Consider the following 57,671-nt stretch of genomic DNA (forward strand, 5'->3'; position numbering starts at 1 on the left):
GGCCTCCCACATCTGTGGCTCTACCGGCCAGGACCCACTCCTGTCGGCAACCCACGCTTACATGCGGAGAGGCCCCAGCCAAGACCTCCATACCGTCTATCGCTGGTGCGGTAGGCGGATCCGTCGCGCCAGGCATCGGTGTCGTTTCTGCACTGCCTCATACCTCGTTGGACGCGATCCGCCGGCGGCCGGTTCCGCGAAGCGCGAGCCCGCTACACACGGTCAGAACATCCACGCGAACAGCGACCCGAGCGGAATGACCGTCCATACCATCGCGTATGCCAGGCCGAACGCGTGTGCGATTCCCACGGCCACCACGACGGTCGTCCACGCACACACGGTGACCCGTGCAGACTCGGTGCGGTCGTGTACATCCGCCACCGTCCGTATGGCAAGCGACCAGAACCCGATCCACAGCACCCACGCCGCAACGGCAACCAGTTGCGTCCCGAACAGGTGCAGCATGTTCGGTTCGGACTCCGCCACGACGGACCATGCTGCGGCCCCAGAGAACAGTCCCAGTATCGGTGCACCGATCGCGCAACCCACAGTGCCGAGAACCCGTAACCGGAGCCGTCTTTCGGACACTCGCACCTGCGTCGATATCGTCATGGACAACACTGTGCTCGACGACATCGACGTGGCGCGCGAGTAGAACTACTCGATCGAGGTGCGCCGACTACTCACGCGCTAGCCGCTGTTACGCAGTGCCGTCGCGAGCCCGTTCATCGTCAGCAGGATGCCGCGCTTGACGCGTTCGTCGTCGTCACCGTTGCGATAGCGTCGCAACATCTCGACCTGCATCTGATTCAGCGGTTCCAGGTAGGGGAATCGGTTGTGCACCGAGCGCTCGAGCGACGGGTTGTCTTCCAACAGACGACTGTGGCCGGTGATCTTCAGATACATCCGGACGGTCGTGGCGTGTTCGGCCTCGATCATGCCGAAGATCCGCGCCCGTAGGTCTGCGTCGGGCACCAGTTCGGCGTACCGGGCCGCGATCCCCAGATCGGACTTGGCCATCACCTGCGCGAGGTTGGACAAGACGGTCTGGAAGAACGGCCACTTGCGGTACAGATCCGACAGCACCTCGAGTTTGCCGTCGTCGTCGCCTACCCACTCCTCGAACGCAGACCCGGTGCCATACCAACCGGGCAGCATGACGCGGCACTGACTCCACGACATCACCCATGGGATCGCTCGGAGGTCGTACACCGAGTTCGTGGGCTTCCGTGACGCAGGCCGAGAGCCGATGTTGAGCTCACCGACCTCGGCGACCGGCGTCGAGGTGCGGAAGTACTCGACGAATCCGGGCTCTTCGTGCACCAGACGGCCGTATGCCGCGCGGGCTTTCGCGGCGAGATCGTCCAGAATGTCGTAGGCAGCCTCCGCGCCGTCACCCAGGCCCTCGACATCGAGGAGAGTCGATTCCAGGGTTCCCGCGACGAGGGATTCGAGGTTGCGACGCGCCATGGACGGTTCGGCGTATTTCGCCGCGATGATCTCACCCTGCTCGGTGAGTCGCAGCGATCCCTGCACCACGCCGGGCGGCTGCGCCAGAATGGCGTCGTAGCTGGGACCGCCGCCGCGGCCGACCGTCCCGCCGCGACCGTGGAAGAGCCGCAAGCGAATACCCGTTTTGCGTGATGCCTCGAGCAGATCCAGCTCGGCGCGATACAAGGCCCAGTTGGCTGCGAGATACCCGCCGTCCTTGTTCGAGTCCGAATACCCGAGCATGACTTCCTGATTCATTCCGCGCCCGGCCACCAGCGCGCGGTAGATCGGAACCTCGAGGGTGGCGAGCAACGTCGCTGCGCCCTGCTGAAGATCCTCGATGGTCTCGAACAGCGGCACCACACCCACCGTGGACGTAGGCGACGCCCCGTCGGTGCCGGGGTCGAAGATGCCGGCTTCTTTGAGCAGCAAGGCGGCCTCGAGCATGTCACTGACCGACTGACACATGCTGATGATGTAGTTCTGGATCGTGTCGGGTCCCAGGTGGTCGATGGCTTCCTTGGCTGCCCTGACGATGCCCAGTTCCTTGGTTGCGAGTTCGCTGAGCTGCGCATTGGGGCCGATGAGCGGTCGCCGAGTGGCGAGTTCCTGCGACAGTACGGAGACCCGTTCATCCTCCCCGAGGGACATGTAGTCCGGGTGTACACCGGCCCACGCCAGCAGCTCGGCCACCACTTCCTCGTGGGTCTCGGAGTTCTGCCGCATGTCCAGAGCCTGTAGATGGAATCCGAACGTCTCGACCGATTGTCTGAGCCGGAGCAGGCGATCGTCGGCGATCAAACCGTCTCCGTCGGCCCGCAGGGCGCGATCGATGACGTCGAGGTCGTCGAGAATGTCTTGTGGACCGTCGTATTTCTCCGCCCCGAGGTCGATGCCGGACACCGGAACCGCGTCGAGCACAGCACGAGCGGTGGCAGTCAGCCTGGCCCGGATGCCGACGACGGCTACCCGGTACGGCTCGTCCGCCCGCCGATCGTCCGGTTCCGCCGATGCACCGGCCAGAGCGGTGAGCTCCTCGGTCACGTCCACCAGACGCGCAGACATCGACAGTTCCTTCTCGAGCGCCACCAGTTCGTCCAGATAGTGCTCGAAGGCGACGTAGCCCGCCTGGTGCGTCGCGGTGTGCACCACTTCTCCGGTGACGTTCGGGTTGCCGTCTCGATCGCCGCCGATCCACGATCCGGGGCGAAGGATGGGGCGGGGCAGCAGGTCGTCCTCGGGCCACCGTGCCCGCAGCGCTGCGCGCACGTCGGCATTGAGGGCCGGCATGACGTCGAACAGCGAGGACTCGAAATAGCGAAGACCGACTTCGATTTCATCCTGAATTCGCAAGCGCGACAACCGAATCAGAGCGGTCTCCCACAGCGTCAGCACTTGCCGGCGAATCTGCACGTCGATGACGGCCAATTCCTTCGTCGCGCTCGCAGCCTTGCCCTCGAGAGCTGCGGTGGCCACATCGCGCCGGCGCATCAGTTCGGTGATCTTCGACTGCACGTCGAAGACGGTCCGTCGGCGTGTTTCGGTGGGATGGGCGGTGATGACAGGAGCCACCAACGCATCGGTCAACGCCGCGGCCACCTGCTCGCGCGTCGGGGCCGCAGCATCGATTTTCAGCCATGTTGCGTCGAGACTGCTGTTCTGCGGCGGATCCTCGCGATCGAGGTGGATCGCACGACGGCGTTCGCGGTGCAGATCCTCGGCGAGGTTGGCCAGGAGCGAGAAATGGCTGAAGGCTCTGATGAGCGGAACCGCCTGCGCCACTTCCACATCGGTGTACCGACCGACCGAGTCGTCACGCTCGATCTCGGACCTGCGTACCGCGAAGGATTCGACTCGCGCCGCTTCGATCAGCTCGAAAACGTCGTCGCCCTCGTGCTCACGAATGATCTCACCCAGGATGCCGCCGAGATAGCGGATGTCCTCACGGAGAGGCTCGGTCAACTCTCGACCCTGAGCTGTCGGTGGGACGAAGGCTGGGGAACCGACTGACTCGTAGGAGGATTCGCTCATCCACCCAGTATCGTCGCTTCGTCACCAACTCGCACTCGGAGCCGAAGTGGATCAGGTGTACTTGATCTCCAGGCCGATTCCGAGGATCGCGATGAGCCAGATCAGGCCGGTGAACACTGTCAGACGATCCAGGTTCTTCTCGACGACCGTGGAACCGGACAGGCTGGACTGCACTCCGCCACCGAACAGACTGGACAATCCGCCACCCTTGCCGCGATGCAGCAGGATCAGCAAGATCAACGCCAGACTGGTGATGACCAGCAGAATATCCAGAAACAGATCCATGTCCACCTCAAACTCGATTCGATGCCTCCAGCAGCCTACCTGGCCCCACGAACGGCTTCGGACACCCCGCCGAAGCGAGGTGTCCGAAAATCGTTCGGTCGGCGTTGCCGACGACCGATCAGGGCAGGGGTCCACCTGCGGCGATAGCCGACAGCGTGGCGAATTCGTCCGCCTTGAGCGACGCTCCCCCGACCAGGGCACCGTCGACATCGGGCTGGCCCACGATCTCGCCGACGTTCTTGGCGTTGACCGAGCCGCCGTACAGCACCCGCACACCCGCCGCGACCTCATCCGAGGACAGCGCCTTCAGTTCCTCGCGAATCGCCCCGCACACTTCCTGGGCGTCCGATGCCGACGCGACCCGACCGGTGCCGATCGCCCACACCGGTTCGTAGGCGATGACGACCTTGGAGATGTCATCGGCCGACAGGCCGCTGAGCGAACCACGCAACTGGGCCACGTTGTAGGCCACGTGCTCGCCGGCCTCGCGGATGTTCAGCCCCTCACCGATGCAGACGATCGGCGTGAGGCCGTTCTTCAGCGCCGCCTTCGTCTTGGCCAGCACGACGGCGTCGTCCTCGCTGTGCAGAGTGCGCCGTTCGGAGTGACCCACCACGACGAAGGTGCATCCCAACTTGGCCAGCATCGAACCGCTGATCTCGCCGGTGAACGCTCCCTTGTCCTCGGACGACACGTCTTGCGCACCGTAGGTGAGCAGCAGCTTGTCGCCCTCGACCAGTGTCTGCACACTACGAATGTCGGTGAACGGAGGGATCACCGTCACGTCGACCTTGTCGAAGTACTTCTCGGGCAACGAGAAAGCGATCTTCTGCACCAGCGAAATGGCTTCGAGGTGGTTGAGGTTCATCTTCCAGTTGCCCGCGATGAGCGGCTTACGTGCCATGCGTCATGCCTCCAGGACCGATAGACCGGGGAGCTGCTTGCCTTCGAGGTATTCGAGGGATGCACCGCCTCCGGTGGAGATGTGCGAGAAGCCGTCGTCGGGCAATCCGAGGGTGCGCACGGCCGCCGCGGAGTCGCCGCCGCCGACCACGCTGAACGCGCCCTTCTCGGTGGCTCCGATGATCGCTTCCGCAATGCCCTTGGTGCCGGCCGAGAACTTGTCGAACTCGAACACGCCGGCCGGTCCGTTCCAGAAGACGGTCTTGGCGTTCGAGAGCACGACCGCAAAACGACTGACCGAGTCCGGACCGATGTCCAGACCCATCCAGCCATCCGGAATCTCGGAGGCCTTCACGGTCTTCGCCTCGGCATCCGCCGCGAACTTGTCTCCCACGACGATGTCGACAGGGAGGTGGATCACGTCACCGAAGCGCTCGAGCAAATCCTTGCAGACTCCGATCTGATCCTCCTGAAGAAGCGAGTTTCCGACCGAATAACCCTGTGCCGCAAGGAAGGTGAAGGCCATGCCGCCGCCGATCACCAGGGTGTCGACCTTGGGAGCCAACGCCTCGATGACGCCGAGCTTGTCCGAGACCTTGGAGCCGCCGAGCACCACCGCGTACGGACGTGCCGCATCCTCGGTGAGCTTGGCCAGCACCTCGACCTCGGCAGCGACGAGGGTGCCCGCGTAATGCGGCAGCAACTGCGCCACGTCGTAGACCGACGCCTGCTTGCGGTGCACGACGCCGAATCCGTCGGAGACGAATGCCGCGTCGTCGCCGGCCAGCGCGACGAGCTCACGAGCCAGAGCAGCTCGCTCGGACTCGTCCTTGCTGGTCTCGCGCGGATCGAAGCGAATGTTCTCGAGCAGCAGCACGTCGCCGTCGGTCAGGCCCTCGGCGCGAGCCTCGGCGTCCTGACCCACCACGTCGCCTGCGAGCTGAACGTGGCGTCCGAGCAGCTCGCCGAGCTTCGCTGCGACCGGAGCCAGGCTGTACTTCGCGTCGGGCTTGCCGTCGGGACGACCGAGATGGGCGGTGACGATGACCTTGGCACCCGCCTCGACCAGTGCTCGAAGAGTCGGGATCGACGCCTGGATACGGCCGGGATCGGTGATCGTGCCGTCCTCGAGCGGGACGTTGAAGTCCGATCGCACGAGGACGCCACGGCCTTCGACACCGGCATCGAGCAGATCCTGCAGTGTCTTGACAGCCATCGGTGTCAGAGGGACTTGCCGACGAGACCGATGAGGTCGGCGAGGCGGTTGGAGTAGCCCCACTCGTTGTCGTACCAGGAGACGATCTTGACCTGGTCGTCGATGACCTTCGTCAGCGGCGCGTCGAAGATCGACGAGTGCGGGTCGGTGACGATGTCCGAGGACACGATCGGATCGGTGTTGTACTTCAGGATGCCCTTCAGCGGGCCTTCGGCAGCTGCCTTCATCGCGGCGTTGATGTCGTCCGCGCTGGCCTTCTTCTTCAGCAGAGCGGTCAGGTCGGTGACCGAGCCGGTGGGGATCGGCACCCGAAGTGCGTAGCCGTCGAGCTTGCCGAGCAGCTGCGGGAGAACCAGGCCGATAGCCTTGGCTGCACCGGTACCGGTGGGGACGACGTTCAGCGCTGCAGCGCGAGCGCGACGCAGGTCGCTGTGCGGGCCGTCCTGCAGGTTCTGATCCTGCGTGTACGCGTGGATCGTGGTCATCAGGCCCGAGACGATGCCGAACTCGTCGTCGAGAACCTTGGCGATGGGGCCGAGGCAGTTGGTGGTGCACGACGCGTTGGAGATGATGTTCTGGCTGCCGTCGTACTTGTCGTCGTTGACGCCCATCACGATGGTGATGTCCTCGCCCTTGGCGGGCGCGGAGATGATGACCTTCTTGGCACCGGCGTCGATGTGGCCCTGTGCCTTCGCAGCGTCGGTGAAGATGCCGGTCGATTCGACGACGACGTCGACGCCCAGGTCACCCCACGGAAGTGCGGACGGGCCCTCGCGCAGCGACAGCGCCTTGATCTTCTGTCCGCCGACGACGATGGTGTCCTCGCCCTCGAGCGAGACATCGTGCGGCAAGCGGCCCAGGATCGAGTCGTACTTGAGCAGGTGTGCGAGCGATGCGTTGTCGGTCAGGTCGTTGACAGCAACGATTTCGATGTCGGTGGTACCGAGCGCCTTCTGCGCGTCGACAGCCCTGAAGAAGTTACGCCCGATGCGGCCGAAGCCGTTGACGCCTACCCGGATCGTCACTGTTCGCTCCTAAAAGTTGTGAAAACAGATGTCTGGTCATGCCTGCATGCGGGGTGCCACACGCGGTTCCCACCCTAGTGTGCGCGCAGGCAGAGCGCGCGCATCACTCTTCGGAGGCGGTCAGGCCTCGTCGAGCAGTTCTGCGGTGACCGCGGACTCGGTGTCCGGAATGCCGGTTTCCTTCGCCTTGCGGTCGGCCATGGACAGCAGCCGTCGGATTCGGCCCGCCACCGCGTCCTTCGTCATCGGCGGGTCGGCCAACTGCCCGAGTTCTTCCAAGGAAGCCTGGCGATGCTGTACTCGGAGCGAACCCGCAGCAGCAAGATGATCCGGCACGTCCTCACCGAGGATGTTCAGGGCTCGCTCGACCCGCGCTGCGGCGGCAACGGCCGCCCGCGCAGAGCGCCGGAGGTTGGCGTCGTCGAAATTGGCGAGTCGGTTCGCCGTGGCTCGCACCTCGCGCCGCATTCGACGTTCTTCCCAGACGAGCCTGGTGTCCTGTGCTCCCATGCGGGTGAGAAGCGCTCCGATCGCCTCGCCGTCGCGCACCACCACTCGATCGGTTCCGCGCACCTCGCGGGCCTTCGCGGCCACTCCGAGTCGGCGGGCCGCTCCGACGAGCGCCAGAGCTGCTTCCGGTCCTGGGCAGCTGATCTCGAGCGCCGAGGATCGGCCCGGCTCGGTGAGCGAGCCGTGTGCGAGGAACGCACCGCGCCACGCTGCTTCGGAATCCCCCACCGTGCCACCGACCACCTGGGCGGGCAGGCCACGAACCGGGCGCCCGCGCAGATCCAGCAGTCCGGTCTGGCGAGCCAGGGCCTCCCCGTCCTTGGCCACCCGGACCACGTAACGCGAGGTCTTGCGCAGTCCGCCGGCACCGAGCATGTGCACGTCGGAGGAGTAGCCGTACAGCTCGAAGATCTCGCGACGCAGCCGCCTCGCGATGGACCCGAGATCCACTTCCGCCTCGACCACCACCCGACCGGCCACGATGTGCAATCCACCGGCGAATCGCAGGAGCGCGGACACCTCTGCCTTGCGGCAACTGACCTGACTGACGGTGAGCCTGCTCAGCTCGTCCTTGACCTCCGCTGTCATGGCCACGAAGTGATCCCCTCTCTGCCTGCAGCAGTCGGTGCAGTGCCGCCGGTGGGCGTCACGATGGAGCCGAGAGCTGCAGCAAGCTTTCCGTAATGATGTGCGTGAGTGCCGTTTTCGGCAACATCGACGTAAACGACCTCGGCACCGAGCCGGGCCGCTGCCCGCGCTACGTGTTCGCGGTTGCTGCCCTCCGGGACCGAGGCGGAATCGACCAACACGTAGTCGATTCCCAAATCAGGTGCGTGTTGGGAGAGTACGTGGACATGGCGCTCGGCGGAGAATCCGGTGGTCTCTCCCAGCTCCGGCGCCAGGTTCAGCACGAGCACTTTCGGCGCGGAAGTACGTGCCAGGGCGGCCAGCTGATCCGGCACCAGAACGTGTGGAATGACACTCGAGAACCAGGATCCGGGACCGAGCACCACCAGATCGGCCTCGTCGATCGCCGCGAGGGCATCTGCCGAGGCAGGCGGGTCGGGTGGCAGCAACCGCACGCGCCGAACCTTGCCGGGGGTCGTCGCAACCGCCACCTGTCCGCGAATGACGCGGCTGACTCGGGGGTCGTCCTCGAGGCCGGAGACGTCCGCTTCGATGTCGAGTGCGATGGGCGACATCGGCAGCACTCGGCCGTCGATTCCGAGCATCCGCACCATCTCGTCGAGTGCAGCGATGGGGTCACCGAGCACCTCGGTGAGTCCGGCGAGGATGAGGTTGCCCACCGAGTGTCCGGCCAGCGCACCGGTACCCCCGAACCGATGCTGCAGCACATCGGTCCACAGCTGCGTTCGTTCGTCGGAGCGCGCCAGCGCAGCCAGCGCCATACGTAGATCTCCGGGAGGAATGACGCCGAGCTCGGCCCGCAGACGCCCCGACGATCCTCCGTCGTCGGCGACTGTGACGATGGCGGTGACGTCGTGGCCGAGCAGCCTGGCCGCGGACAGGGTGGCGTACAGACCGTGACCGCCCCCGAGGGCGACGATCTTCGGGCCCGGTTCCTGCGTTGCGGTGCCGGTTTCGCTCATTCGCGACCCAGATCGCGATGCAGCACGCGCACGGACACATCACCCTGCTCGGCGAGAATGCCGGCCAACGCTTCGGTCATCGCAACACTTCGATGCTTACCTCCGGTGCAGCCGACGGCTACCGTCATGTACCTCTTGCCTTCCCGCACGTATCCCTCGATCGTCAAATTCAGCAGGTGCGTGTACGTCTGCAGATAGTCGCGGGCTCCGTCCTGTCCCAAGACGTAATCGCGTACGTCTGCGTCCTGTCCCGTGTGGTCGCGGAGCTCGGGCACCCAATGTGGATTGGGCAGAAAGCGGACGTCGCAGACCAGATCGGCGTCCATCGGCAAGCCGTACTTGAAGCCGAACGACTGCACGGTGACGCCGACGCCGCTGGTGTTCGCGTCACCGAACACCGTCTCGATCTTGCGCCTGAGCTGGTGCACCGACAGCGACGTGGTGTCGACCGTCAGATCGGCCGCAGCCTTGACCTGGGCGAGCCGCAGGCGTTCCGCAGTGATGCCCTCGGTCAGCGTTCCGTCCTGACCGTCGTTCTGCAACGGATGGCTGCGCCGATTGGACTCGAATCTGCGAATGAGCACGGCGTCGGACGCGTCCAGGAACAGCACTCGGTTGCGCACACCCTTGGAGTCGAGCTCTTGGACAACCCAGCCCAGATCCCCTGTGAACAGCCGGCTTCGGACGTCCATCACCAGTGCGAGTCGCTCGATGCGGGGCTGGGATTCCAGTCCGAGGTCGACCATCTTCGAGATGAGCTCGGGGGGCAGGTTGTCCGCGACGTACCAGCCGAGGTCCTCGAGAATCTTGGCTGCGGTGCGCAGCCCTGCGCCGGAGACGCCGGTGACCAACGCCACCTCTATCCCGTCATGCCGCGATTCCGCCTCGGAAGGCGGTTCGAGATGCTCGTCGGATGGCGGATGTCTCTGTGTCTGGTGTTCGCTCACTACGAAGCCTGTCCCGCCGATTCCACGCGCGGCGCAATCGCATGTTCCGTCGTGTTCTCGCCCGATGTCGTTGCAGTTGCGTTGCCATCATCGCCTACATCGGCCTCGTCCGTGTCCGAACCGAGCGCCGCCAGCACCGACTTCGCGGTGGTCTCACCGATTCCCGGCACCTCGACGATCTCCGCGACCGTCGCGCGCTTGAGATTGGCTACCGAACCGAAGTGTGCGACCAGGGCCGTTCGCCGCGATTCACCGAGTCCACGGACCGAATCCAGTGCCGAGGCCGTCATCCGACGGGACCGCTTGCTGCGGTGGAACGTGATCGCGAATCGGTGTGCCTCGTCGCGAACTCGCTGCAGCAGATAGAGGGACTCGCTCGTTCGCGGAAGGATGACCGGATCCTCCTCGCCCGGCACCCACACCTCTTCGAGTCGCTTGGCGAGACCGACCACCGCCACATCGGTCACGCCCAATTCGTCCAGCACAGCTGCGGCTGCGGCCACCTGAGGGGCACCGCCGTCCACGACGAACAGGTTCGGTGGGTAGGCGAACTTTCGAGGTCTGCCGGTCTGGGGATCGAGCGCGGCTTCCGGAGCCAGATCGCCTCCGCTCGCTTCGGTCGACCCATCGGCGGAGTGTCGGAGGAATCGACGCCGAGTCACCTCGGCAATGCTGGCGACGTCATCGGAATGTCCGTCACCGGCCGCTTCCTTGATCGCGTAGTGGCGGTAGTCGCTCTTGCGAGGCAGCCCGTCCTCGAAGACGACGAGAGATGCCACCACATCGGTTCCCTGTACATGGGAGATGTCGATGCACTCGATGCGCAGCGGTGCCGAATCAAGATCGAGCGCTTCCTGAATCCCCTGCAGCGCAGCAGATCTCGATGTGAAATCTCCCGCTCGCTTCAGCTTGTGTTGCTGCAGGGCCTCCTTGGCGTTGCGCTCGACGGTCTCGGCCAACGCCTTCTTGTCGCCGCGCTGAGGAACGCGCAGGGTCACGTTGGACCCCCGAAGCTCGCTGAGCCACGTCTGGACCTCGTCGGCGTTGTCCGGCAGAACGGGCACCAGCACTTCGCGCGGAACTGCATTGGAACCGCCGTCGTCGCCACCCGGCGCCTGCGCAGTCAGCGCGGCCTGCTCGCCGTAGAACTGGGTGAGAAACTGCTCGACCAGTGCGGGCAGATCTGCCTCGTCCTGCCGCTCGATCACTTCGCCTGCCTTCTCCACCACCCAGCCGCGCTGTCCGCGAACCCGGCCCCCGCGAACGTGGAACACCTGGACGGCAGCTTCGAGGGCATCGGTGGCGAACGCGACGAGGTCGGCGTCGGTACCGTCGCCGAGCACCACCGCCTGCTTCTCCAATGCTCGACGCAGTGCACCGACGTCGTCGCGCAGGCGCGCTGCGGTCTCGAAGTCCAAGTCCTCGGATGCCGCCTGCATCTTCTTCTCGAGCTGCCGCACGAGCTTGTCGGTCTTACCGGCCAGAAAGTCGCAGAAATCCTCGACGGTGCGGCGGTGCTCCTCCGCGCTGACCCGGCCCACGCACGGTGCCGAACATTTGTCGATGTACCCCAGCAGGCAGGGTCTGCCGATCTGATTGTGCCGCTTGAACACTCCGGTCGAGCACGTGCGCGCGGGGAACACCCGGAGCAACAGGTCCAGCGTCTCGCGAATCGCCCATGCATGGGCGTACGGGCCGAAGTAGCGCACACCCTTGCGGCGGGGTCCGCGGTACACGAACAGACGTGGGTATTCCTCGTTCATCGTCACCGCGAGCATCGGATAGCTCTTGTCGTCGCGGTAGCGGACGTTGAATCGCGGATCGAATTCCTTGATCCAGTTGTACTCGAGCTGCAGTGCCTCTACCTCGGTGGTGACGACCGTCCATTCGACCGACGCCGCGGTGGTGACCATCTGGCGGGTACGAGGATGCAGCGAGGCGACGTCGGCAAAGTAGGAATTGAGCCGACTGCGGAGGCTTTTGGCCTTACCCACGTAGACGACGCGACCGTGGGGATCTCGAAATTTGTACACACCCGGCTCCACCGGAATGGTTCCGGTGGCCGGGCGGTAGGTAGCGGGGTCGGACACGGCATCCACGTTAGCCGTCGGGTCCGACGTTCTCCGCATCCGCAGCTCAGGTGTGGTGCATGCCCTGCTACGTCAGTCCTGCTAGGTCAGTCCTGATCGACCGCGTCGGTCGGAACGGATGCGGCGGGTGCGTATTTACGTTCGAGTGTCCGGAATTTCCGCACTGCGGCGACCGCGTGCTCACGATCGTTGGACTGGATGGCCATCACGTTGATGAACTCGTCGTCGGGGATGTCGACGCGCGCCCACATCGCCCCGTCGGGAAAGGACAGTCCGCGCACCAGATCCCACTCGATCAGGCGCTCCGAGAGCAGATTACGTACCGCGACACCTGCGGGTCCGACGCGGATTCGCGGGCGGGTCAGCACCAGCGCCAAGCCGCCGAGCAATACTCCGATTCCCGCCATCGCGAGTTGGTCGGCGGTCCGGAAGTACACCCCGGTCGGAGACACCCGGAGCAGGACGGCGACGGTCGAATGCGCCACGACGAGCAACACTGCCGCCGCGATGGCGTAGCGCGCAGACTTGCGGGACTTCACCTGCATGTCCCACTGCGGGGTCGGTTCGCCGTCGGTCACGTGAACTCCTGGTTCGTCCAAGGTTGACGCAGATGCTTCAGAGTCAGTGCCGTGTCGATTGCGGCTGCAGTGGCCTGAGCGCCCTTGTCCTCGAACGAGCCGGGCAGGCCGGCACGGTCGAGCGCCTGCTGCTCGTCGTTGGTGGTGAGCACCCCGTTGGTGACCGGAGTGCCCTCGTCCAGCGATACTCGCGTCAAGCCGGCCGTGACGGCATCGCACACGTACTCGAAATGCGGTGTACCGCCGCGGATGACGACGCCGAGCGCCACGACGGCATCGTGGTTGCGGGCGAGCGCCTGGGCGACCACGGGCAGCTCGATGGCACCGGCGACGCGGATGACCGTGACGTCCCGCACTCCCGCCGACTCTGCCTTGCGCAACGCACCGTCTAGCAGCGCCTCGGAAATCGTTCGATGCCACTGGCCGGCCACGATCGCCAGCTTCAGGTCGTTCGCACCGGCGAGCTGGAGGGTGGGTTCGCCGTCGCCGCTCATGAGGTGACTCCGTTCTCGAAATCGTCGAGACCGGTGAGGTCGTGGCCCATGCGGTCGCGTTTGGTGCGCAGGTACGTGAGGTTCTCGGCGTTGGCGCGCAACGGCATCGGTACCCGCTCGGTCACGTGCAGGCCGTATCCGTCGAGCCCGACTCGCTTGGCCGGATTGTTGGTGAGCAGACGCATCGACGACACACCGAGGTCGACGAGGATCTGAGCACCGATTCCGTAGTCGCGGGAGTCGGCGGGCAAGCCCAGCTGCAGGTTGGCGTCGACCGTGTCGGAGCCGGCGTCCTGGAGCTGATAGGCCTGCAGTTTGTGCAGCAGTCCGATTCCGCGGCCCTCGTGTCCGCGCATGTACAGGACGATTCCGCGTTCCTCGGCGGCGACCATTTCGAGAGCGGCGTCCAGTTGCGGTCCGCAGTCGCAGCGCAGCGAACCGAAGACGTCACCGGTGAGGCATTCGGAGTGCACACGAACGAGTACGTCGTTGCCGTCACCGTCGGGTCCGGCGATGTCGCCGCGCACGAGCGCAACGTGTTCGACCTCGTCGTAGATGCTCTGGTAGCCGACCGCACGGAAGGTGCCGTGGCTGGTAGGGATTCGGGCGTCAGCGACGCGGAGGACGTGCTTTTCGTGCTTGCGCCGCCATGCGATCAGGTCTGCGATCGAGATGAGCGCGAGGTCGTGCTCGTCGGCGAACACGCGCAGTTCGTCGGTCTGGGCCATCGCGCCTTCGTCCTTCTGGCTGACGATTTCGCAGATGACGCCTGCGGGCCGCAGATCGGCCATGCGGGCCAGATCGACGGCGGCCTCGGTGTGGCCGGGGCGACGCAGCACTCCGCCGTCCTTGGCGCGCAGCGGTACGACATGGCCGGGGCGGGTGAAATCGCCGGCTCCGGTGTCGGGGTCGGCGAGCAGTCGCATCGTGGCTGCGCGGTCGGAGGCCGAGATCCCGGTTCCGATTCCCTCGCGGGCATCGACGGTGACCGTGTACGCGGTTCCGTGCTTGTCCTGGTTGGTGGCGAACATCGGCGGCAGGCCGAGTCGGTCGCAGTCCTCACCGGACAGCGGAACACAGAGATAGCCGGAGGTGTAGCGGACCATGAAGGCAACCAGCTCCGGGGTGGCCTTCTCGGCGGCGAAAATCAGATCGCCTTCGTTTTCGCGGTCCTCGTCGTCGACGACCACCACGGCTTTGCCCGCAGCGATGTCCGCAACTGCGCGCTCGATACTGTCGAACCTGGTCACGAAAGTGCGCTCCATAGGTCTCGGGCCTGGCTCAGCACCCTTGGAATGTCTCCGATGCACCGTTACCTGCGTGCACTTCAACAGTACTTACTGTGCGTCGATCGACTGCAGCCGCTCCACGTACTTGGCGATGACATCGACTTCGAGGTTGACCGGTGAGCCGACCTCGGCCTTGCCGAGCGTGGTCAGATCGAGGGTGGTGGGTATCAGCGAGATCTCGAACCAGTGCGAACCGTCGTCGACACCCAGTCCGGACACGGTCAGCGACACTCCGTCGACGGTGATCGAGCCCTTTTCCACGACGTAGCGCGCGACCGAGGTAGGCATGGTGATGCGCACGACGGTCCAGTTCTCGGACGGCGAGCGGCCCGCCACGGTTCCGGTTCCGTCGACGTGGCCCTGGACGAGGTGCCCACCGAGCCTGCTGCCGAGTGCCGCGGCGCGTTCGAGGTTGACGCGGCTGCCGACGTCGAGGGCACCCAGGCTCGATCGGTTCAACGTCTCCTGCATGACATCGGCGGTGAAGCCGCCGTCCGGCAGTACTTCCACGACGGTCAGACACACCCCGTTGACCGCAATGGAGTCCCCATGGCCTGCATCGGAGGTCACCACCGGGCCGCGGACGGTGAAACGAGCGGCGTCGGGCAGTTCGTCCTTGGCCACGATCTCGCCCAGTTCTTCGACGATTCCGGTGAACATCTAATTCGCTCCTTCGGGCACGACGCCGATCAGTATGTCGTTGCCGATCATGGTGACTGTCTCCGTGCGGAACCGAATTGCGTCGGCAATTGTTCCGATGCCTGCATTCTCCACCGCCGCAGGTCCGCTGCCCAACACGGCCGGGGCGACGTATGCCACGACGCGGTCGATCAGCCCGGCAGCGAGAAATGCTCCGGCCAACGTCGGACCGCCTTCGATCTGGACATCGGTGTGTTCGCCGAGAGCCTCGATCACCGCCGCCGGATCGTGTGTGTCGAGAAACACCGTGGGTGCCTCCGACCCGCGAATCGCGGCGTTCGCCGGTATCTGCCGCGATCCGACGACGACGCGCACGGGCTGGTGGAGCGCAAGGGACCCGTCGAGTCGTCGGGCGGTCAGCCGCGGGTCGTCGGCCAGCACGGTCCCGGTTCCCACGACGATGGCGTCGAGCTTGGCCCGCTCGGCGTGCACGTGCGCGCGCGCCTCGGGACCGGTGATCCACTGACTCGTACCGTCCGCGGCGGCGCTGCGTCCGTCGAGAGTCGCGGCATATTTCCAGGTCACGTGTGGCCGCCCGGTGCGTTGCTTGTGCAGCCATGCCCGCAGCGGACCCTGCCGTACCTCGCGTTCCCCGATCCCCTGCTCGACGCGAATGCCCGCGCCGCGCAGAGTCTCGGCTCCGCCTGATGCGAGCGGGTTCGGATCGGCGACGGCGTGCACGACCGTCGCGATGCCGGCCTCGATCAGTGCCTGCGAACAAGGCCCGGTACGACCGGTGTGGTCACAGGGCTCGAGGGTCACCACCGCAGTGCCGCCGCGAGCTCGATCCCCGGCCTCGGCCAGGGCGACGATCTCGGCATGCGGTCCGCCGGGTGGACGCGTGGATCCGACACCCACGACCGTTCCGCGGGCATCGAGGATCACGGCACCGACCGCAGGGTTCGGAGCACTGATACCCCGGGCGGACTCGGAGGCCTCGATGGCGAGGTTCATGGCGTCGGTGATCGACACCGCCCCGCTGTCGACGCTCATGCGACTGCGCCCGGGTTGCCCATCAGGACAGGTGGTGCGATGCGTGGGCGGCCCGGGTGCGAAGGTCACGCACGGCGGCGGCGGGATCGGCGGTGTCGTAGACGGCCGAGCCGGCGACGAAGCAGTCGATTCCGGCTTCGGCGGCTTGCTCGATCGTGTCGGAATTGATTCCGCCGTCGATCTCGACCACCAGTCGCAGATCACCTGAATCGACAAGTGCGCGAACAGCTTTCGCCTTCGAGAGCACCTCGGGCATGAACGACTGCCCGCCGAAGCCTGGCTCCACGCTCATCACCAGCAGGGTGTCGAAGTCACGCAAGATCTCGAGGTACGGCTCGATCGGCGTGCCGGGCTTGACCGACAGGCCGGCTTTTGCGCCCGCTGCGCGGATGTCACGCGCCACTGCGGACGGGTCGTCGGTCGCCTCGGCGTGAAAGGTGACGTTGTACGCCCCGGCCTCGGCGTAGGGCGGGGCCCAGCGCGCCGGATCCTCGATCATCAGGTGGCAGTCGAGGGGGATGTTCGTCGCTTTCAGCAGACTCTTCACGACCGGAAGCCCGAGGGTGAGGTTGGGAACGAAGTGCGCGTCCATGACGTCGACGTGCAGCCAATCAGCTCCGGACACCGCCTCGGCTTCGGCGGCGAGCCGTGCGAAATCGGCGGACAGAATGGAGGGGGCAATCATCGGGGAAACCACGATTGACGAGCCTAGCCGAGCGGTATGGTGCGCCCATGGCCACCATCGACTCCGCAACGGCGATGATCGCTGAACTGCCCGGGGTCACCGTGGGCGTCCGGTACGGGCATTCGTCGTGGGCGGTCGACAAGAACGTGTTCGCGTGGATTCGCCCGTTCAGCAAAGCCGACCTGAAACGGTTCGGCGACCGGACCCCGCCCCGGGGGCCGATCCTCGCCGTTCGTACCGCGGACCTGCACGAGAAGGAGGCCATCCTCGCTGCACATCCGCGGGCGTGCTTCACCATCTCGCACTTCGACGGGTTCGCCGCGGTGCTGGTGGATCTCGACAACACCGACGACGGCGAACTACGGGAACTGCTGATCGACGGGTGGCTCGTCTACGCCCCGAAGAACGTCGCCGAGACGTTCCTGGCGGGCGGCTGATCCTGCCGCCGTCCGGTCACATCGGTTTGCGTAGCGCCGCCATGAACATCGCATCGGTGCCGTGTCGGTGTGGCCACAGTTGCACGGACGTACCGTCGCCCAGCTTCGGCACGCCCGGCACGAGTTCGCGTGTATCGAGCGGCTCGACGCCGAATCGGCGGACCGCGTCGGCGACGACAGCCGTCGTTTCGGACAGATGCGGCGAGCACGTCGAATAGAGCACCACGCCACCGGGGCGAACCAGGTCGATCGCCGCTGCCAGCAACTCTTTCTGCAGCGTCACCAGGGCCGCGACGTCGGACGGCAGTCGCCGCCAGCGCGCCTCGGGCCGACGACGTAGGGCGCCGAGCCCGGTGCACGGCGCGTCCACGAGCACGCGGTCGTAGCCACCGTCGAGTCCGGATTGCCTGCCGTCGACGGTGTGCACCGTCACCGGAAGGTCCTTGGTCGTCTTGGACACCAGATCGGCGCGGTGCGGCGTCGGCTCGACGGCATCGACTGTGGCACCGTCGATCTCGGCGATGGCACCGAGCAGCGCAGCTTTGCCTCCCGGGCCGGCGCACAGATCCAGCCATCGACCACCGTCCGCACCGACGAGTGGTGCCAGGGTGAGTGCCCGTCCGACGAGTTGACTGCCCTCGTCCTGAACTCCGGCCAGCCCGTCGCGTACGGCGTCGAGCTTGCCGGGATCGCCGCCGTCGAGGTGCACGGCGTACGGGGAATAAGGTCCTTCCTCTCCCCCGGTGATCAGCGCCAGTTCTTCGGCCGAGATCTCTCCGGGCCGAGCGACCAGGTGAACCGAAGGCCGTGCGTCGTCGGCTTCGAGCACGGCAGCGAGTTCACCGGCATCGGCACCGAGGGCGTCGGCGAAAGCCTGCGCGATCCACTTGGGATGTGCGTACTCGAAGGCGAGATGGCCGACCGGATCGGACGCTGCTGGTGGCGCCAGCTCGTCGACCCACTGCGCCGCCGTGCGTTCGGACACACGCCGCAGCACCGCATTGACGAAACCAGCCTTGCCGGTGCCGAATTCGGACCGGGCCAGATCCACCGACGTGGCGACGGCCGCGTGTGGTGCCACCCGGGTCCGGAGCAGCTGATAGGAGCCGAGCCGCAGAATGTCGAGCAGAGGCCCGTCTATTTCAGCGGCAGGCCGCCCGGCCGCATGGGCGATCACCGCGTCGAGCACCCCACGTGCGCGGGACGCGCCGTAGGCGAGTTCGGTGGCCAGCGCGGCATCGCGCGAGTCCAGCTTCCGCTCTCGCAGCAAGCCGGGCAGCACCAGGTTGGCGTAGGCATCACGCTCGCGGACCGCCTTCAGTACGTCACGGGCCGCGCGGCGTGCCGGATCGATCGCATCGATTGCGCGGGGCCCAGCGCCCTGCGGAGGCCGGTTTCCTCTGGGACCGCGGGCTCCTGGCGACTTCTTCACGAACTTTCTCGGCTGACCGGACTCGCGCTTACGGGGCCTGTCGGGTTCTGTCATCGCGCTACCGCCGTATCGTCCAGCCGAGCGCCGCGCGCCCAGTCGAGTGCCTTCATGACCTTCTTGCCCTGGGGTTGGATATCTCCGAGAACGAGTGCGGTCGTGCCTGTTCCGATGTGCACACCGGATTTGCGTACCTCGATCGCGCCGGGAGGCAACGTATCGGGCACCAGCTGTACCGGGGCGATCTTGACGCGGAGTTCACCGATCGTCGTCCATGCCCCCGGTGCCGGGGTGACCGACCTGATGTGCCGATCGATGTAGGCGGCGGATCGGTTCCAGTCGATGCGCGCCGCGTCGACGGTGATTTTGCTCGCGTACGAAACACCGTCGTCGGGTTGCGGATGGGCGCCTGCGGTTCCGTCTTCTATCGCGTCGAGGGTTGCGTTCAGCAGCTCGGCTCCGCTCGATGCGAGTCTGGTGAGCAGGTCACCCGTGGTGTCGGTCGAGCGAATTCTCTCGGTGACGACGCCGAGCACCGGGCCGGTATCCATCCCCGCATCGAGCAGAAACGTGGAAGCCCCGGTGATTTCGTCGCCTGCGGCGATGGCGGCCTGTACGGGTGCGGCACCGCGCCATGCGGGCAGCAGCGAGAAGTGCAGGTTGATCCAGCCGAAGCGAGGAATGTCGAGGACCGGCTGAGGCAGTAGCGCGCCGTATGCGACAACCGGGCAGACATCGGGTGCGAGGTCGATCAGCTGCGAGACGAAATCCGGGTCCGACGGCTTCGCGGGCGTGAACACCGGAATACCGTGTTCGTCGGCCAGCAGGCCGACCGGGGAGCGAACGGTCTTTCGCCCTCGACCGGATGCGGCGTCGGGCCGGGTCACCACGGCGATCACCTCGTGGCGTTCGGACTCCAGCAACCTCCGCAGCGATGGGACTGCGGGGTCCGGTGTTCCGGCAAAGACGACGCGCACTGTAGGCAACTCCCTGGGATGGACGAAACGATCTCGGGTGTCCATCCTAGGGAGTGCCTGGAGCTGCGGACGATTCCGCACCCAGCGGTCATGTCGCGTCGGGAGCGTCGACCGTCTCGTCGGGCTGGGCGTCGTTCGGCCCGTCCTCCGCGAGGATGCGGTACATGGACTTCCGCGCCTCGACGAGGATGTCGGCGGCCTGTTCGACCTGTCGGGACGTGCCGACTCCGGCCACCTGGCCGGCCGCACCCATCAACTGTCCGATGAGCGCGCGCAGATCCCGTGCGTCGAAACCGACCGAATCGGCGACGTCGTCCCACGGACTGCCCAGGTCCTCGCGATGCTGCTCGATGTGCGATCTCCCCTCATCGGTGAGAGCTGCCGTCTTTCGTCCGGCCACCTTGTCGATGAGAACCAGGCCCTCGTCCTCGAGCTGAGACAGGGCCGGATAGATCGAGCCGGGGCTCGGCTTCCAGGTGCCGTTGCTCTTGTCGGCGATCTGCTGGATGAGCTCGTATCCGTGCATCGGACGCTCCTCGAGCAGCAGCAGGATTGCCGCACGCACATCTCCGCGTCGACCTCGCCCTCCTCGGCCCCGACCTCGGCCGAAATCTGCATTCGGTCCGAAGCCACCAGCTCCGAAACCGCCGGGACCGAAACCGGGCCGCATGCCCTCGCGGCCGCGTCCGAACCCACCTCCTGCACCGCGCCTGCCGCGTTCACCGTGCCCTCTCTTTCCGCGCCCTCGCTCTCGATGACCGCCCTCGTCCACCGGGACGTCATCGTCGGCCTGGGCAACCCACATCTGAAACGGTGCGCCGCGCATGTGCGCGCGTCCGCCTCCACTGCCTGCGAACGGCCCCATCCGGGGGCCTCCGCGGCGTCCGAATTCGTGTGCGAATCCTTCGAATGCGTAGTTCATGTCGTTCTCCTCTGTATCGATTGACATTTCGACGATATATCGGCAATACAGTTTCCGCAAGATCCCGAGGCCGATTCCTTCTTTTCGGCTCCGATGAGCCCATGGACAACAGCCACCTCTCGGTACGATGAATCGGCCGGTCCGAGCCACCGATCACAGCGACCGGCGGGGCGGCGCTCGCTCACGAACGAGGGGGTCGCATGGCCGGATCAGCGGGGCGACGGGTTGTCGTCGTGCTCGGCTGCGTTCTCGCCGTCGTCCTCCTGGTCGGATCCGGCGTTCTCGGCCACCGCACCTCGGTGCTGATCGACGACGTCGCACAGCTCGCAGGCGGAATCGCCGCGACGGTCGTCTGCGGGCGGACCGCCAGGAGTCGGACGGGTTCCGAACGCCAGTGGCGCGTGTTGATGGCCGCGGGAATGGCGTGCTGGAGCGCAGGCATGGCGGTGTGGGCCTTCTACCGATCCGTGCTCGACATGCCGCTGCCGACCGCATCGGTCGCAGACGTCGGATTCTTCCTCTTCCCCGTCTTCGCCGTTCCCGCTTTGTTCGCCTTCGTGGGTGTGTCGCCCCGACGAGCGGCCGCAGGTGCCCGCCACGTCTGGCTGATGTCGCTGCTCGACGGTGCAGTCGTCGTGGGATCACTCTTCGTTCTGTCATGGGCCACCGTGCTCGGTGCGGTCGTGCACTCGTCGGAGTCCGAACCCATCGAGTTCCTCGTGGCCGTCATGTACCCCATCACCGACCTGGTTCTCGCCGCCATGATCGTGCTGCTCATCGCGATTCCGACCATCGCGGCTCGGTACAGGTCACAGCTCACCCTGCTCGGTGCAGGGATCCTGATGCTGGCGATCTCGGACAGCATCTACGCGTACCTGGTCGCAATCGGGGCAGAGTTCATGCCCGTCCTGACGGACGGCGGATTCATCGCCGGCACCGCGCTCATCGCGCTCGCAGCCGCCACACCGAGAACCGTCGACAACGGCCCTTCGACGTACAGCCCCTCGACGTACGGCCCTTCGACGTACCCCCCTTCGACGTACGGCCAGGAACCCACTGCGTTTGCCGGCACGGACAGCATCGCCGGTGAACGAACGCAGATGCTGCTGCCCTACGCACTGATGGGTGCCATCGGCATCGTGCTGGCGGTTCTGCGTGTGCTGACCGGCACCCTCGACTCGACGGTCATCGTGCTCGGGGTTGCGGTGGTGCTGCTCTCGCTCGTCCGACAGATGATCACCTTGATACAGAACGACAACCTGCTCCGTAGCTTGACTCTGGCTCGGGACGAGCTGACCTACCGCGCGCACCACGACGGACTGACCGGACTACTCAATCGATCGTCGTTCGACGAACACCTGCGCGCGGCGGTGAACGACGCCCGAGCGGGCCGGAATAGCGCAATCCTGCTGCTGATCGACCTGGACAACTTCAAGAGTGTCAACGACCGATTCGGGCACGGCGGCGGCGACGAACTGTTGATCGAACTTGCACGCCGACTCGACAGATGCGTGGTCGAGGGAGTGGTGGCGCGTTTCGGCGGCGACGAGTTCACCGCCTTGGTCCACGCCGACCTCGACACCGGGCGCACCACAGCGGTGCGCATCGCCGAAGCTATGCGCACTCCCCATGAAATCGACGGGCATCCGGTCTCGGTCGGCGCGTGCGTCGGTGTCGTGCAGATAGGCCGCACAACCGGCGTCGACCCCGACGACACCGCACCACGAACCACCGGTGTCGACGAGGACGAGCTGATGCGGCTCGCCGATCGCGCGATGTATCGGGCCAAACGCGAGGGGAAAGCCGGGGTCTACGGCTACGACGCCGTGGGCACGCTCAGCCGAGTACCGATGGACATCGATCAGGACAACCTGGGCACCAAACCGAAAATGGTTGCAGGAGAACCAGATCCGGCACGATTGATGGGACCGCCGACAAGAACGTAGGCACCTGTGGCCGGGATGGACTCCAAATTGGTCAGGTTCTCCAAACTGATCCGACGCCTGTCGTAGAGCTTGACCGACACCGGGTAGGTCTCGTCGTTGCCCAGATCGGGCCCGAAGGTATCCGTGCCGAGCGCGCCTCGATCTGCGAGCTTGCCCGTGTCGATCAGCCACTGAGCCGCCTCCGCAGAGAAACCGGGTTGGTGTGTCACACCGTCCGCGTCTGCGTTGGCGTAAGCGTCGGTGCCCCAACGCGACGACCATCCGGTCCACGCAATGACGGCCGCCCCCGCCGGAATTGGTCCATGCATGGCCTCCCAGCTCTGCAGATCTGCGACCGTGACGGCGTAATCTGCGTCGGCCGCCGCCTGCTCGCGGATATCGATCTTCACCGCGGGCAGAAACAGGTCTTGCGGATCGAGTTGGTCGGCGGTCAGTCCACCCTCCTGAAAATGCGCGGGAGTTCCCCAATGGGTTCCGGTGTGCTCCCCTTCCTTGACGTACTGGAGGTAGAACCCGTCCTCGGCGACAGTGAACGCCGTCTCGAGAGTGAACTCCGGATCGCCGGGAAAGATCGGAGTGAGAGCCGGATCGTTGACGTGCGACAGAGACACGATCTGCAGCAGACGATCCAACGGAACGGCAGGCCCGGCAGGCTGCGCCGAGCCGGTACCGGGCAGGGCGTCGGCGGTGGCAGGCGCAACCAGCCTTGCCCCCACCAGCACTGCCACACCTGTTGTCACTCGGCGAAAAAGCTGCCTTCTCTTCATGTCCCCGACCCCACCTCTCGTCAGCGCCCCGTGCGCCTCCCCGACGCAACCTTAAGCCCTGCCGAACCCCGATGGAGCGTCAACCGATACGAATCGGATCTATCTGAATCCGCACTCCCGCACCGAGTTTCTTGGCACTGCGAGATGCCTGCGCAGCGGACAACGCCCGAGCCAGTGCCGCCCCGGTACTGCGGGGTACGCGTATCAGCAGCCGCTGCACGTCACCGGAAAGCCCGTCCTCTCCGCTACTTGCAGGAGGGCGTTGGCCGTCCGGCAGATCGACCGGTCCGAGCACTTCCACTGCCTCGGGCAGGTCTGCACTCTCGACCAGCGCAGTGATCGCGTCGGTGGTGCCGTCGATCGCCGCGACGTGCACGGCCGGCGGAAAGCGAACCTCCGCACGCTCGTCCAGCTGACTCCTCGCGTGCCACAACGGATCCCAGCGAACCAGAGCCTGCACGGTAGGTATTTCGGATTCGGCCACGACGACCACACGGCCCCCGTCCGAACCCGGCCGCACCATGGCTGCGGCCGTCATCCACCGACGCAGCGTCTCCTCTGCGGCGCGCAGATCTGCGCGGCCGAGCAGTGCCCAGCCGTCGAGCAGCAACGCCGCGCCGTAGCCGCCTTCGACCGTCGGCTCGGCACCCACCGTGGACACCACGAGCCCGGCCCCGGGACGGACCGAGTCGAGTACTGTCGCGCCGCCCGAATTGTGCACGGGAACACCAGGAAAGGCCCGCCCCAGTTCCTCGGCGGTTCGACCCGCACCGATCACGACTGCACGTAGGTTGCGCGAACCGCAGACCGTGCACCGATGCGCAGCGTCGGCGATTCCGCACCACGAACACGTCGGGCTGCTCGCACCGTCGCTGCCCGCGGCCGAGGGCAGCGCCAGCGGGCCGTTGCATCGACGACACCGCGCCGGATTCCGGCACTTCGCGCATGCCAGTGACGGCACATAGCCCGCACGCGGAACCTGCACCAGCACAGGTGCGTCGGCCTTCAACGCTGCCCGAGCAGCCTCGAAGGCAATCGCCGGTAATCGTGCCACGCGAGCCGCTGGATCCCGCGCCAGAGCGTGGTCCGAATCGGCCAGCGCGACCACGTGAGGTTGACGCTCTCGGATCAGCTCACGCGGAGCCACCAGGTCGTGGGCCCAGCCGGAGTCGACGAGCGCTTCGGCCTCCGCCGTACGCGAGTGTCCACCGATCACCACCGCCGCCCCGGAGACGTGAGCACGGAGCAACGCCACCTCGCGCGCGTGCGGATACGGGGACCGAGGCTCGGCAAAACTGTCGTCGCCGTCGTCCCAGATCGCGATCATGCCGAGTGTCGACACCGGAGCGAAGACGGCACTACGCGTGCCGACGACGACGACAGGTCCCGATCGCAGACACCGTAGCCACTGCCGATACCGCTTGGCCGGACCCAGTCCGGCCGACAACGCCACAACATGCTCGGCCCCGAGCAACCCCGTGCATGCCGCCTCCAGGCGATCGAGGTCGCGCTGATCGGGCACTACGACCACCGCGGACCTACCGCCTGCCACCGTCACCGCGGCCGCCTCGGCCAGACGAATCGACCATTGCTCGCCGGGCAGCGCCTGCCACACGGCTCGCGGAAGGCGACCGGACGCCAAGGCGTCGAGGAAATTCGGGCCATGGGTATAGGCGGACCATGCCACGCGGTCGACGGCAGGCTCGCTCGGAGGATCGACGACGGGTGTGGCTTCCGCTTCCACCCTCGCGTGGCGGGCCGGTACGGCCAGACGCAGCACGTCCGCTCGTGTGCCGGCGTAGCGATCTGCAACCACCTCAGCGAGCTCCGCGATTTCGGGAGTCAGAACCTGCTCCGCGGACACCACCCGTTCGAGCCATCCGAGTTTGCCGTCATGGTCGGTCTCGGCCAGCCTGGCCACCACGAAACCGTCGACCAAACGGCCCGCGAACCGCACTCGAACGCGGACGCCGGGTTGCGCATCCGCACCGAACTCCTCGGGTACGAGATAGTCGAATTCGCGGTCCAGATGCGCAAGCGGCAACATCGGGAGAATGCGAGCGATGGGAAGACTCGACGCCGCTACCCGTGCCGAGACCGCCACCGCACCTCCTTCTCGACTACTTCCGACCTAGATCGACCTGGATGAACCGAGCCGGCGCGAGGGGAGGTACGTACTGGACCGTCTTCGCCCTGTCTACAGACCGGCCGCATCCCGGAGCTTGTCGGCCCGATCGGTGGACTCCCACGGCAGATCGATATCGGTGCGGCCGAAGTGGCCGTACGCCGCGGTCGGAGCATAGATCGGCCGCAGCAGATCCAGGTCGCGGATGATGGCGCCGGGGCGCAGGTCGAACACCTCGCTGATCGCCGCGCGGATCTTCACAGGATCGGTCTTCTCCGTGCCGAAGGTCTCGACGAACAGACCGACCGGCGCAGCCTTACCGATCGCGTACGCCACCTGGACCTCGATGCGATCGGCGAGGCCGGCTGCGACGGCATTCTTGGCGACCCACCGCATCGCGTAGGCGGCGCTGCGATCGACCTTCGACGGATCTTTACCGGAGAACGCTCCGCCGCCGTGCCGCGCCATGCCGCCGTAGGTGTCGACGATGATCTTGCGTCCGGTCAATCCGGCGTCACCCATCGGGCCACCGAGCACGAACTTGCCAGTGGGATTGACCAACAGGCGCACGTCGGAGGTGTCGAGGGTCGGCACGTTCAGCTCGGCCAGAACCGAACCCAGAACCTTCTCGCGAATGTCGGGTGTGAGCAGGTTGTCGAGGTCGATGTCGGCCGCATGCTGAGTCGAGATCACCACGGTGTCCAGACGAACAGCGTTGTCGCCGTCGTACTCGATCGTCACCTGAGTCTTGCCGTCCGGGCGCAAGTACGGCAGCACTCCACTCTTGCGAACCTCGGTCAGCCGCCGTGCGAGACGGTGGGCCAACGCGATCGGCAACGGCATCAGCTCGGGCGTGTCGGTGTTGGCGTACCCGAACATCAGGCCCTGGTCCCCCGCGCCCTGCCGGTCGATCTCGTCGTCGGACAGCCCTTCGACGCGAGCCTCGTGAGAATGGTCGACGCCCTGAGCAATTTCCGGAGACTGCGCACCGATGGCGACGTTCACCCCGCACGAGTTACCGTCGAAACCCTTTGCCGACGAGTCGTATCCGATCTCGAGGACCTTCTCGCGCACGATCTTCGGGATGTCGGCATACGCTGTGGTGTTGACCTCACCCGCAACATGAACCTGCCCGGTTGTGACCAACGTCTCGACGGCGACCCGGGCACGCGGATCCTCCGTGAGCAGAGCATCGAGAATCGAATCGCTGATGGCGTCACAGATCTTGTCGGGATGACCCTCTGTAACGGACTCGCTGGTGAAAAGCCGACTACCGGACGTGCTCACGGACTTCCTCTCGACGCATGTTCCTGCCCGACCCGGCGCCGTGCGCCGGTCGGGCACTCCACGAAAATTGACGTTCCCTCGGTGTTATCGCCCCTGCCGGAACGCGGCAAACCTGATTTCTACGATCGGTACAGCAGGTGCCCAGCACAGTAGCCGGGACGACATCGCTCGTGCACCCTTGGCATCATCGGGGATTCGAAGTCGGTCGAGGGCTCCTCGTATCGAGCATCTGCACCACCGAATCCAGGACGCGGCTCGCGAGGAGAGCTTTCGAGCCCTCTCCCAATGCAGCCTCGGAACCGTCGGCTCCGAGCAACCAACCGTCGTTGTGGTCCACCTCGAATGCCTTGCCGTCACCGACCGCGTTCACCACGAGCAGATCGCAGCCCTTGCGTTCGAGCTTGGCCCGCGCGTATGTCAGCACATCGCCGTCTGCGTCGCCTGTCTCCGCGGCGAACCCGACGATGACGGTCGATGATTCGATGTCGCCGTCTCGTCGAGCTGCGACCAGGCCGGCGAGTATGTCGTCGTTACGGATCAACGGGATCGAGGACGGCTCGTTCGCGCCCTTCTTGATCTTGCTTCCCGCGATGGACTCGGGGCGGAAATCCGCAACCGCGGCCGCCATGACCACTGCATCGACGCCGACGGCATGTTTGCGAACAGCGTCCTGCATGTCCGAGGCGGTCTTGACGTTCACGACGTCGACTGCAGCCGGCGCGTCGAGGTCGCTGGTGTATCCAGCAACCAAGGTCACCTGGGCACCGCGCTGCGCGGCGACCCTGGCCAGCGCATATCCCTGCTTGCCCGAACTCCGATTACCCAGAAAACGAACCGGGTCGAGGGGCTCACGGGTGCCTCCGGCGGACACCAGAACACGACGCCCCTCGAGATCTCGTGGCAGCGCATCGGCTCTCTCGCTCACGAGCATCGACAGTGCGAATATCTCGTCCGGTTCCGGAAGCCGACCCGAACCGGTGTCGCGTCCGGTCAACCGCCCGGACGCCGGCTCGATAACGTGTGTGCCACGCGATCGAAGCGTGGCGACGTTGGCGACAGTGGCCGGGTGCTCCCACATCTCGGTGTGCATCGCCGGTGCGAGAACAACCGGGCAGCGGGCAGTGAGAAGAGTTGCGGTGAGCAGGTCGTCCGCACGCCCTCCTGCTATCCGGGCCATCAGGTCCGCGGTGGCCGGTGCCACGACGACGAGGTCCGCCTCCTGGCCCAGACGCACGTGAGGAACTTCCGGAACGTCCGCGAAGACGCCGGTGTGCACAGGTTGGCCGGAGAGTGCCTCGAACGTCGCACGTCCGACGAACTCGAGCGCGGATTCGGTCGGAATCACTCGAACCCGATGCCCGCTCTCGGTGAAGCTGCGAATGAGCGAACAACTCTTGTAGGCGGCGATACCTCCGCCTACTCCGACGACGACATGCAAGTCAGATGTCCTCTGTGAGGTTCTTATTCGCCTTCGGTGTGCTCGAGGAGATCTGCATGGATCTCTCGCAGTGCGATCGACAGCGGCTTCTCCTGCAGGCCTGGCTCGACCAGGGGTCCCACGTACTCGAGGATGCCGTCACCGAGCTGGTTGTAGTAGTCGTTGATCTGGCGTGCGCGCTTGGCTGCGTAGATGACCAATGCGTACTTGGACGAGGTGCGGGCAAGCAACTCGTCGATGGGCGGATTCGTGATGCCGAGCGGCGTGTCGTAGGCCGGCAGAGCGCTGCGTCCGTCGAAGTCGGAAACGGCCGCTGAAATGCTGCTCACTGATGATCTCCTGAAATTGCATCGTTGGTGCTACGAACTAGCTGGTCGGGGCCTCGTGCGCCGTGGGAATGGTCAGCTGTTGCCGACCGACGACCTACCGACCAACAAGGATACCAACTGTTCGCACGAATGGTCGACATCGGTATTGACAACCACTGTGTCGAACTCGTCCTGCGCGGCCAATTCCACCCGCGCTGTCTCCAGTCGACGCTCCGTGGCCGCGCTTTCCTCGGTCGCGCGTCCGACCAACCGGGAGACGAGGTCTTCCCATGTGGGCGGAGCCATGAAGACCAGTAGAGCCTCTGGTTTGGACACGCGCACCGCCCGGGCACCCGCCAGGTCGAGCTCGAGCAGAACCGGACTGCCCGCCTCGAGAGCGGCCTCGACGGGCGCGGCCGGAGTGCCGGACCGCTGCAGGCCACCGTGGATGCTCGCCCACTCGAGCAGCTCGCCGTCGGCGATCATCCGGTCGAACTCGTCGGCGGAGACGAAGTGATAATCCTGTCCGTCGGTCTCACCGGGTCGGGGTGACCGAGTCGTGACCGACACGCTGAACACGAGCTCGGGCAACGCCGCGCGCACGAGCCGAACAACACTGGACTTGCCGACGCCCGAGGGACCGGAGAGCACCACCAATCGACCCCGCTCGTTCGATGGGGCCGATGAAGTCGCAGTGTCAGCCACTGTGGTCAGGCCTCGAAATCGAACTTCGTCAGCAGCGCCTTGCGCTGCCGATCTCCGAGACCACGAAGGCGACGCGTCGGTGCGATCTCCAATTCCGTCATCAGCTCCGCGGCCTTGACCTTGCCTACCTTGGGCAACGCCTCGAGCAACGCGGACACCTTCATCTTTCCGAGAATCTCGTCCGTCTCGGCATCTTTGAGCACCTGCTTGAGATCGGTGCCGCCACGCTTGAGTCGCTCCTTGAGCTCGGCGCGCGCTTTCCGTGCGATCGCTGCCTTCTCGAGGGCAGCGGCACGCTGCTCGGGGGTCAACTGGGGAAGGGCCACTGTCGGTTCCTCCGTCTTCTCGTTCTGGGTGGTACGACGCACACGATCGCTGTCGGCACGTCGACCATCGGTGTACCACTGCCACGGACCGCGGTCACTGGCGATCTGCACTGTTCGTCGGCAGCGCTAGCGACCGTACCGACGACTCGCGTTCACCGCTAACTCGCCCCCGAGTGCCGGAGCGCAGCAGCGTCGACTATGCGAGACCGGCTTCGATCTCGTCGCGCAACCGCGTCGCCGCATCGCGCAATGCCGTCACCGACGGGCCTGCGGCCAGGACACCCCGAGACGAGTTGGGCAGCAACAGCTCACGCGAATCACGGAAGATCTCCGCGAGATCGGCCACCGTCGCTCCCTGCGCTCCCAGACCCGGCGCGAGGATCGGTCCGGTGTAATCCGACAGATCGAGACCGTGGTCACGCGTCGCACCGACGACCAAGCCCACTGTGTCGGCATCGACGCGATTACGCGTCGCCGCCGCGTCGACGATCGACTGAGCCACCGACCCGCCGTTCGATGTCGCCGCCTGCTGTAAGGCCGAACCCTCCGCATTCGAGGTTCGAGCCAGCACGAACAGCCCGCGCTGGTGTTGCACCGCGCGCTCGACAGTCTCGCTCAGAGAATCGAAGCCCAGGTACGGCGACACCGTGACCGCATCCGACGACAACGGCGACTCGGGCTCGAGCCACGCCTGCGCGTATGCATCCATCGTCGTGCCGATATCGCCGCGCTTGGCATCGGCGATCACCAGGGTGCCGGCGTCGCGCAACACACTGACGGTGCGCTCGAGAACCGCATACCCCGCGGATCCGTATGCCTCGAAGAACGCCACCTGCGGCTTGACGATCGCGACTTCGCCGACGAACGCCTCGACGCACAGCTCGGCGAACACCTCGAGACCGTCGGCCGAGCGGGGCAACTCCCAGGCGTCGAGCAGGGCTGGATGTGGATCGATGCCGACGCAGAGCCGACCGCGCGCACTCACCGCCGAACGCAACCGATCCGACCAACCGAGATGACTCATGGCACGACCAGACCTTCCTTCAGTCCCGCATGCAGGTCCTGGAGCGAGCGAACACCGATTCCACCGGCGATACCGGCCTCGATGCCCTGCACTGCCGCCGACGCACCCTGCACCGTGGTGATGCACGGGATGTTCTGTGCCACTGCCGCGCTGCGAATCTCGTACCCGTCGACGCGGGGACCGGAGTTGCCGTACGGGGTATTGATCACCATCGCGATGTCGCCGGCCTGGATGCGGTCGACGATGGTCTGCTCGCCCTCCGGGACGTCCTCGCCCGACTGCTTGTACACCTGCTCGCACTTGATTCCGTTGCGCCGCAGCACATCTGCGGTGCCTTCGGTTGCCAGGACGGTGAATCCGAGATCCGCGAGCCGCTTCACCGGGAATATCAGCGAGCGCTTGTCCTTGTTTGCCACCGATACGAACACCGCGCCACCTGCGGGCAACGATCCGTATGCGGCGGTCTGGCTCTTGGCAAAGGCGGTACCGAAATCGAAGTCGATTCCCATCACCTCACCGGTGGACTTCATCTCGGGGCTGAGCAGAGTGTCGACGCCGGTGCCGTCCGCGCGGCGGAACCTGTTGAACGGCAACACCGCTTCCTTGACGGCGATGGGAGCTCCGGCCGGGACGGTGCCACCGTCTCCGGTCTCCGGCAGGATTCCCGCAGTCCGAAGTTCGGCGATGCTCTCCCCCAACATCACCCGTGCACAGGCCTTCGCCAGCTGCACGGCGGTTGCCTTCGACACGAACGGCACCGTCCGGCTCGCACGGGGGTTGGCTTCGAGGACGTACAGAATGTCGTCCTTGAGCGCGTACTGCACGTTCAGCAGGCCCTGAACACCGATTCCCTTCGCGAGGGCTTCGGTGGATCGCCGCACGTTCTCGAGGTCGGTCTTGCCGAGTGTGATGGGCGGCAGCGCGCACGCCGAGTCGCCGGAGTGGATGCCGGCCTCCTCGATGTGCTCCATGATGCCGCCGATGTACACCTCGGTGCCGTCGCACAGCGCGTCGACGTCGATCTCGACAGCATCTTCGAGGAAGCGGTCGACCAGAACCGGGCGATCGTCCGAGATCTCCGTCGCGTTGGAGATGTACGTCGCGAGAGACGCCTCGTCGTACACGATTTCCATCCCGCGTCCGCCGAGTACGTACGACGGACGGACCAGTACCGGGTAGCCGATACCCGACGCGATCTCGCGGGCCCCGTCGAACGTGGTCGCCGTGCCGTACTTGGCAGCGGGCAGCCCGGCCGCGTCGAGGACCTTGCCGAACTCACCACGGTCCTCGGCGAGATCGATGGCCTCGGGGGATGTTCCGACGATAGGAACGCCCGCGGCCTTCAGCCGCTTCGCCAGGCCCAGCGGAGTCTGGCCGCCCAGCTGCACGATCACCCCGCGCACCGTTCCCGAGGCGGCCTCGGCCCGGTACACCTCGAGAACGTCCTCGAAGGTCAGCGGCTCGAAGTACAGGCGATCGGCGGTGTCGTAGTCGGTGGAGACGGTCTCAGGGTTGCAGTTGACCATGACCGTCTCGTAGCCGGCCTCGGACAGCGTCAGCGCCGCGTGCACACAGCTGTAGTCGAATTCGATGCCCTGACCGATACGGTTGGGACCGGATCCGAGGATCAGGACCTTGGGCCGGTCCGGCTGCGGGGCAACCTCGGTCTCGGCTTCGGGGTCGAGCTCGTAGGTGCCGTAGTGGTACGGGGTCTTGGCCTCGAACTCCGCCGCACAGGTGTCGACGGTCTTGTACACCGGGTGCACGCAGAGCTCGTCACGCAGCGCACGCACACCGTCCTCGCCGTCGAGTTCGGGTCGCAATGCGGCGATCTGGCGGTCGGACAGCCCGTGGTACTTCGCCTGTCGCAACAGCGCCTCGTCGAACTCGGCCGCCTCGCGAACCTGGACGCCGAGTTCGTGGATCTGTTGGAACTGATCGAGGAACCACGGATCGATCTTGGTCGCCTCGAAGAGCTGCTCGAGAGTGGCACCCATCGCGAACGCCTTCTCGATTCCGTACATCCGACCGTCCTGAGGAACGGACAGGTCCTTCAGCAGCGCGTCGAGGCTCTCTGCCTCGACCTCGGGGCCGGTCCAGTACCCCGCGCGCTTGGTTTCGAGCGAGCGCATCACCTTGCCGAACGCCTCGGTGAAGTTGCGGCCGATGGACATCGCCTCACCGACGGACTTCATCGTCGTGGTCAGCGTGCCGTCGGCTCCGGGGAACTTCTCGAACGCGAACCGCGGTGCCTTGACGACCACGTAATCCAGGGTCGGCTCGAAGCACGCCGGGGTCTCGCGGGTGATGTCGTTGACGATCTCGTCGAGGGTGTAGCCGATGGCCAGCTTGGCGGCCATCTTCGCGATCGGGTAACCGGTGGCCTTCGACGCCAGCGCCGACGAGCGCGACACGCGTGGATTCATCTCGATGACAACGAGTCGGCCGTCGGCCGGATCCATCGCGAACTGGATGTTGCAGCCGCCGGTGTCGACGCCCACCTCACGCAGGATGTCGATGGAGAGATCGCGCATCTTCTGGTACTCGCGGTCGGTCAGCGTCATCGCGGGTGCGACGGTCACCGAGTCGCCGGTGTGCACGCCGACCGGGTCCACGTTCTCGATGGAACAGACGATGACCACGTTGTCGCGGCCGTCGCGCATGAGCTCGAGCTCGTATTCCTTCCAACCGAGGATGGACTCCTCGATGAGGACGTTCGCGGTGGGCGAGGCCGCCAGGCCGCCGCCCGCGATCCGGGTCAGATCCTCGTCGTTGTAAGCCAACCCCGATCCGAGACCGCCCATGGTGAACGACGGACGCACGACAACCGGGAAGCCGAGCTCGGCAACGGTCTCGCGCACTTCGTCCATCGTGTAGCAGACAGCCGACTTGGCGGACTCGCCACCGACCTTGGCGACGATGTCCTTGAACTTCTGTCGATCCTCACCGCGCTGGATCGCGTCGAAATCGGCACCGATCAGCTCGACACCGTACTTGGTGAGAATGCCCTGATCGTGCAGTGCGACGGCGGCGTTGAGGGCCGTCTGTCCACCGAGGGTGGCGAGCACAGCTTGGATGGGGTGCCCCTGCTCGGCCTCGCGGGCGAAGATCTTCTCGATGAACTCCGCCGTGATGGGCTCAACATAGGTGGCGTCGGCGAACTCGGGATCGGTCATGATCGTCGCCGGGTTGGAGTTGACGAGGCTGACGCGGAGGCCTTCCTCGCGCAGCACTCGGCAGGCCTGGGTGCCGGAGTAGTCGAACTCGCAGGCCTGACCGATGACGATCGGGCCCGATCCGATGACCAGGACGTGGTTCAGGTCTGTGCGGCGTGGCATTACTTCTTCTCCTGAAGGACGCTGGTGAAACGGTCGAAGAGGTAGGCGGCGTCGTGCGGACCGGCCGCGGCCTCGGGGTGGTACTGCACGGAGAAGGCGCTCCCGTCGATCAGTTCGACGCCTTCGACGGTGCCGTCGTTGGCGCACGTGTGGCTGATCCGGGCGCGACCGAAGTCGGTGTCGAACTCCTCACCTGCTTCGCCTTCGAGTGCGAATCCGTGGTTCTGAGCAGTGATCGCGATGCGGCCGGTGGTGTGTTCGATCACCGGGATGTTCATGCCGCGGTGCCCGAACTTCATCTTGTAAGTGCCGCGTCCGAGTGTCCGCCCGAAGATCTGGTTGCCGAAGCAGATGCCGAACAGGGGCAGCTTCCGCTCGAGCACTTCTCTGGTCAACGCGACGCTGGTGTCGGCCGTGGCCGGGTCGCCCGGTCCGTTGGACAGGAAGACACCGTCCGGGTTCAGCTCCAGAACCTGCTCGATAGTGGTGTTCGACGGCACCACGTGCACGCGGATACCGCGCTCGGCGAACATCCGCGGAGTATTGGTCTTGATACCGAGATCGACTGCGACGACGGTGAATCGAGCGTCGCCGGACGGCTCGATGGTGTAGCCGGCTCCAGTGGTCACCTCACCGGCGAGATCGGCACCGAGCATCGACGGCTGACCGACCACCTGCTCGAGCATCTCGTCCGAGGTGCCGAGCGCGTCTCCCGAGAACACTCCCGCTCGCATCGAGCCACGGGTACGCAGGTGCCGGACCAGAGCGCGCGTGTCGATTCCGGCGATGCCCACGACATTCTGCGCCTCGAGCTGATCCTGCAGCGTCCCGGTCGAGCGCCAACTCGAGGTGCGGCGGGCCGGATCTCGGACGACGTACCCGGCGACCCAGATCTTGTTGGGGTCCTGAGCGCTGGCGGCTTCACCGTCCTCCTGGTTCCAGCCGGTGTTGCCGATCTGCGGCGCAGTCGCGACGACGATCTGTCGGTGGTAACTCGGGTCGGTGAGTGTCTCCTGGTATCCCGTCATTCCGGTGCAGAACACGGCCTCGCCGAGGGTGCGCCCCTGTGCGCCGAATGTGGTGCCGCGGAATGTCCGGCCGTCCTCCAGAACAAGAACTGCGCTGCTCACGCGGTTTCCTCCTTGGTTTCTCCGGTGGAACTCGCTGTCCACACCGGGTAGATCTGCTTGTCGTCGGCCCGGAAGCCGGTATCTATCTCGGTCCCCGTCGGAAGCTCCCAGCGGATGACGAGGAGCCCGTCCTTGGTCATGACCTTGCCCGCCAACCCGCGTTCGGTGCGGATCGCGCGAATCGATTCCGCCGGAATCCAGATGGGAGATTCGCCGTTCCGATCGAGAAGAATTCCCTTCTCGTATCGGGAGAGTTCACCGGTGGCGCGGTGGCCGATGTCGCCGACGGCGATCCGGTCCTGCCAGCTCGGCGCGATGGTGCTGCCGACATACAGGCCGGTGGTCGGCTCGATGTGCGTGGCACCCAGATCGTCGGGCAAGGCCGGGAATTCACCGATTCGATCTTCCTGACGCTTCTGCCGCCCTCGCCAACCCCAGAAGATCAGCGCGATCATCAGCGCCCAGAACAGAATGAATCCGATGACGATCAGAACTCTGTCCACCGCTCTACTCCCCTGCTCTGTTCGCCACTGAGCCTCTGTTTGCTACGGCGCCTCTGTTTGCTACGGCACCGTCGCGGACTGTGATTCGTCCGCGCAACACGGTCGTGGTCACCTTCGAGGAAAAGGTCATGTCCTCGAACGGCGTGTTGTGCGCGACGCTGGCCAACTTCTTGCCCGATACCGTCCAGCTCGCGCCCGGATCGACCACGGTGAGGTTGGCGATCTCGCCCACCTCGATCGGCCGGCCCTGGTCGGCCAATCCCACGATCTTCGCGGGACGCTCGCTCATCACTCGCGCCACACCCCGCCAATCGAGCAGGCCGGTTGTCACCATCGTGTCGACCACGATGGACAGTGCGGTCTCCAGTCCGAGCATGCCGGGACGTGCGATCGAGAATTCGCAGCATTTGTCCTGCTCGGCGTGGGGCGCGTGATCGGTTGCCACACAATCGATCACACCGTCCGCGAGGCCTCGACGGAGGGCGTCGACATCGGACTTCTCGCGCAGTGGTGGATTCACCTTGTTGATCGCGTCGTACGTTTCCAGACGCGAGTCGTCGAGCAACAGATGATGCGGGGTGACCTCGGCGGTGATCGAAATGCCCTGTCCGCGTGCCCACTTCATCAACTCGACGGTGCCCGCGGTGGACGCATGGCAGATATGCACCCGTGCACCCGCGTCTCGGGCGAGCAGGGCGTCGCGCGCGACGATCGATTCCTCGGCCGCGCGTGGCCAACCGGCCAGTCCGAGCCGCGCGGCGGTGGGCCCCTCGTGTGCGACGGCACCGACGGTGAGCCGCGGCTCCTCGGCGTGCTGAGCGATGAGTACACCGAGCGAACTCGAGTACTCCAACGCCCGACGCATGATCAGCGGATCGTCGACGCAGTGTCCGTCGTCGGAGAACATCTTCACCCTGCCGATTCCCGCGGCCATCGTGGCCATCTCGGCGAGTTGCTTGCCCTTCAACCCGACGGTGATCGCTCCGACCGGGTGGACGTCGACGAGCCCGACTTCCTGTCCGCGGCGCCACACATGGTCGGTCACGACCACCGAATCGGCAACCGGATCGGTGTTCGCCATGGCGAACACCGCGGTGTAACCGCCCAGAGCGGCAGCAGCCGAACCGGATTCGATCGTCTCCGTGTCCTCACGGCCCGGCTCGCGCAGATGAGTGTGCATGTCGACGAATCCGGGCAGCAGAATGTGGCCGCGGGCTTCGATCACCTGCGCGCCGTCGGCATCGAGGTCGGCACCGATCGCGGCGATTTCCTCGCCGTGGATCAGCACGTCGGTTTCGGAGCCCTCGCCGTACAGCAGGACGCCCCGCAGCAGAACCGAGGACGTGGATGCGGTCATGAAGCGCCCCCGTCCGAACCGACCAGCAATCGGAACAGCACTGCCATCCGCACGTGAACTCCATTCGTAACCTGTTGCAAGACTGCGGTTTTGGGAGAATCTGCGACCGACGACGCAATCTCCATACCGCGCAGCATCGGACCGGGGTGCAGCACGACGGCATGATCGGGCAGCAGCTCGAGCCGGCGCTGTGAGAGCCCGTACGTGATGGAGTACTCCCGAGCCGAGGGGAAGAACCCGCCGTTCATCCGTTCTGCTTGGACGCGCAGCATCAGCACGGCGTCCAATCCGGGCAGTTCGGCGTCGATGTCGTGTGACACCCGCACCGGCCAGCCGGTCACTCCGACGGGAAGCAGAGTCGGTGGCGCGATCAGCACCACCTCGGCACCGAGCTTGGCCAGCAGGATCGCGTTCGAGCGCGCCACCCGGCTGTGCAGGATGTCGCCGACGATCGCGACTCGTCGGCCGGCGATGTCGCCGAGACGTTGACGAACCGTCAGAGCGTCGAGCAGGGCCTGGGTGGGATGTTCGTGCGTACCGTCGCCCGCGTTGATGACGGCAGGACCTCCACCTGATCCTTGGTCGGCAGTCCACTGAGCGATCTGGTGAGCGGCACCGGATGCCGGGTGTCGAACGATGAGGGCGTCGGCTCCGGCAGCGCGCAACGTCATCGCGGTGTCACGGAGCGACTCCCCCTTCGACACCGATGAACTGCTGGCGCTGACGTTGATGACGTCGGCACTCATCCACTTGCCGGCCACCTCGAACGAGACGCGAGTGCGCGTCGAGTTCTCGAAGAAGACCGTCATGATCGTGCGGCCGCGCAGCGTCGGCAGCTTCTTGACCTCGCGGCCGAGCAGCGCTTGCTCGAAGCGTTCGGCTTCGTCGAGAAGTTCGGTGGCCGAGTCGACGGTGAGATCGGCGACCGAGAGCAGATGCTTCATCGCGCCGATCCTCCCTCGGACAGGCTGACACCGTCGCGGCCGTCGTGTTCGGACAGCAACACCGAGACGTCCTCGGTGCGCGCGGTGGGGACGTTCTTGCCCACGTAGTCCGCGCGGAGGGGAAGTTCGCGGTGGCCGCGGTCGATGAGAACCGCGAGCTGCACGGCGCGTGGACGACCGAGATCCCGTAGCGCATCGAGCGCGGAGCGAACTGTTCTGCCCGAGAACAGGACGTCGTCGACCAGCACGACCAACGCGTCGTCGACGCCGCCGACCGGGACCGACGTCCGCTCGAGTGGGCGGTGCGGTTTGTTCCGCAGATCGTCGCGGTACAGGGTGATGTCGAGAGACCCCAGCGGGGGTCGCACGCCGGAGAATGCCTCGATGCGTTCGGCGAGGCGCTCGGCCAGGGTGGTGCCGCGAGTGGGAATACCCAACAGGACGACGCGCGGCGAGTCGGCAGCGTCGAGCGCAGTTTTCTCGATGATCTGATGAGCCATGCGGGAGATGGTTCGTCCCACATCGGCCGAGGACAGCAATTCGCGAACGGCAGAGTTCGCAGACGAGCTTTCGGGCGCAGGCAAACTACGACCTCCTTCTCCGCCTCTCTGGACGGATCGTTAAAGGATGTCTGACATAGAACTTCGTAGAGCCTAGCAACGCTCTGCGAACCACACCTACCAGGCTCGCAGAGCGTTCGGTCACAGGACCGTCGAGCGTTCGATCAGTTCTCGGCGTCGCCGGCCGTGTCTACCTGCGGACGGCTCGATACGGCCGCCGCGGCGGCGCGCACCTGGGGTGCCACGAGGACGATCTGGCCGAGCACACCGTTGACGAAGCCGGGCGAATCGTCCGTGGACAACTGTTTGGCCAGCTCGACGGCCTCGTCGACGGCCACGACGGGAGGCACGTCGGTGGCATGGAACAGCTCCCAGACGGCAATCCGAAGGATGGCCCGGTCGACCGCAGGTAGACGCGTGAGCGTCCAATCCTTGAGGTGATCGGCAATCACCCCGTCGAGGCGATCCAGGTTCTCCGCAACACCCTCGACCAACGTCGAGGTGTAGTCGCTGACCGGCGCGATGGTGTCGTCGGCTCGAGCGAGCTCGATGCGCTCGGCGGCCAGGTTCACCGGATCGACGTTGCGCGCCTCTGCCTCGAACAGAAAGTCCACCGCGCGCTTGCGGGCCTTGTGACGCGCGCCCAGCTTCTTCGCGCCGGGGGCACCGTTCTGCGCGCCGGAGGATGTCGACTTCTTCGATGACACGTTAGGAGTTCACACGCCCGAGGTAGTTGCCGTCACGCGAGTCGACCTTGAGCTTGTCGCCGGTGTTGATGAAGAGCGGCACAGAGATCTCGGCTCCGGTCTCGAGTGTCGCAGGCTTGGTACCACCGGTGGAGCGGTCGCCCTGCAGACCCGGGTCGGTGTGCTTGACCTCGAGCTCGACGGTGACGGGGAGCTCGACATACAGCGGGACGCCCTCGTGCATGGCGACCTGAACGCGCAGGTTCTCGAGCAGGAAGCGCGCGCCGTCGCCGACGGTGGCCTCACCGATCGAGAGCTGGTCGTACGTGTCTGCGTCCATGAACACGTAGTCGCTGCCGTCGTGGTAGAGGTACGTCATGTCGCGGCGGTCGACCGTCGCGGTCTCGACCTTCACACCGGCGTTGAACGTCTTGTCGACGACCTTGCCCGAGAGCACGTTCTTGAGCTTGGTCCGCACGAATGCGGGTCCCTTACCTGGCTTGACGTGCTGAAATTCGATGATCGACCACAGCTGGTTCTCCAGGTTGAGAACCAGTCCGTTCTTGAAATCGCTGGTGGAAGCCACTTGCTTCGCGTCTCCTCAATCGTTTGTGCGCGTGACGCGCCGTCGGTCACGTGCGGGATTCGCTCCCGCCCGCGCGCTAGACGGACGTGAGTTCCTTGCTTGTCAGGGTGAGCAGTTCCGGACCCCCGTCGCGAACGACGAGTGTGTCCTCGATCCGAACGCCGCCGCGACCGGAGAAGTAGACACCCGGCTCGACGGTGACCGCTGCACCGCTCAGCAGTGTACCGGTGCTCGTCTTCGCGATTCCCGGCGCTTCGTGGATTTCCAGGCCCACGCCATGACCGAGCCCGTGCAAGAAGTACTCGCCGTACCCTGCGTCCTCGATGACCGAGCGCGACGCCGCGTCGACCGAGGCGGTGTTCACCCCTGGTGCCAGCGCCTCTCGACCCGCCGTCTGCGACTGCTGCACCAACTCGTACAGGTCGCGCTGCCACTGCGCCGGACTACCGATCACGAAGGTCCGGGTCATGTCGGAGTGGTACCCGCCCACGAGCGCCCCGAAGTCCAGCTTCACGAAGTCACCCTCGGCCAACACCGCATCCGTCGGTCGGTGATGCGGCACTGCGGAATTGACGCCTGCAGCCACGATGGTCTCGAACGAGATCGCATCGGCACCGTGGTCGAGCATCGCAGATTCCAGTTCGCGGGCCACCTCACGCTCGGTTCTCCCGGCGCGAATGCTGCCCCTGGCCAGTAATTGGGTGAGCGCATCGTCGGCAGCGCGGCACGCGTCACGGAGCAATCCCACCTCGAACTCGTCCTTGACCATGCGCAGCGACTCGACGACACCGGGTGCGCGCACCAAGTCGACGCCCCCGTCCAACTCGGCCCAGCTGCGATGGGCATCGACCGTCACGACGTGACTCTCGAAACCGATGCGGCCGCCACGGCCCGACACTCCCGACCGGAGGAGGTGGATCGCCGATGCGCGGTCGATCTCGGCACGCAGATCCGGCACCTGCTCGGCGACCTGGGTGACATACCGACCGTCGGTGCAGATGACGGTCTCGTTCTCACCGTCGACCGAATCCGACGCCGAGACCAGCAGGGCCGCATTGGAGCCGGTGAAACCGGTCAGATAACGCACGTTCAGCAAGTCGGTGATCAACATCGAATCGAGGCCGTCGGCGGCCAACAGTTCTCGCAGGGCACCACGACGGGCACCGAAATCAGCAGGCATGCGCTCGACATTACTGCTCGCCCCGACGTGCCTGGGCCCGGACACATCGGACTCGAACTTTGTGGGCCCTGCCACATGAACGACTACGTGCGGATATGCTGTGCCGCATGACTGGGTGGGCAGTGCGTGGCATAGGTATGGGATTGATCAACGCCGTCGTTCGATTGCTGCTGGGGGCGGCAGTATCGATGTGGCCGCTGAGCGGCTCGGCGTTGCGATGGGTGGCGTATGCCCTAGTGATCCTCGTGATCGTCGTCTGGGCAGGAATCGACGGCGTCCGCGATCGACGCAATCATCCTGATCCCGACGACGGCCAGGACCTCACGATGGTGTGGCTCAAGGCCGCGGTCGTCGCAGGATTGCTCGCTGGACTGCTCAGTTGGATCATCGACTTCTTCGTCGACTTCAGCCTCGGTCAGAACGGTCTGATCTTCGAGCTCACTTCCGGTGCAGCGTTCACCATCCTCACCATTTTCGTCGTTGCCACCATTGCGGTGTTCGTGGGTCGGCTGATCGTCAACCGCGACGCGAAGAAGAAGCTGGCCACCTCCGACGCCGACCGTGCGCACGACCGCGAGCTGGTGAATGCGGGCAGCGCGGAACGCGCCGAGTCGAGTCGCGGCACTCGATCGCAGGCCGAGCAGACGCGTTCCGAACCTCAGTGGGCTGCAGAGCACGGCGAAGCCGACACCGAGGTGTTCTCGGCAGTGGACGCCGACGGAAAGCCCCGACTGGACAAGCGCGGCAACCGGCACGGCACCGCCGACGGTTCCTGACTCCCGCTACGAACACACGGGCGGTGACCGACGCATGACGCGTCGCTCACCGCCCGTTCTCATCTCGTCCGGAGCCCGGGGCCGAGTGTCACAACATGATGGCGGACCCACCGGTTGCCGGGGCCTCGCGACCGACTGCGGAGAATGCGGCGACGAGCAGCGCCGGATCTGGACCCTCCAGCCGTCCCGGCTTGGCCAGACCGTCCAGGACCACGAACCGCAACAGTCCGGCGCGATTCTTCTTGTCCGTCTGCATGCCCTTGAGCAGGTCCCCGAACGCGTGCTCGTCGTAGGTGACCGGCAAGCCGACCGATTCGAGAATCGATCGATGTCTGTCGGCCGTGGCGTCGTCCAGACGGCCGGCGAGCCGTCCGAGCTCGGCCGCGAACACCAGACCGACCGACACGGCGGCACCGTGGCGCCACCTGTACTGCTCGCGTCGCTCGATGGCGTGGGCAAGAGTGTGACCGTAGTTCAGGATCTCGCGCAGGTTCGACTCGCGCAGATCCGCCGCCACGACCTTCGCCTTGACCTCGACCGATCGCTTGATCAACTCCGGTAGAACGTCACCGGTCGGATCGAGGGCGGCCGCCGGATCGGCTGCGATGATGTCCAGAATCTTCGGATCGGCGATGAAACCGGTCTTGATCACCTCGGCCATGCCCGAGACGATCTCGTTCTTGGGCACGGTCTCGAGCGTGGCGAGGTCGATCAGCACGGCAGCCGGTTCGTGGAAGGACCCGACGAGGTTCTTTCCGGCGTCGGTGTTGATGCCCGTCTTGCCGCCGACGGCCGCGTCGACCATGGCGAGCAGCGTCGTCGGCACGTGCACGATACGGACCCCGCGCATCCACGTTGCTGCCACGAATCCGGCCAGGTCCGTCGCGGCTCCGCCGCCCAGGCTGACGATGGCATCGCTGCGGGTGAGGCCGATACGGCCCAACACCTCCCAGCAGAATCCCGCCACAGCGAGGTCCTTACCGTCCTCGGCATCCGGAATCTCGATGCGGTGTGCGTCGATTCCCTTCTCCGCCAATGCCGCACGCACGGCCTCGGCCGTTTCGGCCAGCGGCGGCTGGTGAAAGATCGCCACGGTGGCGGTTCCGGCGAGCTCGTCGACCAGGTCCGTCAACAGACCTCGACCGATGATCACCGGGTACGGGCTGGCAGTCTCGACCTGGACGCGCACTGGCTCTGTCATCGAATCACCTTCATCTACTGGGGGTTTCGTCGTTCACATTGCGCGCGGGCACGGGTGCGATCGCAGTCAGTTTCGAGACCAGCTGGCCCACCACTCGGGCCGGGCTGCGACTGTCGGTTCGCACGCGCACCGTGGCCACCGAACGGTAGAGGGGCCGCCGATACCGCATCAGTTCCTGATACTTCGCGCGGGGATCGGGACCGGCGAGGAGTGGCCTCACCGTATTTGCCCCCGTCCGCCGAAGCCCTTCTGCCACACTGATTTCCAGGTAGACAACGGTGTGCTTCGACAGCAGAGCGCGCGTGGCAGCGGACAGAACTGCACCACCGCCGAGGGAGACGATGCCGTCGTGCGAGGCCAGCGCGCCCGCCACTATCCGCTCCTCGATCTGCCGAAATGCCGGCTCGCCGTCGTGGGAGAAGATATCGGCGATCGTGCGACCGGTCTCTCGTTCGATGGCTACGTCGGTGTCGAACAGCTCCAGATTCAACGCCTGCGCAAGCCGTCTACCGATGGTCGACTTGCCTGCTCCCGGCGGTCCGACGAGGACCGCGTACGGGCTCATCGTGGAGGTCGGGCGGCGGTGCCCTTCACGTAATGGTCGACGTTGCTCGTCGTCTCCGCCAGCGAATCCCCACCGAACTTCTCCAACGCTGCCTGCGCGACCACCAAGGCGACCATCGTCTCGGCGACGACACCGGCGGCCGGAACGGCGCAGACGTCGGAGCGCTGATGAATGGCGACCGCTTCGTCTCCGGTGCTCATGTCGACTGTTGCCAGCGCGCGCGGGACCGTGGAGATGGGCTTCATCGCGGCCCGCACTCGCAGTGGCTCGCCGTTGGTCATCCCGCCCTCGATGCCGCCTGCGCGGTTGGTCGAGCGCAGCACCCCGTCGGGGCCGGGCTTGATCTCGTCGTGGGCGACACTGCCGCGGCGGCGAGCGGTCTCGAAACCGTCGCCGATCTCGACACCCTTGATGGCCTGGATTCCCATCAGCGCTGCGGCCAGCCTGGCGTCGAGCTTGCGCTCCCCGGAGACGAACGACCCGAGGCCGACGGGGAGGCCGTGCACGACGACTTCGACGACACCGCCGAGGGTGTCGCCGTCCTTCTTCGCCGCTTCGATCTCGGCGATCATCGACTCCTCGGCGGCCTTGTCGAACGCGCGCACCGGGGAGGCGTCGATCGCGTCGAGATCGTCACCTGCAGGCGGCGGACCCACGTACGGATCGGATGCTCCGATGGAGATCACATGGGACACCACGTCGACGCCGAACGCCTGCTTCAGGAACAGGCGCGCCACCGTGCCGATGGCAACCCGGGCTGCGGTCTCGCGTGCGCTCGCGCGTTCGAGAACCGGGCGCGCATCGTCGAAGCCGTACTTGAGCATTCCGGAGAAATCTGCGTGTCCGGGGCGCGGGCGAGTCAGCGGGGAGTTACGCGCGAGATCGGCAAGCACGGCTTCGTCGACCGGATCGGCCGACATCACCTGCTCCCACTTGGGCCATTCGGTGTTGCCGACCTCGATCGCGACTGGCCCGCCCATGGTGCGGCCGTGCCGCACACCGCCGGTGAGCGTGACTTTGTCCGCCTCGAACTTCATTCGGGCCCCGCGGCCGTAACCGAGACGACGGCGGGCGAGTTGGGAGGCAATATCGTCCGAGGTCACCTCGACTCCCGCGACCATTCCTTCGAGAATGGCGACGAGAGCGGGTCCGTGGGATTCTCCGGCAGTTATCCAGCGCAGCACTCGAACATCTTTTCACGTCAGGCAAGCTGCGGATGCCAGCAGGGTCGCCGCGCACATGGACGGGCCGTGCGGGATACGTGCCCGACTGTGCCCGACGGCAGCGACGATCGATCCCACCACGGCAGTTGCCAGTGGTGCCGAGAGCGCCGCGATCACCCATCCTTCCCCACCGCCGAGAGCTGCGATCGAGCCCGACGACCACGCCAGCTTCACGTCCCCGGCACCGAACGCAGACGGCGCGAGAAGGTGCACGACGAGGTAGATCGCGAACAGTAGAACTCCGCCGAGCAATGCCCTCGCCGACCCCACCGACACGAGCATCGTCGTGACCACGATCGCACCCGGGATCGTCAATTCGTTCGGCAACCGGCGACGCCGTAGGTCGATGGCACTGAGCGCAACGAACCACCATGTCAGCACGCACAGTGGAACCCAGTAGGTGGTCCCACCGAACCGCCACCAGACCCATCCGGTACCCACCGCGGACAACAACGGCAGAAACCGTGGATCCCACCGGACCAGACCGAATCGCATCGCTACCCCGGCAACGGCACCGATCACCGACGCTGCACACAGACCGAACATGGCCCGAAGGGTCGCATCCCTCTCACGGCCGGCCACGGGAAAACACCTGATCGCGGATTGCCCTGTGGACAACCCGCTGGCTGTGGACAACCCGCTGGCTGTGGACTACCGGGAAGTCGTACTCACTCGGCAGTGGCCAATGCAGCACGCATGACCGCCCGGGGTGCCGGCTCGCCGGTGAACTGCTCGACTTGCCCGTACGCCTGCTCGAGCAGCATTGCGAGGCCACCGACAACAGTTCCACCGGCCTGCTCCACCGCGGCTGCCAGCGGCGTCGGCCAGGGATCGTAGATGGCGTCGAGCACCAACGGCGCGTGGGCGAGTTCAGTAGCGATGTGTGCGGCTCCGGCCGCAGGCACTGTGCTGACCAGTACGGCCGATGCACTCGCGATGGCAGCGAGACGGGGATCGGTCATGTCTGCGAACTCAGCGCGCAGTCCTGCGGAGACGGCGCACCTGAGCGTGTCCGACGCCCGGTCGGCCGAGCGCGCGACGACGGTGACGGCGGCAGCCCCCAACCCGGCCAGGGCGACGATCGCCGGCCGTGACGTTCCCCCGGCTCCGACCACCGTCACGGAACTACCAGACAGGTCGACGACCCCCGCACCGCGTAGGGCACCCACGATTCCGTCCACGTCGGTGCAGTCGGCCCGCCAGCCCGAAGCCGTGCGCACCAGTGTGTTCGCCGAGCCGGCCAACACCGCCCGTTCGGTGCGTTCGCCGGCGTAGTTCAAGGCAGCGACCTTGCCTGGCATCGTGACGGACACCCCGACCCATTCGGGACCGAAACCGTCGAGCATGCCCGGCAGCTGCTCACCGGTGCACTCGATTCGGTCGTACGTCCAGCCGTCGAGACCGAGGGCGCGGTACGCAGCGCGGTGCAGTAGCGGCGATTTCGAGTGTTCGACGGGGCTTCCGAGGACTGCGGCCCGCACGTCAGCGCCCGCTGTCGAGGAAGCCTGGTTCGACCTTCGCGATGTTCGCGAGGTGTTCCTCGTAGCTTCGGGTGAACAGCGTTTCACCCGCCTGATTGATGGTCACGAAGTACAACCAGTCACCGTCGGCGGGTGCCTCGACGGCTTGCACCGCACCGATGCTCGGTGAGGAGATAGGCGTTGCCGGCAACCCTTCGCTGGCGTAGGTGTTCCACGGGGTTACACGCGCCCGGTCGGCGTCGGTGGTGGCCACCTCGGTCGTGTCGAGCGAGTAGTTGACCGTCGAGTCGAACTCGAGTTTCTGCGGAACCGCGAGCCGGTTGAGAATCACCCGGGCCACCTTGCTGAAATCCTGCGGCAGGGACTCCCGCTCGACGAGAGATGCAGCGACCAGAGTGTCGTACGGAGTGAGCCCGGAGTTGGTGCCCGCGGTGAGAATCCCGGTGTCCTCGTAGCGAGTGGCACTCTCGGACACCAGCTGCTTCAAGATGTCGGCGGGTGCGGCACTGGGATCGAAATCCCAGGTTCCCGCTGCGATCAGGCCTTCGAGCTGACGATCGCGGTCCGGAACTCCCTCGACGCGATCGGTAGCCCAGGCGGGAACGCCCAGGGCCGCTGGGTCGTCCACTGCTCCGGCCGCATTGAGGTCGTCGTAGCTCACGCATGCCGGAGTGCCGCTCCCCGTTCGATCCACGCAGCTCGCCTCGGAGATCAGCGTGTAGATGCCCTTCTTGACGGCACCGGTGTTCACGTCGCGCGCGTCGTGCAGCTGACGTCCCTCCGAGATGACCATGTTGCCCACCCGGGAGGCGGGGTCCACCAGTTCGCTCACCGCTCGCGAGGCGGGCACGTTACTGGTGAGCAGGTAGAAGCCCGGTTGGACCGAAGTGATGGCGTTGTTCGCAATCGCAGCTTCGAGGAATGCCCCCGAGCTGGCGACGACACCCTTGTCCGCTGCCTCGGTACCGATTTGTTGGGCGGTGTCGTTGGGATGAACCTGAATCACGACGCCGTCACCGGAGGACCCGGCCGCGAAGTCTGCATTCGGGGTCGTGCGATTCCCGAATTTGCTCACTGCGAAATACCCTCCGCCTGCAACTGCGACGATCAGCACCAACCCGAGCGCCAATGCCACGATTCGGCCGCGACGCTTGCGAGTGGACGCGGCACGGTCCCTGCGGCTCGCGGCACGGCTGCGGCCCACCTCCCGCGGCTCCGCGCCGCGCTCGGAATCCGAGCGCGCAGTACGGTCGCGTTCGCGATCTGCGCCAGGTGCAGGCGTGGGGTGCGGTTCGTGCCGTTGCGGCGGCCGCGGACGGCCGTTCATACGGCGATCGAAGTCGCTGCCCTCGTCCACGCGATACCCGATCGGATCGGTGTGCGCCTCGTCGGAGCGCGCATGTCGCCGGTCCCGATCGAAGGACCCATGGTTGTTCACTCGTCGACCTCCGTCGATCCTGAATTCGTCCCTGCGTGATCCGAGACCGCGTCATCCGAGACCGCGCGATCGGCAGCACCGCGAGTCGACACGGCACGGCGCTCGTCGAGCCAGCCCTGCAATATCGCCACCGCCGCAGCCTGATCGATCACCGATCGTTGATTCTTGGCCCGCACACCGCTGTCCCGTAGTGCACGCGACGCACTCACGGTAGTCAGTCGCTCGTCGGCCATTCGAATCGGCACGTCGCCCAACCGTCTGTGCAGGGAACGCCCGAATCTCTCGGCGGCATCGACGGCACTGCCGCGCTCACCGCGAAGTGTGCGGGGCAGGCCGATCACGATCTCGACGGCTTCGTACTCGGCCACGATCTCCGCGACGCGTACCACGTCCGGGGCATCGGGACCCTTGATCTTCGAGCGCGGCACCGTCTCGACCGGCGTCGCGAGCACACCGTCGGGATCGCTGGACGCGATTCCGATACGAACGCTGCCGACGTCGATACCGATTCGCCGGCCCCGGCCCGGATCGTCGACGCCGGGCCGATCGGGGCCACGCCCCAGGTTGGCCATACTCGTCAGCGAGACGTGAGTTCGGACAGTCGGGCCCGGGCAGCGTCGATACCGGCGGCGATTCCGGCGACGTCCGACCCCGACCCCTGCGCCAGTTCGGGCTTACCGCCACCTCGGCCACCGATGCTCGGACCGAAGGCCGCCACCAGGTCACCGGCGGCGACACCCGCATCCTGGGCAGCCTTGTTGGTCGACACCACGAACGGGACCTTGCCGCCGACCGTGCCGAACAGCACCACGACGGCCGCATCCGCACCGAGGCGTCCACGAATATCGGTCACCAGGGTGCGCAGGTCGTTGCCGCCGACACCGTCGGGTGCCTGCGCGACCACCGCGCGAACATCGCCGAACCGCTCGGCCTTTCCGACGAACTCGCCCGCCGAGGCCAGTACCGCCGCCGCCTTGACCGCGTCGAGCTCCTTCTCGGCGACGCGAAGACGCTCGACCAGAGTCTCGATGCGCGCCGGCACTTCCTCGGAAGGCACCTTGAGCGACGACGCGATGCCTGCGAGCAACGCGCGTTCCTTGGCGAGATAGCGGTACGAATCGAGGCCGACGAATGCCTCGACGCGGCGCACGCCGGACCCGACCGACGATTCACCCAGGATGGTGACCGGGCCGATCTGCGACGAGTGCTGCACGTGCGTACCACCGCACAGTTCCATCGAGAACGGTCCGCCGATCTCGACGACGCGCACTTCGTCGCCGTAGTTCTCGCCGAACAGGGCCATCGCGCCCATCTTCTTGGCACTGTCGAGGTCGGTGACCAGGGTGTTGACCGCGAAATCGGAGCCCACCGCATCGTTGGCGACGTTCTCGATGTCGTCGCGCTGCGCCTCCGAGAGCGCGCCCTGCCACGAGAAGTCGAACCGGAGGTAGCCGGGCTTGTTGAGCGATCCCGCCTGTGTCGCGTTCGGCCCGAGGACCTGCCGCAAAGCAGCGTGCACCATGTGGGTACCCGAATGGCCCTGAGTCGCGCCTTTGCGCCAGGCGTGGTCGACGTCGACGTGGACGGTGTCACCCTCGGTGATCTGACCCGACTCGACCACCGACTTGTGCGTCCAGACCTTCTTGGCGATTTTCTGCACGTCGTTGACCTTGACATCGAGGCCAGGCGCGGTGATGGTGCCGATGTCGGCGATCTGTCCACCGGATTCGGCGTAGAGCGGGCTGCGGTCGAGGATGATCTCGATGCTCTCGCCCGCAACTGCGGTCGGAACGCGAACTCCGTTCGAGATCAACGCCAATACCGTTGCCTCGGAACCGAGTTCGTCGAATCCGGTGAACTCGGTCGGCGAACCGTCGACGAAATCCTTGTAGACCGTGAGGTCGGCATGTGCATGCTTGCGGGCGCGGGCGTCGTCCTTGGCCCGGTTGCGCTGCTCGGCCATCAACGACCTGAAACCGTCCTCGTCGACCGAAAGACCCGCCTCCGCGGCCATCTCGAGCGTCAGATCGATCGGGAACCCGTACGTGTCGTGCAGCGCGAACGCTTCGGCACCGCCGATCTTTTTCGCGCCCGACGCCTTGACCGCCTCTGCCGCGCCCTCGAACAATCGCGAACCCGAGGTGAGCGTCTTGAGGAATGCCGTCTCCTCCCCCACTGCGACGGTCAGAATGCGGTCGAAGTCGGTGACCAGGTTCGGGTAGGACTCCGCCATCGTGTCACGCACCACAGTGACGAACTGCGCCATCGTCTCGTCGGGCGCACCGAGCAGACGCGCCGAGCGCACGATGCGGCGTAGCAACCGGCGCAGCACGTAGCCGCGACCGTCGTTGCCGGGGTTGACGCCGTCGGAGATGAGCAGCGCGGCGGTGCGTGCGTGATCGGCGATGACGCGGAAACGTACGTCGTCGTCGTGATTCGCACCGTATGCGCGTCCCGAGAGTTCCTCGGCCTTGGCGATCACCGGGCGAACGAGGTCGGTCTCGTAGACGTTGTCCACGCCCTGCAGCAGAAACGCAACGCGCTCGACGCCCATGCCGGTGTCGATGTTCTGCTTCGGCAGCGGACCGAGGATCTCGAAGTCGTCCTTGCTGATCCCCTTACCGCGCTCGTTCTGCATGAACACGAGGTTCCAGATCTCGATGTACCGATCCTCGTCGGCCTCAGGGCCGCCCTCGGCACCGAACTCGGGTCCGCGGTCGTAGTAGATCTCGGAGCACGGGCCACAGGGTCCCGGAATGCCCATGGACCAGTAGTTGTCGGCCATTCCGCGGCGTTGAATTCGCTCGTCGGGCAGCCCGGCGATTTCCTTCCAGAGTTCGATTGCCTCGTCGTCGTCGAGATATGCAGTGGCCCAGATACGCTCGGGGTCGAACCCGTATCCGCCGTCCTCCACGCTGTCGGTCAACAACGACCAGGCGTGCCGAATCGCGTCGCGCTTGAAGTAGTCGCCGAACGAGAAGTTGCCGGCCATCTGAAAGAACGTGTTGTGGCGGGTAGTGATGCCCACGTTCTCGATGTCGAGGGTGCGGACGCATTTCTGGACGCTCGTCGCGGTCTTGTACGGGGGCGTCTGCTGACCGAGGAAGAACGGCACGAAGGGAACCATGCCGGCATTGACGAACAGCAGGTTCGGGTCGTCGAGAATCAACGATGCACTGGGTACTTCGGTGTGCCCCGCCTTCACGAAATGGTCGAGGAAACGCCTGCGGATCTCATGGGTCTGCACTGATACAGGTTAGCGTCGTCGGACCCTGTGCCGACTCGAGGGCCTATCGGCCCCGGATGATCCGACGGAGTTTGCCCACCCTGGTCGCAATTTCGCGCTCGGCACCGTGCTCGGTGGGCTCGTAGTAGTTCACACCGACCAACTCGTCCGGAGGGTACTGCTGACCGAGGACCCCGCCGGGACTGCTGTGCGGATACCGATACCCGACGGCATTCCCCAACCCCTGGGCTCCCTTGTAGTGACCGTCGCGGAGATGCGGCGGTACCGATCCCGACTTTCCGGCCGCTACATCGGCCATGGCCGCACCGAGAGCTGCGATCACCGCACCCGATTTCGGTGCAGTGGCCAGGTGGATCGTGGCCTGCGCAAGCGCCAACCGCGCCTCGGGCATGCCGATCATCTGCACGGCGTTCGCCGCGGCCGTGGCCGTCTGCAGTGCAGTCGGATCAGCCATCCCGATGTCCTCGCTGGCGTGCACCACCAACCGTCGGGCAATGAACCGCGCGTCCTCGCCCGCAGTGATCATGCGCGCCAGATAGTGCAGCGCTGCATCGACATCGGACCCTCGGATCGACTTGATGAACGCACTGATCACGTCGTAGTGCTGGTCGCCGTCGCGGTCGTAGCGCACAGCGGCCTTGTCGACACTGGCCTCGACCGTCGCGAGGTCCAGGGTTCCGTCGGTTGCGGCGCCCGCTGCCGCTTCCAGCGCCGTCAACGCTCGGCGGGCGTCCCCGGCCGCGAGCCGCACGAGGTGGTCCATCGCGTCCTCGGCGATGGTCACCGCCCCGTCCAGCCCACGCGGGTCGTTGGCGGCGCGGGTCAACAGCAATTCGATGTCCCCGGTCCCCAGCGGCTGCAACTGCAACACCAAAGACCGCGACAGCAGAGGCGACACCACCGAGAACGAGGGGTTCTCGGTGGTCGCCGCCACCAGCAACACGATTCGATTCTCGACGGCTGCGAGCAACGCGTCCTGCTGCGTCTTGGAGAAGCGGTGCACCTCGTCGATGAACAGCACCGTCTGCTCACCCGACAGCAACCGGCGTCGCGCGAGTTCGATGACGTTACGCACTTCCTTCACGCCCGCCGACAGGGCCGACAACGCCTCGAACTTGCGTCCGGTGGCCCCGGAGATCAACGACGCGAGCGTCGTCTTTCCGGTTCCCGGCGGACCGTAGAGCATCACCGAGGACGCACCGGATCCCTCGACGAGCCGACGCAGCGGCGCCCCGGGAGCCAGTAGATGAGATTGTCCGACCACCTCGTCGAGGGTCGTCGGACGCATTCTCACCGCCAGCGGCGCGTCGGGCCGGACGTAGGTCGAGGTCGGGCGCGACTCTTCGATCGTCGTCTCCGGGGGTGCTGGGGTGTCGAAGAGACCATCGCCGGGGTCGTCGCTGCTCGAAACATCACTGCCCGACATGTCACTTCCGAAGCCGCCACTCACCGGTCGAACGCTACCGATCGCGCTGTCGAGAATGCGAACGACGTCGTGGCTACCGCTCCCACTTCGCCCGCAACGCGGTCGCGACCGATGCTGCGTACTCGGCGATGCCGGTCTCACCGGCACGCTCGGCGCTGTCGGCCAGCACCGCCCACCGAGAAACGAGCGCCTGCGACCGTGGAACCGACAGGTGGTGCGCCCGCGCCGCGGCGATGCGCGTGTGGTCGTCGGGCAGGAACCAGTAGGTGGTCAGCCATACCCAGATCAGCCGCGCGTCGAGGATCTTGCTCGCCAGGGCGGTGTCGTCGGCCAGTGCAGGCCAGATCCCGACGACCTCCGAACGCCATGCATCGATCATCGCCTGCTCACGTTCGTGCGTGAGCTCGAAGCTGCACAGGCACCCCGGGAAAGAGGCCAGGGCATAGGTGATGTCGAGGGTGGCGTCGCGGAATCCGCCCCACTCGTAATCGAGAAAACGGACACCTTCGTCGTTGACGATGATGTTGTCGGGACACAGATCGGACGGGCTGAATGCGCGGAAGGTGCCGTGCGCGAACAGCCTTCCGCTACGAGATACGCGATCGAGAAGCGCATCAGGGGTGGGACCCACCCCGGGCAAGCCCGCCAACAATTCGGGAACCTCGGTAAGTGCATCGGGAATCTGCGCGGAGATTCCGTCCGTGGTGTCGGGTTGGCCGACGCGACGGAGGAGCGCTGCGAAATCGTCCTCGCGGCCGACGGTCGCGGCATGCATCCGACCGAGCGCCTGGGCCATCGCCATCAGCGAGTTGGTCACTGCGGCCTCGTCCGAGTTTCGCAACAGAGTGGTGATGGGGCTGGCGTCACCGAGGTCGCTGAGTACGAGCAACCGCGCGTCGAGATCGTAGGCGTGCAGTTCCGGCCCCGGCCTGCTGTCGGTGGCCAGTGCGTTGGCGAACTGATACGAGGCCGCCTCCCGCAGGAATGCACTCGACCCTGCGATGTCGGCCAACTCGGTATGTAATTCCGACTCGCCGGCCACATCGCGTACTTGCTTGAGCACCAAGGTGCGGGGCAACTGAAAGGGGTTCTCGGAGACCTTGACTCGCAATACGATCGCCTGGCCGCTACCGCCGAGATTCACCGGGTCGATCAGCGTCACCGGAGCTCCGGTGCGCTTGGCGAGGAGGCGCTGTGCTGCTGCTACTACCTCTGATACAGGGTCTGCCAGTGTTGCGGTCATCGATGTCCAAGCTACCCGTTCGCTGCGATCTTCTGTGCTGAGTCGACGACTACGAATGGGACACGATTGTCCGTTTTGCGGCTTTTCGCACGTCACATTCCCAGATTCGACCAGATGGTCGGTTACCCCCCAACCATCGAATTATGCAGGGTTCGCTACTGCGGTGCAACGTCCACCGACACGGAGATAGTGCTCTCCTCCGCCTCGGTGTAGATGACCCCGCGCAGGGGTGGCACATCGGCGTAGTCACGCCCCCACGCCACCGTCGCGTACCGCTCGTCGACCAATTGGTCGTTGGTGGGGTCGAAAGCGAGCCACCGATCGTTCGGCATCCACACCGCAGCCCACGCGTGGGTCGCATCGACGCCGATCATCCGTTCCTTCCCCGGCGGAGGTTCGGTCGCAAGATATCCCGACACGTACCTCGCGGCGAGACCCTGCGACCGCAGGCAGGCAATGGCCAGTCGGGCGAAGTCCTGGCACACACCCGAACGCGCGGAGAGCACATCGACCACGGTGGTCGAGACCGTCGTGGAACCGGACAGATACCGAAAGTCCGTGAAAATGCGATGCGTCAGATCGACGATGACGTCCGCCAGCGGTCGACCGGGCCGGAAGCTGGGCGCGGCATACGCGCGCACCTCGTCGGTGATCTCCGGAGTGGGAAGATCCAGAGCGAACTCCACCGCGGATGCCCGGGCCGAATCCGCCGGCACGGTCGGGTCGAACAGCGTCATCCGAGCGGACTCCCACGGCGCGGTCGCCGGCCACGACGTGGTCTCGTCCACCGGCCGCGGATAGACCTCCACCAGCGAGTCCGCCGTCACCACCAGTTTCTCGTGATCGTGCGTCACGTGGAAGTACACGTCCTCGTTGCCGTAGACGTCGACCCCGAAGGACTGATCGGTCGGCGCAGGTTCCACGGTGACCGATTTCTCCGTGCAGTGTTGCCCATCCATGTCTCGCGGCGCGAGAAATCCTCGCCCGTACGACGAGGAGACGCGATCGGAGTAGGTATAGGTCGTGATGTGCTTGATTCGGTACCGACGGCTCATCACCGCACCCCGTTCGCAGTTCGAATGTTCGAGCTACCCCACAGCGGCTGCGTGCCACCCGGCAACGACATGTGCGTCGCGAGGACCACGCGAGACAGCTCTTCGAGGGAATCGTGGATGCCGTCCACCAACTCGATCAGGTCGATCCGGCGACCGTTGGCGTCGACCGATTCCAGATCGCCCGGGTCCACTCGCCGCAACCGCACCCGCATCTGCTCGACGAGTTGCTCGGGCCGTGAGGTACCCGAGGCGTCGGGCAGCGATCCGAGGTCGTCGCGTAGACGATCGAGCTGATACACCAACGCTCGCGGATTTCCCTCGTCGAACAACAGCAGCTGCGCAACAGCCGCCGGACGCGCCCGGCCGCTGTTGCGTCGGCGATAGATCACCGAGGACTCGGCCGCAGACAACACCGAATCGATGACGGCCTGTTCCGTGGACGGTGTGAGGGCGTGGCTGAGGGTTGCCGACAGCAGAGCTGTCAGTTGCAGGCCACGTTCGATCCGTTTGCCCGCGTCCATCAGGTACCAGCCGGCATCTCGAACCATCGACTCCGACGCCAACCCGGACACCGCGAGCAGACCCCGCAGCACGCTCGACTGCGACGCGGCCAGTTGGGCACCGTTGTTGACCGGGGACTCCGCCAATTCTTCGAGCGCGGTGTCGATGCGGTTGAGCACGGCCCAGGTGTCGTTCGACAGCTGATCGCGCACCGCGCGCGCCGCCTGCTGCATTCGATCCACCGATTGCGCCAGTGATCCGAGGCGTGCCGCCGACAGCATCAGCGAACGCAGTTCGACGATCGCGTCGGCGCGGGTCTTCTCGTCGAGGAAACCCGGTCCGGTGCGCGAGACCTTGGTGACCGCTTCGAGCAGGATCGGCAAGCTCTCGCTGCCCTCCAACCACGGCATCGACCGGTAGTCCTGATTACGTTCGCGCGCCGCGATCAGCAGACGAGTCATGTCCTCGGCACGCTCGGTGTAGCGACCGAACCAGAACAGATCGCCCAGCACACGTGGTGAGCTGACCACATCGACGTTGGACGCGGCGTACTGCGGCAACTCTTCCACCGTCGCAGGCGGGGTGTGCGGCGCAGAATCGGCCGGCGTGACCCGTTCCAGCGACTTCACCCAGACGTCCTTCGAGGCCACCGTGATGAGCGGATCGGTGACCGGAGCCGTGATCACCACCTGCCCCAGTCCACCGCGCATCGGGGTGTACCCACCGCGCTGCGCGACCGTGAACAGCCTCATCCCCACTTGCGCGGGAGCCACCGCCAACTGTTCTCCCGCTCCCCCGCCGATCGACGAACCGACCGGAGCCACCGAGAATTCCGGTACTTCCTGACCGGTCCACTTCCAGGGCTCGGCAACGATCCGATCCCACAAGTCGCGAGCTCCGGCATCCGTGAGATCGTGTCCCACCACCGTGCGACGCGACGTGGTCGACCGCAGCACCAGCGAACGCAGTCGATTGCCGATGTGCGAGAGCTGATCAGGGTCACCACCCCAATAGGTGGCAACCGAATCCAGTACCAAATCCTCGTCCAGTAGCGCCCTGCTGAGTGCCGGCAGCAACGGAACCAGTGCCGAGTTCTCGAGTACCCCACTGCCGAGGGTGTTGACCACACTGACAGCACCCCGCCGCAGCGCCTCGACCAGTCCCACCACACCCAGATGCGAGTCCGGGCGCAAGTCCAGTGGATCGGCGAACTCGGCGTCCACTCGACGAAGCACCACATCGACTCGGCGAAGCTTGCCGAGCGACCGCATCCAGAGGCAGCCGTCCCGAACGACGAGATCGGCGTTCTCCACCAACGGGAAGCCGAGAACCGTTGCGAGATACGCCTGGTCGAACGCAGTCTCGGAATGCGAACCGGGGCTCAGTACAACCACCACCGGATCCTCGGCGGATGCGGGCGCAGCGTCGCGCAGTGCCAACCGCACCGCACGCGCGAACGTCGAGAGCGGCCTCGGGTTGCTCTCCTGGAACAGCTCGGGCATCGCTCGCGACATCACGCGCCGATCCGCGAGCGCATACCCCACGCCGGACGGTGCCTGAGTTCGGTCGGCCACGACCTGGAATCGACCGTCCGAGCCGCGGGCGACGTCGGCGGCATGCATGAACAACTGATGCGGGCCCGGGATGGTGATCGCATGCGCCGCCCGCAGATAGCCTGGGTTGCCGAAGATCAGCTCCGGCGGAATCAGCCCGCGCCGAACGGTCTCCTGGGCACCGTAGATATCGGCAAGTACCGCATCGAGCAACATCGAGCGCTGAACCAAACCGGCTTCCAGACGGTCCCACTCGTCGGCCGCGACCACCAACGGAACGCTGTCCAAGCCCCACCGCACTGCACTGGGCACAGCCTCGGAACCGCCCGACGGAATGGGGTTGTACGTGATGCCGTGGTCGTCGACGAGTCGGCTGACCCGTGACTGCAACGTCTGCATGGCCCCCGAACCGGCCTCGCGCATTCCGTCGATCAACCCCGCCCAATGCGGACGGATGTTGTCGTCGGGATCGAGCATCTCGTCGAAACGATCTGCCCGACCGATCACGGCCTCACGCCGACCCCGATAAGCAAGCCAGGCCGACCCGGCTCCACTGGAGACTTCTTCGCTCCGGCCGGCTCCACCCGTCACAGGTTCGTTCCGGCCGACTCCACCCGTCACAGGTTCATTCCGGCCGGCTCCACTCAGGGCAGTATCTACGGGCACCATCGAGCCGCTGTTCCTTCCGTCGGTCGATCACCCTCCGACGCCGGGCGAATTCGTGACCGAATTCACCCGAAGCGCGTCGGACCGAGATCGCTACCGGTCGACTCGTTCTGTTGTGCAGGTACGCGTCAGGGCGTGTGAACTCCTGTTCGGCGCAGGTCCAACATGCCGGGAGCACTCACATCGATTGCCTGTCGAGCGTGCATCTCGAGCAATCTTGCTACGTCCACCTTGCCCGAGGTGAACCCACCCTCCTCGAAGCGGCCGTTACGGCGTGCTTCGGCCTCGACGGAGTTGACGGGTGGACCGTCGTACGACCTACCGCCCGGGTGAACGACATGGTACGAGCATCCGCCCACCGCGCGCCCGGTCTGCATCTCCACGAGATCGAAACGCAGCGGACTCTGTACCTCGATCGTCGGGTGCAGAGCGCTCGGCGGCTGCCATGCGCGGTACCGCACCCCAGCGACCTGAA

The 57,671-nt window shown here is 65.7% G+C and carries 52 protein-coding genes (1 of these 52 running past the window's edge); 3 read left to right on the forward strand and 49 right to left on the reverse strand.

Annotated elements, in window-relative coordinates; genetic code table 11:
- Positions 1-222: 222 nt before the first annotated feature.
- From CH286_RS22260 to rpe, 16 genes are all read right to left on the reverse strand, one after another.
- Positions 223-612 (reverse strand): hypothetical protein, encoded by a 390-nt coding sequence (locus CH286_RS22260; protein WP_141215884.1) that lies wholly within the window; start codon positions 610-612, stop codon positions 223-225.
- A gap of 78 nt (positions 613-690) precedes the next feature.
- Entirely contained in the window at positions 691-3,522 is a 2,832-nt protein-coding gene (ppc, locus tag CH286_RS22265) for a phosphoenolpyruvate carboxylase (RefSeq protein ID WP_094610435.1), read from the reverse strand.
- A gap of 51 nt (positions 3,523-3,573) precedes the next feature.
- Entirely contained in the window at positions 3,574-3,807 is a 234-nt protein-coding gene (gene secG, locus CH286_RS22270) for a preprotein translocase subunit SecG (protein WP_027497008.1), read from the reverse strand.
- 118 nt (positions 3,808-3,925) lie between these two features.
- A complete protein-coding gene (gene tpiA / locus CH286_RS22275) occupies positions 3,926-4,711 on the reverse strand; it encodes a triose-phosphate isomerase (RefSeq protein ID WP_032403368.1) in 786 nt (261 codons plus the stop codon).
- A gap of 3 nt (positions 4,712-4,714) precedes the next feature.
- Positions 4,715-5,926: a phosphoglycerate kinase gene (locus tag CH286_RS22280; protein ID WP_032377823.1), complete on the reverse strand. Its 1,212-nt coding sequence runs from the start codon at positions 5,924-5,926 to the stop codon at positions 4,715-4,717.
- Between the two features lie 5 nt (positions 5,927-5,931).
- Positions 5,932-6,951 (reverse strand): type I glyceraldehyde-3-phosphate dehydrogenase, encoded by a 1,020-nt coding sequence (gap, locus tag CH286_RS22285; RefSeq protein ID WP_032365753.1) that lies wholly within the window; start codon positions 6,949-6,951, stop codon positions 5,932-5,934.
- Positions 6,952-7,071: 120 nt separating this feature from the next.
- A complete protein-coding gene (gene whiA, locus CH286_RS22290; RefSeq protein WP_032377822.1) occupies positions 7,072-8,055 on the reverse strand; it encodes a DNA-binding protein WhiA in 984 nt (327 codons plus the stop codon).
- Complete coding sequence (locus CH286_RS22295; RefSeq protein ID WP_032403367.1) at positions 8,046-9,071, reverse strand: gluconeogenesis factor YvcK family protein; 1,026 nt, start codon at positions 9,069-9,071, stop codon at positions 8,046-8,048. Before CH286_RS22295 ends, whiA begins: the two co-directional genes overlap by 10 nt.
- Entirely contained in the window at positions 9,068-9,934 is an 867-nt protein-coding gene (rapZ, locus tag CH286_RS22300) for an RNase adapter RapZ (RefSeq protein ID WP_094610452.1), read from the reverse strand. Before rapZ ends, CH286_RS22295 begins: the two co-directional genes overlap by 4 nt.
- 83 nt (positions 9,935-10,017) lie before the next feature.
- Entirely contained in the window at positions 10,018-12,108 is a 2,091-nt protein-coding gene (uvrC, locus tag CH286_RS22305; protein WP_094610451.1) for an excinuclease ABC subunit UvrC, read from the reverse strand.
- Positions 12,109-12,194: 86 nt separating this feature from the next.
- Positions 12,195-12,653 carry a PH domain-containing protein gene (locus CH286_RS22310; protein ID WP_032403661.1) on the reverse strand — a complete coding sequence of 153 codons (459 nt, stop codon included), beginning with the start codon at positions 12,651-12,653 and terminating at the stop codon, positions 12,195-12,197.
- 29 nt (positions 12,654-12,682) lie between these two features.
- Entirely contained in the window at positions 12,683-13,180 is a 498-nt protein-coding gene (ribH, locus tag CH286_RS22315) for a 6,7-dimethyl-8-ribityllumazine synthase (RefSeq protein ID WP_032377819.1), read from the reverse strand.
- A complete protein-coding gene (locus tag CH286_RS22320) occupies positions 13,177-14,430 on the reverse strand; it encodes a bifunctional 3,4-dihydroxy-2-butanone-4-phosphate synthase/GTP cyclohydrolase II (protein ID WP_032378466.1) in 1,254 nt (417 codons plus the stop codon). The genes ribH and CH286_RS22320 overlap by 4 nt, the downstream gene beginning before the upstream one ends.
- An 87-nt stretch (positions 14,431-14,517) precedes the next feature.
- Positions 14,518-15,129, reverse strand: a complete 612-nt coding sequence (locus tag CH286_RS22325; protein WP_037150514.1) for a riboflavin synthase — start codon at positions 15,127-15,129, stop codon at positions 14,518-14,520.
- Complete coding sequence (gene ribD, locus CH286_RS22330) at positions 15,130-16,161, reverse strand: bifunctional diaminohydroxyphosphoribosylaminopyrimidine deaminase/5-amino-6-(5-phosphoribosylamino)uracil reductase RibD (RefSeq protein WP_032403365.1); 1,032 nt, start codon at positions 16,159-16,161, stop codon at positions 15,130-15,132.
- Between the two features lie 22 nt (positions 16,162-16,183).
- On the reverse strand, positions 16,184-16,858 hold the full coding sequence (gene rpe / locus CH286_RS22335) for a ribulose-phosphate 3-epimerase (protein WP_032377816.1): 675 nt from the start codon (positions 16,856-16,858) through the stop codon (positions 16,184-16,186).
- A gap of 35 nt (positions 16,859-16,893) precedes the next feature.
- Here rpe and CH286_RS22340 point away from each other — a divergent pair, with 35 nt between their 5' ends.
- Positions 16,894-17,283, forward strand: coding sequence for an MmcQ/YjbR family DNA-binding protein (locus CH286_RS22340; RefSeq protein WP_094610436.1), 390 nt, complete (start codon positions 16,894-16,896; stop codon positions 17,281-17,283).
- A gap of 16 nt (positions 17,284-17,299) precedes the next feature.
- Here the strand turns inward: CH286_RS22340 and CH286_RS22345 are convergent, their stop codons facing one another.
- From CH286_RS22345 to CH286_RS22355, 3 genes are all read right to left on the reverse strand, one after another.
- Positions 17,300-18,769, reverse strand: coding sequence for an RsmB/NOP family class I SAM-dependent RNA methyltransferase (locus CH286_RS22345; RefSeq protein ID WP_094610437.1), 1,470 nt, complete (start codon positions 18,767-18,769; stop codon positions 17,300-17,302).
- On the reverse strand, positions 18,766-19,689 hold the full coding sequence (gene fmt / locus CH286_RS22350) for a methionyl-tRNA formyltransferase (RefSeq protein ID WP_032403362.1): 924 nt from the start codon (positions 19,687-19,689) through the stop codon (positions 18,766-18,768). Before fmt ends, CH286_RS22345 begins: the two co-directional genes overlap by 4 nt.
- A gap of 88 nt (positions 19,690-19,777) precedes the next feature.
- Positions 19,778-20,611 (reverse strand): PadR family transcriptional regulator, encoded by an 834-nt coding sequence (locus CH286_RS22355; RefSeq protein ID WP_371828261.1) that lies wholly within the window; start codon positions 20,609-20,611, stop codon positions 19,778-19,780.
- A 200-nt stretch (positions 20,612-20,811) separates the two neighbouring features.
- Between CH286_RS22355 and CH286_RS22360 the strand changes: the two genes are divergently transcribed.
- Positions 20,812-22,557 (forward strand): GGDEF domain-containing protein, encoded by a 1,746-nt coding sequence (locus CH286_RS22360; RefSeq protein ID WP_094610438.1) that lies wholly within the window; start codon positions 20,812-20,814, stop codon positions 22,555-22,557.
- On the opposite strand, the gene CH286_RS22365 is transcribed toward CH286_RS22360, so the two are convergent.
- The 17 genes from CH286_RS22365 to CH286_RS22445 all read right to left on the reverse strand — a co-directional run bounded on the left by CH286_RS22365 (position 22,473) and on the right by CH286_RS22445 (position 40,821).
- Positions 22,473-23,324 (reverse strand): cyclase family protein, encoded by an 852-nt coding sequence (locus CH286_RS22365; RefSeq protein ID WP_094610439.1) that lies wholly within the window; start codon positions 23,322-23,324, stop codon positions 22,473-22,475. The genes CH286_RS22360 and CH286_RS22365 overlap by 85 nt on opposite strands.
- A 79-nt stretch (positions 23,325-23,403) precedes the next feature.
- Positions 23,404-25,371 (reverse strand): primosomal protein N', encoded by a 1,968-nt coding sequence (locus CH286_RS22370; protein ID WP_176458320.1) that lies wholly within the window; start codon positions 25,369-25,371, stop codon positions 23,404-23,406.
- Positions 25,372-25,521: 150 nt separating this feature from the next.
- Positions 25,522-26,736 (reverse strand): methionine adenosyltransferase, encoded by a 1,215-nt coding sequence (gene metK, locus CH286_RS22375; protein WP_032377810.1) that lies wholly within the window; start codon positions 26,734-26,736, stop codon positions 25,522-25,524.
- Between the two features lie 184 nt (positions 26,737-26,920).
- Positions 26,921-28,174 (reverse strand): bifunctional phosphopantothenoylcysteine decarboxylase/phosphopantothenate--cysteine ligase CoaBC, encoded by a 1,254-nt coding sequence (gene coaBC / locus CH286_RS22380; protein ID WP_032403359.1) that lies wholly within the window; start codon positions 28,172-28,174, stop codon positions 26,921-26,923.
- A gap of 23 nt (positions 28,175-28,197) precedes the next feature.
- Positions 28,198-28,503, reverse strand: a complete 306-nt coding sequence (gene rpoZ, locus CH286_RS22385; protein WP_032377808.1) for a DNA-directed RNA polymerase subunit omega — start codon at positions 28,501-28,503, stop codon at positions 28,198-28,200.
- Between the two features lie 72 nt (positions 28,504-28,575).
- Positions 28,576-29,187: a guanylate kinase gene (gmk, locus tag CH286_RS22390; protein WP_052058391.1), complete on the reverse strand. Its 612-nt coding sequence runs from the start codon at positions 29,185-29,187 to the stop codon at positions 28,576-28,578.
- A gap of 5 nt (positions 29,188-29,192) precedes the next feature.
- On the reverse strand, positions 29,193-29,513 hold the full coding sequence (gene mihF, locus CH286_RS22395; protein WP_027496987.1) for an integration host factor, actinobacterial type: 321 nt from the start codon (positions 29,511-29,513) through the stop codon (positions 29,193-29,195).
- Positions 29,514-29,709: 196 nt separating this feature from the next.
- Complete coding sequence (gene pyrF / locus CH286_RS22400) at positions 29,710-30,537, reverse strand: orotidine-5'-phosphate decarboxylase (protein ID WP_032403358.1); 828 nt, start codon at positions 30,535-30,537, stop codon at positions 29,710-29,712.
- Positions 30,534-33,875 carry a carbamoyl-phosphate synthase large subunit gene (carB, locus tag CH286_RS22405; protein ID WP_094610440.1) on the reverse strand — a complete coding sequence of 1,114 codons (3,342 nt, stop codon included), beginning with the start codon at positions 33,873-33,875 and terminating at the stop codon, positions 30,534-30,536. The genes pyrF and carB overlap by 4 nt, the downstream gene beginning before the upstream one ends.
- Positions 33,875-35,005: a glutamine-hydrolyzing carbamoyl-phosphate synthase small subunit gene (carA, locus tag CH286_RS22410; RefSeq protein ID WP_094610441.1), complete on the reverse strand. Its 1,131-nt coding sequence runs from the start codon at positions 35,003-35,005 to the stop codon at positions 33,875-33,877. The genes carB and carA overlap by 1 nt, the downstream gene beginning before the upstream one ends.
- On the reverse strand, positions 35,002-35,508 hold the full coding sequence (locus CH286_RS22415; RefSeq protein ID WP_094610442.1) for a PH-like domain-containing protein: 507 nt from the start codon (positions 35,506-35,508) through the stop codon (positions 35,002-35,004). Before CH286_RS22415 ends, carA begins: the two co-directional genes overlap by 4 nt.
- A gap of 4 nt (positions 35,509-35,512) precedes the next feature.
- Positions 35,513-36,865, reverse strand: a complete 1,353-nt coding sequence (locus CH286_RS22420) for a dihydroorotase (protein ID WP_094610443.1) — start codon at positions 36,863-36,865, stop codon at positions 35,513-35,515.
- Positions 36,862-37,809 carry an aspartate carbamoyltransferase catalytic subunit gene (locus tag CH286_RS22425; protein WP_032403354.1) on the reverse strand — a complete coding sequence of 316 codons (948 nt, stop codon included), beginning with the start codon at positions 37,807-37,809 and terminating at the stop codon, positions 36,862-36,864. Before CH286_RS22425 ends, CH286_RS22420 begins: the two co-directional genes overlap by 4 nt.
- On the reverse strand, positions 37,806-38,393 hold the full coding sequence (pyrR, locus tag CH286_RS22430) for a bifunctional pyr operon transcriptional regulator/uracil phosphoribosyltransferase PyrR (protein WP_094610444.1): 588 nt from the start codon (positions 38,391-38,393) through the stop codon (positions 37,806-37,808). The genes CH286_RS22425 and pyrR overlap by 4 nt, the downstream gene beginning before the upstream one ends.
- 140 nt (positions 38,394-38,533) lie before the next feature.
- Positions 38,534-39,076 carry a transcription antitermination factor NusB gene (gene nusB, locus CH286_RS22435; protein ID WP_052058392.1) on the reverse strand — a complete coding sequence of 181 codons (543 nt, stop codon included), beginning with the start codon at positions 39,074-39,076 and terminating at the stop codon, positions 38,534-38,536.
- A gap of 1 nt (position 39,077) precedes the next feature.
- The gene (gene efp, locus CH286_RS22440) at positions 39,078-39,641 is read right to left on the reverse strand and encodes an elongation factor P (RefSeq protein WP_027496978.1); all 564 of its coding nucleotides are present in this window, start codon (positions 39,639-39,641) and stop codon (positions 39,078-39,080) included.
- A 76-nt stretch (positions 39,642-39,717) separates the two neighbouring features.
- Positions 39,718-40,821 (reverse strand): M24 family metallopeptidase, encoded by a 1,104-nt coding sequence (locus CH286_RS22445; protein ID WP_094610445.1) that lies wholly within the window; start codon positions 40,819-40,821, stop codon positions 39,718-39,720.
- Between the two features lie 107 nt (positions 40,822-40,928).
- On the opposite strand from CH286_RS22445, the gene CH286_RS22450 reads away from it, so the two are divergent.
- Positions 40,929-41,597 carry a B-4DMT family transporter gene (locus CH286_RS22450; protein WP_094610453.1) on the forward strand — a complete coding sequence of 223 codons (669 nt, stop codon included), beginning with the start codon at positions 40,929-40,931 and terminating at the stop codon, positions 41,595-41,597.
- 88 nt (positions 41,598-41,685) lie between these two features.
- Here CH286_RS22450 and aroB read toward each other — a convergent pair whose 3' ends face one another.
- The 13 genes from aroB to CH286_RS22515 all read right to left on the reverse strand — a co-directional run.
- Entirely contained in the window at positions 41,686-42,798 is a 1,113-nt protein-coding gene (gene aroB, locus CH286_RS22455; RefSeq protein WP_094610446.1) for a 3-dehydroquinate synthase, read from the reverse strand.
- Between the two features lie 10 nt (positions 42,799-42,808).
- The gene (locus tag CH286_RS22460) at positions 42,809-43,363 is read right to left on the reverse strand and encodes a shikimate kinase (protein ID WP_037150533.1); all 555 of its coding nucleotides are present in this window, start codon (positions 43,361-43,363) and stop codon (positions 42,809-42,811) included.
- The gene (gene aroC / locus CH286_RS22465; RefSeq protein WP_032403350.1) at positions 43,360-44,547 is read right to left on the reverse strand and encodes a chorismate synthase; all 1,188 of its coding nucleotides are present in this window, start codon (positions 44,545-44,547) and stop codon (positions 43,360-43,362) included. The genes CH286_RS22460 and aroC overlap by 4 nt, the downstream gene beginning before the upstream one ends.
- Before the next feature lie 12 nt (positions 44,548-44,559).
- A complete protein-coding gene (locus CH286_RS22470; RefSeq protein ID WP_255182743.1) occupies positions 44,560-45,168 on the reverse strand; it encodes a prepilin peptidase in 609 nt (202 codons plus the stop codon).
- A gap of 86 nt (positions 45,169-45,254) precedes the next feature.
- Positions 45,255-46,067, reverse strand: coding sequence for a shikimate dehydrogenase (locus tag CH286_RS22475; protein WP_032403349.1), 813 nt, complete (start codon positions 46,065-46,067; stop codon positions 45,255-45,257).
- A gap of 1 nt (position 46,068) precedes the next feature.
- Positions 46,069-47,505: an endolytic transglycosylase MltG gene (locus CH286_RS22480; RefSeq protein ID WP_037150539.1), complete on the reverse strand. Its 1,437-nt coding sequence runs from the start codon at positions 47,503-47,505 to the stop codon at positions 46,069-46,071.
- Positions 47,502-48,077 (reverse strand): Holliday junction resolvase RuvX, encoded by a 576-nt coding sequence (gene ruvX, locus CH286_RS22485; protein WP_032403347.1) that lies wholly within the window; start codon positions 48,075-48,077, stop codon positions 47,502-47,504. Before ruvX ends, CH286_RS22480 begins: the two co-directional genes overlap by 4 nt.
- 5 nt (positions 48,078-48,082) lie before the next feature.
- Complete coding sequence (gene alaS / locus CH286_RS22490; protein WP_094610448.1) at positions 48,083-50,752, reverse strand: alanine--tRNA ligase; 2,670 nt, start codon at positions 50,750-50,752, stop codon at positions 48,083-48,085.
- 43 nt (positions 50,753-50,795) lie between these two features.
- Positions 50,796-52,178 (reverse strand): replication-associated recombination protein A, encoded by a 1,383-nt coding sequence (locus CH286_RS22495; protein WP_094610449.1) that lies wholly within the window; start codon positions 52,176-52,178, stop codon positions 50,796-50,798.
- Positions 52,179-52,251: 73 nt separating this feature from the next.
- On the reverse strand, positions 52,252-53,421 hold the full coding sequence (locus CH286_RS22500; RefSeq protein WP_032403344.1) for a kinase: 1,170 nt from the start codon (positions 53,419-53,421) through the stop codon (positions 52,252-52,254).
- A gap of 155 nt (positions 53,422-53,576) precedes the next feature.
- On the reverse strand, positions 53,577-54,476 hold the full coding sequence (locus CH286_RS22505) for a transglutaminase family protein (RefSeq protein WP_032403343.1): 900 nt from the start codon (positions 54,474-54,476) through the stop codon (positions 53,577-53,579).
- A complete protein-coding gene (locus CH286_RS22510; RefSeq protein WP_441347137.1) occupies positions 54,476-57,007 on the reverse strand; it encodes a circularly permuted type 2 ATP-grasp protein in 2,532 nt (843 codons plus the stop codon). Before CH286_RS22510 ends, CH286_RS22505 begins: the two co-directional genes overlap by 1 nt.
- A 317-nt stretch (positions 57,008-57,324) precedes the next feature.
- Positions 57,325-57,671, reverse strand: partial view of a transglutaminase family protein gene (locus CH286_RS22515; RefSeq protein ID WP_094610454.1) — the 3' end only. Its footprint extends 3,043 nt past the window's final position; the window shows 347 of its 3,390 coding nt (coding positions 3,044-3,390); the start codon falls outside the window, past its right edge; it ends in the stop codon at positions 57,325-57,327.

This window comes from Rhodococcus sp. WWJCD1 (assembly GCF_002258735.1).
Taxonomy (GTDB): Bacteria; Actinomycetota; Actinomycetes; order Mycobacteriales; family Mycobacteriaceae; genus Rhodococcoides.

Bases quoted from the DNA above. Each gene is read 5' to 3' on its own strand.
- CH286_RS22260 (WP_141215884.1), bottom strand. From the start codon at position 612: ATGACGATATCGACGCAGGTGCGAGTGTCCGAAAGACGGCTCCGGTTA.
- ppc (WP_094610435.1), bottom strand. From the start codon at position 3,522: ATGAGCGAATCCTCCTACGAGTCAGTCGGTTCCCCAGCCTTCGTCCCA.
- secG (WP_027497008.1), bottom strand. From the start codon at position 3,807: ATGGATCTGTTTCTGGATATTCTGCTGGTCATCACCAGTCTGGCGTTG.
- tpiA (WP_032403368.1), bottom strand. From the start codon at position 4,711: ATGGCACGTAAGCCGCTCATCGCGGGCAACTGGAAGATGAACCTCAAC.
- CH286_RS22280 (WP_032377823.1), bottom strand. From the start codon at position 5,926: ATGGCTGTCAAGACACTGCAGGATCTGCTCGATGCCGGTGTCGAAGGC.
- CH286_RS22295 (WP_032403367.1), bottom strand. From the start codon at position 9,071: ATGAGCGAAACCGGCACCGCAACGCAGGAACCGGGCCCGAAGATCGTC.
- CH286_RS22310 (WP_032403661.1), bottom strand. From the start codon at position 12,653: ATGCAGGTGAAGTCCCGCAAGTCTGCGCGCTACGCCATCGCGGCGGCA.
- ribH (WP_032377819.1), bottom strand. From the start codon at position 13,180: ATGAGCGGCGACGGCGAACCCACCCTCCAGCTCGCCGGTGCGAACGAC.
- CH286_RS22325 (WP_037150514.1), bottom strand. From the start codon at position 15,129: ATGTTCACCGGAATCGTCGAAGAACTGGGCGAGATCGTGGCCAAGGAC.
- ribD (WP_032403365.1), bottom strand. From the start codon at position 16,161: ATGAGCGTCGACAGCGGGGCGGTGTCGATCACCGACGCCATGAACCTC.
- CH286_RS22340 (WP_094610436.1), top strand. From the start codon at position 16,894: ATGGCCACCATCGACTCCGCAACGGCGATGATCGCTGAACTGCCCGGG.
- CH286_RS22345 (WP_094610437.1), bottom strand. From the start codon at position 18,769: ATGACAGAACCCGACAGGCCCCGTAAGCGCGAGTCCGGTCAGCCGAGA.
- CH286_RS22355 (WP_371828261.1), bottom strand. From the start codon at position 20,611: ATGAACTACGCATTCGAAGGATTCGCACACGAATTCGGACGCCGCGGA.
- CH286_RS22360 (WP_094610438.1), top strand. From the start codon at position 20,812: ATGGCCGGATCAGCGGGGCGACGGGTTGTCGTCGTGCTCGGCTGCGTT.
- CH286_RS22365 (WP_094610439.1), bottom strand. From the start codon at position 23,324: ATGAAGAGAAGGCAGCTTTTTCGCCGAGTGACAACAGGTGTGGCAGTG.
- CH286_RS22370 (WP_176458320.1), bottom strand. From the start codon at position 25,371: ATGTTGCCGCTTGCGCATCTGGACCGCGAATTCGACTATCTCGTACCC.
- pyrF (WP_032403358.1), bottom strand. From the start codon at position 30,537: ATGAGTCATCTCGGTTGGTCGGATCGGTTGCGTTCGGCGGTGAGTGCG.
- carB (WP_094610440.1), bottom strand. From the start codon at position 33,875: ATGCCACGCCGCACAGACCTGAACCACGTCCTGGTCATCGGATCGGGC.
- CH286_RS22420 (WP_094610443.1), bottom strand. From the start codon at position 36,865: ATGACCGCATCCACGTCCTCGGTTCTGCTGCGGGGCGTCCTGCTGTAC.
- CH286_RS22425 (WP_032403354.1), bottom strand. From the start codon at position 37,809: ATGAAGCATCTGCTCTCGGTCGCCGATCTCACCGTCGACTCGGCCACC.
- CH286_RS22445 (WP_094610445.1), bottom strand. From the start codon at position 40,821: ATGCCTGCTGATTTCGGTGCCCGTCGTGGTGCCCTGCGAGAACTGTTG.
- CH286_RS22450 (WP_094610453.1), top strand. From the start codon at position 40,929: ATGACTGGGTGGGCAGTGCGTGGCATAGGTATGGGATTGATCAACGCC.
- aroB (WP_094610446.1), bottom strand. From the start codon at position 42,798: ATGACAGAGCCAGTGCGCGTCCAGGTCGAGACTGCCAGCCCGTACCCG.
- CH286_RS22460 (WP_037150533.1), bottom strand. From the start codon at position 43,363: ATGAGCCCGTACGCGGTCCTCGTCGGACCGCCGGGAGCAGGCAAGTCG.
- ruvX (WP_032403347.1), bottom strand. From the start codon at position 48,077: ATGGCCAACCTGGGGCGTGGCCCCGATCGGCCCGGCGTCGACGATCCG.
- CH286_RS22495 (WP_094610449.1), bottom strand. From the start codon at position 52,178: ATGTCGGGCAGTGATGTTTCGAGCAGCGACGACCCCGGCGATGGTCTC.
- CH286_RS22500 (WP_032403344.1), bottom strand. From the start codon at position 53,421: ATGACCGCAACACTGGCAGACCCTGTATCAGAGGTAGTAGCAGCAGCA.
- CH286_RS22505 (WP_032403343.1), bottom strand. From the start codon at position 54,476: ATGAGCCGTCGGTACCGAATCAAGCACATCACGACCTATACCTACTCC.
- CH286_RS22510 (WP_441347137.1), bottom strand. From the start codon at position 57,007: ATGCTCGATCCCGACGACAACATCCGTCCGCATTGGGCGGGGTTGATC.